This is a genomic window from Nostoc sp. (assembly GCF_036917235.1).
Taxonomy (GTDB): Bacteria; Cyanobacteriota; Cyanobacteriia; order Cyanobacteriales; family Nostocaceae; genus Nostoc.
The window spans coordinates 1-57,671 of sequence record NZ_JBALDU010000007.1; the positions used below are offsets into that span (position 1 = coordinate 1).

Sequence of the window (57,671 nt, forward strand, 5' to 3'; positions counted from 1 at the left end):
CTATTTTTTCTCGAAGATCGACAGAGTAGGACTTCATTTAAAAGGATTTATATTTTAATCTAGTGTACCTCATAATAGACGCAAGTGCTGTATCTTTGGCAAAAGTTTTAAATGGTGATGTTGATACAGTAACAGCAGCTTGTTTTGGTCTAACAAACCCAGGAAATATATCAGTACCAAGTTTTGTAGAACGATCGCACCAATAACACTTACCATAAGTTCGGCTGTAATAGTGGCTGTCTAACTTTCCGCAGATACTTAACTCATTAACAGCAAGTCTGAGCGCCTTTACCCAATCCCCAGCAGTTGGGCGCGAGTTAGGATTTTTATAACCATCATTAAAACATCTGAGAAAACATCGCTGAACCTCTGGGTGAACAATCTCAAGCGGAATTGTCCTTTCTACAGGTTGAAACAAACTGTTTGGTGCATACAGCCATAAACCCCGGCGGATAAGTTCATTAGTTTCTGGAGTTGCCCCCGCGCCTATCCACTTTCCCCCAAAAGGAGTTTCACCAAACAACAACTGATAGATAATGACTGCTAACCGGAAGCGATCGTGTACTTCTGTTTGATCGATGCTAAAAAAATCTTTATCAATCAGTTCAGGTGGTGTATAGTCTGGTGAACCAACTGGACAACGATAAATCTTGCCATTTACCGGATTCCGAACCTGAAAGGAATCAGTATCAATAATTGAAGGTAAGGCGCGATCGTTAACAAGAATATTTTGCTGTTTGATGTCACCTAAAATATAACCAGAAATGTGAATTGCTTCAATAATTGAGGCGATATTCAGCGCTGTTGTGTGGAGAAAACGCCAATCAATATCAAGTTTCAAAGCCTTTCTCTTACTGGGATTGTATACATCAATAAGTTCTTTTGCTTCCTTAATTTCCGGCATCAAAAAGCCCACACAATCACCCTGAGCATCTTTCAGTACTGACTTAGGCCAAGCAAAAGAAATATGATTGAGGTGAGAGTTTGGCTCTTTGGGTCGGTGCGCTATCATTACAGCTAATTTTTGCACACGCTCAGGAGTTTGCGAGTGGTAAATTTTTGCTAAGTAACCATTGTGATTAGTTCGCCAAACTTTACCTTCACCACTATCAGCGATCGGTTCACCCAGCAGAGTAATTGATTTTCCCGTACTAGCACAGGTGAGAACTGTCATCGAATTTTACTCTCTATCAAACAAGCACAAAAGTAAAGTTTTATCATCGTCAGTGCGAGAATTTAGCCGCTCAGAGTTGAGGAATTCCGTTAAATATTTATCCTCCTTTGGATTAATAGTTTCGTGCAAGTATTCCTCCAAAGGTTTAAAGAAAGGTGAGAAAGGTTTCCAGTCGCTCAAGCGAATTGCTACTTTTTCCAGCCCATCAGTGGAAGCACAAATAAACTCTTGTTTTTCGGAAATAACCTCTACCTGCATATCTTTTACTGCATTTGTTGAGGTGATAAAAGTTGTTTCATTGACAAACTCACCTTTATCTGGTTGAAACAACAGTTTATATTCTGACTCTTGTGAACGCAGCACAATAAATCCATCCCCGATTTGCATAGCTGCAATCCAGCCAGGAGTTGCCACGAAAACTAATAACGTACAAGCTAAATCATTGACAGAATAATATCCTTCTTCTGCTTGCTTGTGTAATTCTTTAATAACTTGATTCACAATCTTAGTAAAAACTTTCTCCGCTTCTTCTTTGGAAAGTGGTTGAGAAAAATCTTCCTTCTGAGGAGATTCATTAATTTCAGAAAAGCATTTGAGTACCGTTTCTATCGCTAAGTTAGAACCAACATCAGAATGTTTGGCGCTACCAGCACCATCAGCAACTGCGCCTACAATTACATCATCAAAGATGCGATAATCCACATAATCTTGACAAACTATCTCCTGCTTTTGATGACTTATTCCGATCGCAGAATCCGCAACAGCTTTCCAATTCACAAAATTTCCCCTAAGTAGTAATTTGACCCCATCCCACAGCCGGTAAAGCTACAGCCTGTCCCACTTTGCCACTAGAAACCCGTTTCATCGAAGCAGAAAGCCAGACAAACAACTCACGAAAATCTAAGCGATTTAGCATAATTGGTGGACGTTCAGGTGGTGAAATTTGTTGGAGGATATTCATATCAGCACCCTGTACACCAACTGCAAAAAATAACAGTCGGCTTTGTGCTTCTGCTTCTCTCAATCTTTGCGCGGCTAATAACCACGAGTCTGTTGGCGCTCCATCTGTAATCAAAAATACCCAAGGGCGATAATAGAGAATACCGTTGTCTTTATAAGTCTGTTTGCGGTTTTCTAGAAAATCCAAAGCATACTCAATCGCTCCACCCATTGGGGTACCACCATTTACTTCCAATATAGGCGGTGTAAATTGGTCAATTGTTACAAAGTCTTGCTTCAGTTTAACTATGGGGCCAAATGTAATCATTGCCACTTCCACACTCAGCGATGCTTGAGAATCTTTGAGTACATCTTCTTTAAAAGCAGCAAGTCCTCGATTTAACTCTTGGATAGGCTGACCTGACATAGACCCAGAAGTATCGAGTAAAAGAATTACAGGGCAACGATTTTCTGGATTTTCAACGAATTCAGGCAATCCTATAGCCATTCCATACTCCTTAATAAGTAAGTTTTTATACAGAATTACAATTAGATAAAGTTTATTAGCTAATAGATACTTAAACAGTAGTGTTTTTACTGAAACGACTTTCCTATCTAAAATATATGGGTTGATGGCGATGTCTACGACGGGCTGCGCCTACGCAATTATTTGTCTACCTGAAGTGTCCACCATTCGCTAAACTCAGAAATACTGCGTTATTCCTCATCATGTCCGATTCTCAAACTGTTAGTGCTGCTGTTGCCAAACTCTACAATACCTACCCCTTTCCGCCAGAAGCCCTGTTGGATGAACCACCTCCAGGCTACAACTGGCGCTGGAATTGGCTAGCCGCTCATAACTTCTGCACAGGTCAAAAACCCCAAAGGCAAGATATTCGGATTTTAGATGCAGGTTGCGGTACTGGTGTGGGTACAGAGTACCTAGTTCACCTCAATCCTCAAGCTTCTGTTGTGGGAATTGACCTCAGTACTGCTGCTTTAGCTGTAGCAAAAGAACGTTGTCAGCGTTCAGGGGCTAACCGGGTTGAATTTCATCACCTCAGTTTGTTTGATGTGGAACAGTTACCGGGTGAGTTTGATTTAATTAACTGTGTTGGCGTTTTGCATCATACCCCCGATCCCATTCGCGGTATTCAAGCTTTGGCGAAAAAGTTAGCCCCAGGCGGCTTAATGCACATTTTTGTGTACGGAGAGTTGGGACGTTGGGAAATTCAACTCATGCAAAAAGCGATCGCACTTATTCAAGGTGACAAAAAAGGCGACTACCGCGATGGTGTCCAAGTCGGGCGAAAAATATTTGCTTCTTTACCAGAAAATAACCGAATTGTCAAATACGATAAACAACGTTGGTCATTAGAAAACAACAAGGATGAATACTTTGCTGATATGTACGTTCATCCTCAAGAAATTGACTACAACATTGAGACGCTGTTTGAATTAATAGATGCTTCGGGATTGGAATTTATTGGTTTCTCGAATCCGAATTTCTGGGATTTACAGAGACTTCTGGGTAAAGCACCAGAGTTAGTGGAACGAGCAAAAGAATTGAGCGATCGCCAGCTTTACCGTCTGATAGAATTACTAGATCCAGAAGTAACTCATTACGAGTTTTTCCTCGGTCGTCCTCCTTTAATCAAAGCTGACTGGTCGGAAGATAAGACCCTACTGGCAGCAATTCCCGAATTGAATCCTTGTCTTGAGGGATTTCCCAGTCAATGTTTCTTTAATTACGATTACCAAATTGTTAATTTATCTGTAGCAGAGTTTGAGTTTATGCAAAGATGCGATCGTAATTCCACAGTTGCAGAGATATTGACAAATGTAGAACTGGGATTGGATGAGGTAAGAAGCCTTTTGCAACAGCAGTTGATTTTATTGACACCTGCTTAGGGAATTTAGGTAAAAAATATCCAATTATTTATTGTGGGATGGCCCTTTCGGCTATCCCACAATTAGATATTTACCCTACAACAGCCGAACTTGCTACTTTCTCCTGTCTTTGGGAAGGCGGACGCATTCCCAAACCAAGTAAATTCAGCATTTCTCGGTCAGTATCGTAATCTGGACAGGGAGTTGTCACTGTCAACATCTTGTTGTCGTCGCTGGAAAAGATAGAATTGGCTCCTGCCATAAAGCAGAAAGCTTGCTCAACTTGAGAAAGTCTCGCCCTACCAGCACTAAGACGCACATCGGAAGCTGGCATTAAAATTCTGGCTGTGGCAATCATCCGCACAATATCCCAAATGGGGACATCAGGCTGATTTTCTAAGGGTGTTCCTGGTACTTGTGAAAGAATATTAATCGGCACAGACTCTGGATGAGGATGTAAGTTTGCCAGAGTTTGTAACATCCCAACCCGATCATCGATGGTTTCGCCCAAGCCCAGGATACCGCCAGAACAGACAGTAACATTTGTCTGACGGACATTCTCAATTGTGTTCAAGCGATCGCTATATGTTCTCGTGGTAATAATTGTGCTGTAATATTCCTGCGAGGTATCTAAGTTATGGTTGTAGGCATAAAGTCCCGCTTCTTCTAATTTCCTGGCTTGATTTGCCGTCAACATACCCAGAGTGCAGCACACTTCTAAACCCATTGCCGTCACATCCTTGACCATTTCCAGGACTTCCTCAAATTGTGAGTTATCCCGCACTTCGCGCCAAGCTGCACCCATACAGATGCGACTAACACCAGTTTCTTTAGCTTTCTGGGCGATGTTAACTACTGTTTCCTTTTCTAGGAGTGCTTGCGCCTTTACCTCTGTTTTATAGCGGGAAGATTGGGCGCAGTAGCTACAATCTTCTGGACAACCTCCCGTTTTGATAGATATAAGCTTGCAAACTTGTATTTTTGTTGAGTCATGATATTGGCGATGCACGCTAGCAGCTTGATAAATAAGCTCTAGCAATGGCGTATTGTATATCGCCCGAATCTCTAATTCCTGCCAATCGTAGCGTATTCCCACCACATCACTATCCTTCTTGTAGACTGGGTTAATCAAGAGCTGTTTTTTGCTTGAATCTGCTGCGGTACAGCGTTTAGGCAAAGCAATTTTATCGAAGTTATGCCGCGCACTGTGCTTTATCATCCATTGGCTCTCAATCCTTCCGCTCTAGATATTAGACATCAGCTTATCAAGATTTTGGTTGAATGGCAGATTAAGAGCAAAAATACTCACCCTATCTGTTGTAAAGGGCATTAGGCACTTATACTGAGTTTCGACTGCGCTCAACTACCGCTTTGCCGTTGGCGTGGTAAGAGAGCTTTGTCGTTCGCGCAGCGTCTCGCAGAGAAGTGCAGTCTCTCCAATAGTTGTATTAAACATTAGCAAGACTTATGTAACTGGCGTGCGAATTCTATTCCCCCTAGCTGCTAAACCACAGGTTATGAGAGAATTTATAAAATTTAGAGAATGTTTTGGGAAGAGATCCCGCAGATTAAGCAATTTATGATATCAGAACTGCCAATAATTGCAAGCGATCGCCTATTATTACGAGCAGCGATCCATGAAGATATACCCCAAACTCTCAAATACTTTATTGATAACAAAACTTATCTCACTCCATTTTATCCTCTTTGGGCTGATGGTTTTTTCACTGAAGAATATTGGCAATATCAGATAGAGAATAGTTTTCTAGAATTTATCAATGGGCAATCGTTAAAACTATTTGTTTTTACCAAAAAAAATCCTACCGTAGTTATTGGAACAGTCAATTTTAGTAATTTTGTCCGAGGAGCCGCTCATTTTTGCTATGTAGGATATAGCCTTGCTGAAAATAAACAAGGTAAAGGCTATATGACAGAGGGGTTAAAATCCGCAACTCAATATCTATTTGAAGAGTTAAATTTTCACCGAGTTATGGCTAATTATATGCCTCACAATCGGCGCAGTGGTAATGTACTCAAAAGACTCGGTTTTGTCGTTGAAGGATATGCTAGAGACTATTTGTTAATTAATGGGCAATGGGAAGATCATATTTTGACAAGTCTGACAAATCCTCATTGGAAAATACTTAATTTTTAAAACATACTGAGAATTTTTCAAGGTTTTTGTTTTATTTTATCGACTATATCTGTTAAGAGATTAATTCATTTATCATTATTATTTACAAACCTTATTTATCCAATCTAAATCAATAGTCAAGCAAGGCTAAAATATCACTATAATACTTGTTTTGTTTTATTATCTATGCGCAAATTACAGCTAATTTGCAATACTATAATATTGAGATCGGAATGGATTTAATATATCAATTGTGAATATCTACAAATTCATAGTAAATTCATAATAACTACACAACAACTCCACAAGCAAATGCAATAGTAATATTTGTTCACTACTAGGCTTAGTTATTAAGGTTAGCTTTAGCCGATGTGTCCAATTTTCTTAAATAGTTGAGGAGTCTTTTAAAATGCTCATTAATTCTAGAAAGTGCTTATCTGTCTTTTCGACTATCTTCGCTTTTGCTACCATCTTAAACGGAGTTGTCTTGGCAGCACCAGGCCCAAATTCTGCCACTACACCAGCCTTAAAAACTCAGACTAGTGCTGCATCACACCAGCCAATTAAACTCACACAGCAACAGCGGCTACAAATCCAAGTTGCTCGCCAGCAAAGAGATAAAGATATTGAGGCTCTATTAAACCCGTCCCAAGATACTAAATTTAAGGCGGCACTGCAATCCCGTCAGAGAATCAGAATAGTGTTAAAATCTTTGGATCTCAATCAAGATCAACAGAAACAGGTTCAATCAATTTTGCAAGCTTATAACCTGCAAGTGAAAAAAATTCTAGCTTCACAGGTATCACAAACAACATCAAAGCCAGTAGGAATTGTTGCACCACCATCAGAACCAATTAAAAAATAAAAAGTCAGCTTTATTTAATTAAAATTAAGTTTCGGAAGACTGGCGGATTTTATCCAAACTTCGGTTGAGCCAGTCTTATTTTTTTTAATTGCAAAACTTTATTTATTCTAAAAGAAGGCAAGAGCAAAGGATTATAAATGAAAACTTTAGTTTTGAATCATTTGCTTTAAAACAAGAATTGTCTCGACCTGAAAGTGTCATAAGATACAAAAGAGTCAGTGCAGTTTTCTTCTTTAGCGCTAGCCTCTCCTTTTGGGAGAAGGGAAGACGCTTGTTGTAGGATGTCCGAAGGGCTTCGTACTTGCCTTCTAATTCCACGCTTTTAAAGGTGGGTTACTCCTGCTTCCTGAAGCGTTCCAGATTTTGATAATGGCGCTGCCATATTTTAGAGATGGGTTGCTTTTTGCGTCTATGCTGATGATCCTGAAGCCAGAGGTAGTATTAAAGGAAGAATGAATTAAGCTTTGCTCGTAATGACTCTGGCTGAAACCCCAAACTACAAGAATTCTAGCAATCCTTTTCTCACCCTCAACTACGAAAGCGCTTTAGAATCTCTAGGCGGCGACTACTACGATGAGGTTGCAGCGGCGGAATTTCCCCAACACATCCTGCGTTGGCGTAACGATGAACTATTACCCCGTTTTGGTCTAGACCCCCAAGTAGTCAAAGACAAAGATTTCATCGCAGCCTTTGGTCAATTTCAAGGGCGCAAACCCTTGTTGGCACTGCGTTACCACGGCTATCAATTTGGTGAATATAACGGACAGTTGGGTGATGGTAGAGGCTTTCTCTACGGGCAAGTACGCGCCAATGATGGCGAATTGTACGATTTTGGCACTAAAGGTTCTGGGAGAACCCCCTACTCCCGTGGTGGCGATGGTATGCTCACGCTCAAAGGCGGGGTGCGGGAAGTGCTGGCTGCGGAAGCACTGCACTACTTGGGTGTACGTACTTCGCGCTGTCTGAGTATGATTGAAACAGGTTTACCACTTTGGCGGGGCGATGAACCTTCGCCTACCCGTTCATCTGTGATGATTAGAATGAGCAGTTCTCATATTCGGTTTGGCACTTTTGAGCGACTGCACTATTTCCAGCGTCCAGATTTAACTAAGAAGTTGTTAGACCACGTAATTGAGCAGTATTATCGACACTTAAATGCTGAAGAAGATAAATATGCCCTGTTTTACGCCGAATTAGTTAAACGGGTTGCAGAACTAGTCGCGCAGTGGATGGCAGCTGGTTTTTGTCATGGAGTCTTGAATACTGACAATATGTCGATTACGGGAGAGAGTTTTGATTATGGGCCTTACGCATTTATCCCTACTTATAACCCATACTTTATAGCTGCATATTTTGACTATTCTGGACGCTACTGTTACAGTCACCAACCAAGTATTTGTCAGTTGAATTTAAAAATGCTCCAAGAACCTTTAAAGGCGATTATTGATAAAGCCGAAATGGAGTCTGGATTAGCTAGGTTTGATGAATATTATGAAGCTGAATACAGTTCTTTGATGTTGAAAAAGTTGGGTTTTATGGAGTTGGCACATCCACAAGCTCAAGAACTATTGAATCTAACGATTGAATTTTTGAAAGTGAGCCAAGTTGGTTATCACCAATTCTTTTATGAGATGGTTCGCACTTTTTCATCGAAATGGCGAGATGAACCAGGTTTTGTAATGAATGGTTCCGATATTGTACCAGTACCGGGTGCGTCAGCAATTTTTGATGATTGGTGCATACTATACCATCAAATTTTGAACGATTTTGATAGCGACCGCACCGATATAATTGCCCAAACTCTAGCTGTTAATAATCCCAAAACGGTATTATTAAGACCTGTGATTGAATCCATTTGGGAAGCAATTGCTCAGGAAGATAATTGGCAACCTTTTTATGATTTAGTGCAACAAATTCAATCTAGACAATAGAATAATTTAATCAGAGGCGTTGTATTGCAACGTCTCTAAAAACAATACTGGAATAAACCCTACCTTTTCTCCGATAAAATACTAAAGATAAGTACCTGTGCAAAATTAATTTCATACTCACATCACCTGAAATGCTTATAAAAACGTCATTTTAGGTTAAATAAATGTGTAAATATTTTTGCATGACTACTTATCTTTACTTTTTAAACCTACTTTTAATTGTTGTCTGACAATAGAAAAGAGTAAGAAAATTATGGCATTGTAAAGTAATTTGTTTTCTCTAAAATATGGTCGAATACCAGCCTATATTCATTAGACTTTAAATCTTCATTATTGTTGATTTTTTGCCAATGTTTTTGATATTCTTTTCGATTAGCTTTAAGATAATAAGCATAGGCTAAATATAAAAAGCCAATTGCCGGGTTTGTAGTTTCATTAACGGCTTTATTAAGACTAATATGACCTTTTAAAAGCTTAATACCTTCATCAATTTTTCCAATTTCAATTAACACACAGGCTCTTGTACCAACAACATAAAGATGTTGATTAGTGATATTAATCGCTTTTGCAGAGTAATCATCGGCTAAATTAAGAAACTCTCGTTGATTCAATCCTTTAAGTAAATAACTCCAAGCTAAGTTATTAAAAATAAATAATTGCATTGCATTTTTGTCTGATTCTGTAATAATTTTAGATAGCAATGCGATTGCTTCATCAACTTTTTGTTGACGAATTAGCGCCACAGAAAGATTTATTTTAGGAATTAAATATTTAGAATTATTAGCAATACATTCGCGGAAAATTAATTCGGCTTTTGGAAAATCCTTTTCTTCTAGATATTCCATTCCTTCTATAATCTTACCCGACAATAAAATCTCTTGTATTTTCTGTTGATTCATGAAAAATATCGTTATAAGCTGTAAGCCATCGGTAGGCATGGGAACTCCCATCATATTTACCTTGAAAGGCAACAGATTTAAAAAAATCAAAATAAAATTAGAAAATAAGAAAATATTGACTATTGTCAAAAATAGAGAAGCATTGTTTAAAGCTAGCGGATAAATACTTTTTATCGCTGAAATAATAATCATTACCAATGCCATTACCACCACCTGCAATCCAATCCCCCCTAAGGTAAAGAAAAAATAGCGTAGTCGCAAGAAATCAGGGGAAAATGTTCCAGGATTAATTAAACCACCTTGTAGCCCTTGATTAATTAGTAAAGTTGTGCCATTGAATTTATATTTAAAAATATTGTGTCCGAAGCCAATAGTAATTCTTTTGATAGGAAAATTGACAATCCAACCTGCGATTGCATGGCCAAATTCATGAATAATAATATCAATATAAATAAATCCAAAAAAGATTAGATTATAAATAAAAATCCACAAAAAGCTTAAGGACAAATCAATATTTTTTGTCAATAAAAAAGAGACAAAACTTGCCAATAGCAGGCCGATAAAGAGAGATTGTGTGAAGTTATTTTTCATAGAAATTACCGATTAAAAAAATCAGAAACTTACTCGGTTTAACCGACTTATATCATGTCCGGCTAAAGACTTATTGTTTAGACTCACACAGAGAGAAGTCTGAGCGCCGGCTTCCGGCGATAGCGCAGCGTTAGTTAGGTTATCAGCATCTGGCTTCTCTACGAGACGCTACGCGAACGACGAACAGAACTTCGGGGAACGCGGAGATATTTTAATCACTTGTGATTAGGTGGACATGATATTACGATACATTTATAGCACACTGAGAATAAATGCTACATAAGTTGCGTGTCTAAATATCATTTCAAAAATTCTTTGCAACACATCAAAAATCTGTAGGGGCGCATAGCTTTGCGACCCTACAAATTTTTGATGTGAGTTCGGGTTAAGATTAGGCGGCAGAAAGCAAATTGCGATCGATCGCGGGCTTCTTAGGTTGGTGGCAGTAAGCGATTAAACCGCAAACGATGTTGACGCTTGCAATTGACAGGCGAGCGGTGACGGGAATGCTCAATCTGGGAGATATTCTTGAACTGGTCAATGATGGTCTCAATGATCGAGCGTTTCCTGAGCAACAGGCGATGCCTACGGCGGGCTACGCCTACGCTCAACGACATGAAGCGATTTTTCATGTTACGTTTGAGTTTGGCAAGCAGCCAGATTTTGTCACACCCGATTAATTTTATTTCTTGGAAGCCCCTATTGTCTGTTCCCTGTCATAAACTGCTGGGCATAAAATCGCGCATAGCGACGCTCTAAGGCTAATAATTCTTCATGGGTTCCCGATTCGACAACTTCTCCCTGTTCGAGAACTAAAATACGATCGCACCGCCTAACTGTCGATAAACGATGAGCAATAATAAACACTGTGCGTTTTTCCATCAGTCTTTCCAGCGCTTCCTGTACCAGTGCTTCTGATTCGGAATCTAAGGCTGATGTTGCTTCATCAAGAATCAATATTTGGGGATTGAGCAGAACAGCACGAGCGATCGCAATTCTTTGTCTTTGTCCACCTGATAAGTTTACCCCACGTTCGCCTACCCAAGTCTTATAACCTTCTGGCAGTTGGCTAATAAACTGATGGGCATTAGCAATTTTCGCCGCCTCTTTAACTGCTTTGATGTCAAAAATATCTTGTCCAAAGGCGATATTTTGAGCAATTGTCCCGGAAAACATAATGGTTTCTTGAGGAACAATCCCAATTTGTCGCCGCAGACTATGCAACTTGACATCCCGAATATCAACATCGTCAATGAAGATTTGACCAACTTCGGGGTCATAAAAACGGGGGAGGAGGTTGACAAATGTGGTTTTACCAGCACCAGAAGCACCCACAAGAGCGATCGCTTCACCTGGCGATACCAATAAACTGATATCTTTTAATACAGGTTCACTTGGTTTGTAGGCGAAGGAAATATGACGATATTCTACTTTGCCTTTGACTGGGGGGAGAGCGATCGCATTTATCTTTTCGATCACCGTCGGCTGAATCGCCATCAATTCAAAAACGCGATCAACAGATGCTTCACCCTGCTTAAATTCGTTGTAGTTGTTAGTAGTGTGACCAATGGGATCGATTAACAGCGCCGCGGCCGCCAGATAGCTGAAAAAATTCGCCACTGTCAAGTTACCTTGGGAAATTTGCCACGCTCCCACAATCAGTAACGATAAGGCACTTAAAGCTTCCAAAAATCCGATGATCGGAATCTGGATTGCTTTCAGGCGTTCGGCTGAGTATTTTGCTTTGAGACTGCGTTCTGCTTCATGGCCAAAGCGGGCGATTTCGTAATTTTCGGCAGCAAAAGCCTGTACCAAACGAATACCGTTAAAAACTTCCGCGAGGATGGCTGATAAACCCGACACGCGATTTTGACTTTTTAAGGAATATTTGCGTAACCGTTCGCCAAACCAGCCAACTAAAATACCCATCAGTGGCGCAACTATCACCGTTGCTAGTGTCAGTTGCCAATTCAGGTAAATCATGTAAATCGGAATTGCTAGCAACTGCAAAATGCAGGGGATAAAGTCGTGAAATACTTTATTTACCACTTCACCAACTCGGTCAACATCTTCCGTGAGGCGGTAAGATAAATCACCAGCTTTTGCAGTTTCAAAATAGCTGAGATTTAGCTTTTGTAGATGTGCGTAGACTTGCTGGCGGAGATGAAAAGCAACTCTTAAAGAAGCTTTCGCCATGTACATATCTTGTATAGACTGAAACAAGCCTCTGACAAGAAATACTAAAGCACAACTACCAGTTATTTGAGCGATCGCTACTACATTACCTTGAGCAAAGGGAGTTGCCAATTTGCCGGCGAGATTAATTAATACTAAAGTCGCCAGCACATATCCCAAGATCCCAATAAGTCCCCTGGCGATGGTTTGCCACTGGAGTCGGATATAAGGCAGCAGTTGCCAGTAATTAGAACGGGTTTTCAAGCTCGAAAGTCCACAGCGATATTTTACTTTGTTTGACGCTAGCAGTTTTTAGTGAGTTTCTGAACACTTAACTAATTAGTTACAAACTGTTTTAGCGTTCGTTCTTCTATGATTGAAGTGGAATGTTCATTCGTGGGGTCTTGCTTTATGAAACTGGAAGAGTATTTCAACACCCTTGCACCAGATGACATTCGACTCAAAGGAACCCGCATTGGGATTGAGAGCATTCTTTACGAGTATATCTATCGCTGCAAAACACCAGAAGAAATTGCCGGACAATTTCATACGGTGACGTTGGAACAGGTTTACGCCACGATTTTGTATTACTTGCATCATCGTTCAGAGGTTGATGCGTATCTGGTAGATTGGTTGGAATTTTCCCGAACCATGCGCGAAGAGCAACAGCAAAATCCGTCTCCTGCCAGGATGAGGTTTCGGCAGATGCAGGAAGAAAATCACCTTTCCACCCCTCACTTATCCTAAAAAATTAGCCCCCTCCTTACTTGCAAGGAGAGGGATAAACTTATCTGAGAAATAATTCGTAATTTTCTGGTTAAATTACGAATTACGAATTACGAACTACGAATTACTTAATATCCGCCCTCTTCTTCGTATTCTGGCTGCCTTTCCTTAACTTTCTTGGGAATATTCACAGGCTTCGGTGCATCTTCCCAAGCATCGCCGTCTACGTCGTCATAATCATCATATTCGTCAACATAAGGCTTGCTATAGGGCTGGGCTTCATATTTTAACGGCTGCGGTTGTTGATACCTGTCGTTGCCCGTTGCTTCGCTCCAGTTATCTTCTTCCTCGTCTTCTTCATATTGAATAGACTCATACTGCCGCGCCTTCATTACCTGACGCTGTGGCCTTTCTTCTTCCACATAGTCTTCATTCCATTCCTCTTCCCGCGCTACAGGTTCGGGGGCGCGAACTTTTTGCCTGGGTGGCTGCAATGGCACTCCACTAGGCAGTTGATTGGGTGCTGCAATTGTACGCGGTGGAGTATAGCCGTATTCTTCTTCTATATCTCGCTCCCACGGTGCTTTGCCGATACCCAGGCGTTCTAGTAAGCCAACTGTCAACTGATTTACTCGTTCTTCGGCTCCCTCAAACACAATCAACCGATTGGGGCCAGTGCTGACAATTTCATCTACTGAGAACTCGTAAGTACTCAGAAATTGATCGGGAATTTGGGGCAATCCTAAAGAAGCAATGACTATAGATTCAAGCTTCCCATTTTCGCCATTGAACTTGAAGCCCCGAACTTTGCCTAAGACTTCACCTGTTTCTGTAATTACTTCCCAGTTAATCAGATTGCTGAGAGATTCAACTTCGATATCTTCAATGACATCTTCGTTATCAACCAGGATGACATCACCAATCTGGCTGATGTTGTTGAGGTACATATAGCGCGGTATGCCCGAAATGGAGATCAGGCTGTCTCGCAAACCAAGAGCCACAACCTCTCGTTGATCGATATCAACCCAGACTTGACTGATGATGCCTAGCCGCTTGCCGTTGTCGCGGGTAATCACCTGGGTATTTAATATGTCGGAACGCCTAATTATCTGTTCGGAGGTCATTCTATACCGAGTCCTGATCTCGAATCCGGTTTAACGCGATGTGCGACTTATTCTTGAAACCCCTCTCCAAACCTCTCTCACAGTGAAGGAGAGGCTTTGATTTTTGCTCTCTTTCCCTGGTAGGGAAGGGGTTGGGGGTTAGATTTGAGAGAAAGTCGGACATTACGTGGTTTATCTATACACTATTATTAACAAAAACTCAAGCAGATGTATTGGATGATTGTAACTTAATCCCCAAAACTTGAGTGTAAGCTCCTCGTGCTTGAGTAACGCCAATTGTGCGTTCGGCTGATTCTATCATCGGACGACGCAAACTCACAACTATAAATTGCGCTTGTTGTGACTGTTGTTTAATCATTCTAGCTAATCGCTCTACGTTTGCTCCATCTAAGAACATATCTACTTCGTCAAAGGCGTAAAATGGTGATGGGCGATAGCGTTGCAGGGCAAAGATAAAGCTCAAGGCGGTGAGTGATTTTTCTCCCCCAGACATGGATGCTAGGCGCTGTACGGGTTTGCCTTTGGGGTGCGCGACTAAATTTAGTCCACTGCTAAAGGGATCTTCGGGATTTTCGAGTTGCAAGAAGCCGTCGCCGTCTGAAAGAATGGCAAAAATCGATTGAAAGTTTTCGTTGACAGCATCGAAAGCTTCTTTAAAGGCAAGTTGCCGCAATGTGGTAAAGTTTTCAATCCGCAATAGTAGTTCGGTGCGTTCCCCTTCTAGTGTTTCTAATTTTTGCGTGAGTTCTTGGAGACGGTTTTGAGTGCGTTCGTATTCTTCCAACGCCAACATATTTACAGGTTCCATTGCCTGTAAGCGTTTGGTGAGCGATCGCAATTCTTTCTGCAATTCCTCCAAATCTACCTTATCTGGAACTTCTGGCAAGGGATTAGGTAATTCTGCTCCCACATCCCGCAATTGGCTTTGTAATGCAATTAGTTCTTCTCGCCGCTTCTCTTGGGTTTCTTTGAGTTTTTCGATTTCCCATTGCAATTGTTGTTGGCGCAAAAGATGCGATCGCACTTCTAGTTCTGTAGCGTCGCGTTTTTGTTTCTCTTCGCCCAAATTCTGTTCCATTTGGTTGAGGTTGGCGCGGATTTGGGTGATTTGATCGTCTATCGTTGTGATTTGGCTCAAGACGCGATTCATCGCGTCTCTACAAGAGATTTGTTGGGTTTCGTATTCGGCGATTCGCGTTTCACCTTCTTGGATTTTTTCTTGCAAACGTTGTTGCTGATTTTCTAAATTTTTTAATCTTTGTTCACCTTCCCGTAACGCTGTTTCGCGTTGTTGCAATTGTTGCTCTTGAATTTTAATGGTTGCCTGGATTTGTTGCCATTCACTGGGGGTTTGGGATGCCTCTAACTCTGCTAAGGCGTGTCGCAATTGTTGCAACTCATTTTCTTGTCCAGGTAATTCCCGCTCTAAAATTTCCAATCGGGATTGAGCAGTGGCTAACTTTTCGCTGTTTTGGGCGAGTTGCGATCGCGTCCCCTCTAATTGCGCTGTTAAACTCTTAATGTCTTTCTGCAACTGTTCCAATTGCAACTGCTGTTCGCGCCGCGCCTGACGCGCTTCTGCGAGTTCTTGGGTGAGTTTTTTGGTTCTGGCTGACAAAGTAGCGATCGCTTCAGTACAACGCTCTAAAACCCGCTCAATGTCCACTAGGCGAGTTTTTAAAGCGATGGCCTCATCAGATTCCGCCGCTTCTGCATTGCCAAACCGCAACGCTGAACGATTGCTGTTACTACCACCAGTCATTGCACCGCTGGTTTCTAACAGCTCTCCGTCTAAGGTGACGATACGATACAATCCTAAATTTTTCCGCGCCGCCTCCAGGCTGGAAAAAACTACCGTATTACCGAAAACATAGCTAAATACATCTTTGTAACGGCGATCGCAATCGATTAAGTTAACAGCATAGTTAACGAAGCCGCTAGCAAAACGCAGCGTTGCATCTTGAGTAAATTTGGGGGCGTGAATTTTATTCAGTGGTAAAAAAGTCGCTCTCCCTGCACGTTTCTGTTTGAGCAATTCAATCCCGGCGGCGGCGACACCATCATCTTCCACCACGATATGTCCCAAGCGTCCACCAGCAGCCATTTCCAAAGCTAGCTGATGGCGGGGTTCCACCTTTCCTAACTGCACAACTAAACCACAAAGTCCAGGCATTCCCGATTGTAAAATGACTTTACTCGCTTGGGTTCCTTGGACTTCTTGTTGTGCTTGTGTTTGCGCCTCTATTTTATCCAACTGGCGTTGTTTTTCCCGTTGTTCAAAAAGTAACCGTTTTTGGGTTTCCTGTTGGATTTGCAGTTCTTGTTCTGTGGCTGAAAGATTTTGGGCTAAATTCTGGATGGGTTCGCTAGAGGCGTTAAATTCCGTTTCAACTTGATTACACTCAGTTTGTTTTTCCGCTAACAGGGGTTCGTCGCGTTCAATTAACTGGGTTTGTTCTTGGATCAGCTGCTGTAACTGATTATTGCGTTCCCTGAGTTGTGCTTGTTCGGTGCGTTGCGGTTCTAGGGTGTGCAGTAAAGCTTCAATTTGACGGTTGAATGCTGTTTGTTGCTGCACCCAGGCTTCCGAAGCTGAGGCGATTTCTGCGGCGGCTTCGCGGGAGGTTTCTAAGGCTTGGTGGGCTTCATTTCTTTGCTGCTGGGAAGACGCGATGAATCGCGTCTCTACAATGTGTGTTTCGGCAATTTCTTCTAGAGAATGACGATGTTTTTGAATTTCTTGCTGAGTTTGAGTCAGACGTTTGGCAGTTTCTTGGGAAGCTGTTTGTAATTCCGTTAGCTGACGCTGAAGTTGTTTACGTTCTGCTTCTTGGGTGGCAAGGGTAGATTGTACCGCCAAAAGTTCCTCTTCTCCCAATGCTTTGACGTGGGCATTGAGTTGTTCCAGTTCAGCAGTTTTTTGAACGATTTCAGAATTTAAGTTAGTGAGTTGGGTAGTGAGTTCAGTAAAATTGCGATCGCCTGTTTGAATTTCGTGAACTAATTTTTCTTGTTGTGTTTGCAATGAACGCCATGATAAAACAGCTTCCCAGGATTGTTTCGCGAGAAATTCCGTGCGGAGTTTTTGATATTTCTCAGCTTTAGCACGATCTTGAGAAAGGCGATCGCGCTGTGCAGTTAATTCCGTTTCAATAATCCGACAGCTATCTTCCTTTTCCTTCACCTCATCTAAAGTTGATTTGGCTTGAATGATTTTGCGATCGAACGCCGCCACCCCAGCCAATTCATCAATAATTTCCCGTCGTTCCCGCGCATTCATCGAGATAATGCTGGTGACATCCCCTTGAAGCACCACATTGTAGCCTTCAGGATAAACCCGCAGGTTACTTAGTTCCCCATGCAACTCTGTTAACGTGCAAGGTACACCATTGATATAGTAATTCGATGTGTAAGTCCCTTGGTGAGTGACTCGTAGCCTTCTAGTAACACTCCACTCTGCCAATTTTGGATTTTGGACTTCGGCTTCGCTCAGTCGAGCGATTTTGGATTTTAGATTTTCTTCCTCTACTTCCCCTGCTTCCTCTACTTCCTCCCTTTGTACCTTTGCGTCTTTGTGTGAAATTTCATCCGACAAATCAAATGTCACCGTGACGCTAGCCTCAATCGAAGCACGTCCTTTAGCCGTTTGAGTATTATTTACCAAATCCGGCAAGCGTTCGGCTCGCATTCCCTTAGAACTGGAGAGTCCCAGGCAAAAAAGCAGTGCATCTAAGATATTGGACTTACCCGAACCATTTGGCCCAGATATGACAGTACACCCCGGTAGCAAAGGGACAGAAGTAGTGCCACCGAAGGATTTGAAGTTCGTAAGTTCCACGCGCTTGATGTGCACCATAGGCGCTGGTTCCCTGGGCTAATGAAGAACAAGTGTATCAACTAATTAAGAATTCGCAAGAGGGTAAGGGGGAGAATTGGAAATTATAAGTAGACGCGTTGCAGTGAGTCTGCAAGCTTCACTCAAAAGGCTTACCGCAAGCGATCGCTCAGTGTAAGGCGAAAATTCTGATGTCGCAAACTGACCATCAAAATTTTCCCAGAGCAGATAATATCATGTCCGACTAATTACTTGTAATTCAAAAATCTCTGCGTCAGTCCTAATTACGAGTATTCACCTGAACACGATCTAAGCATAGTTTAAGTGCGAAGAAGAATCAGTTGGTATAGTTTAAATCATCTATTCTGTTTCTGTCGTCTTCGCTCGATCGTGACAACAAAGCGATCGCATTTTTATCTCAGCATATAATCTAGTTTGAAATAGGATCAAGGCATTCTGACACAGTAATGTGAGTTGCTAAGTAACAGGGGGGAGGAAGTGAAAAAAGCAACTCACCCCAATGGTAGAGGGTATTAAAAGCACTAAATTAATTTATAATGTAGTAATCTTTACAATTGGAAAAACGTAGAAAGAAAGCCCCTCTTTACTACCTCAATCTGATGTATGTGATTTGTTTCTGAACCCCCAAATTTTTCTAGAACTTAGTAATGAAGAGATTAATTAAAGGTCTGCGCGAATTTAAATCTAGCTATTTTTCGACACATCAACAATTATTTGAGCAACTTTCACAGGGTCAAAAGCCCAGAGTATTATTTATTACCTGTTCTGATTCGCGTCTCGATCCAAATCTAATTACACAAGCCCAAGTTGGTGAATTATTTGTCATTCGCAATGCAGGTAACATCATTCCACCGTATGGGGCAAGTAATGGCGGTGAAGGTGCGACAATTGAATATGCTATTCAAGCTTTAGATATTCGCCAAATTATTATTTGTGGCCACTCTCATTGCGGTGCAATGAAAGGATTAATGAAGTTACATAATCTCAGCGATGAAATGCCGCTTGTACATGATTGGCTTAAATATGCAGAGGCAACTCGAAGACTAGTTATAGACCATTACAGTCACTACGATGAAGAAGAACTGCTAGAGATTATGATTGCCGAAAATGTTCTTACTCAAATTGAGAATTTGCGGACATATCCAGTGATTCACTCTAAGCTTTATCAGGGAGAACTCAGCATTTATGCTTGGATTTATCACATTGAAACAGGAGAAGTTTTCGCATACGATCCCCAGAAGCACGCTTATGTTTTGCCTCAAACTCAGGTTGCAGATTCGGAAATAGATGAGTCGTTCAGTGGTCAGGTTTCAAATACCAATGTAGTAGTGCGTTTCCCTCAAAACCCGCAAGATGATGTTCAACCTTATGAGAAACAGTCTGTTTCTCCATTTGAGTGGTTTCCAATGAGACGACTTTCTCCAGAGCAGATGGAGCGAATTTATCGAGGTTCAAATAATGGAAGTTGAAAAATGAAAAATAGAATTAATTATAAACAAGCCATAGCTAAATTTCAGTCTACTCAAGTAGACTGAAACGATTTTTCAGTCTTTTTTATAAGACTATAACTATTAACCATAGTAGTAGGAGTGCCCCCACCACCATTAGTGTCAACTTCAGCTGGAAATAGCTTAACCGTTGGCTTCCATGACCGCCTGGAAATAAATTTCCGGGCTAATAGGCTTAAGTCTACTGAAGTAGACTGGAGATTTTTGGCAATATTTAGTCATCTTCAGATGACTTTAGCTATGAGACGGGAATTTCAATTCCCGGCGGACAAGCGGTTTCACGTTAAGTTGACACCAATGCCCCTACCACATCATCTATTTACCTGAAAATAGCTATAGCAAAAACAGAGACTTACACACATGCAAGTCTCTGGTTGGCTTTTATGGCGCTGCTAACTGAAAGCTTCAGTTATTCTTTTATGGCTTTTTCACAGTATCAACTTTTGCTTCTACCTTTACTGTCTTCACACCTTGAACTTCTTTAGCTAAGGTTTCAGCTTTCTTGAGTTCTTCAACAGAAGCGGCTGTACCTTTGAGGATAATTTCACCCTCTTTGTTTTCAACTTGTAACTTGTTGCCTGGTAAGCCTTTATTCAACTTTGTGCTAACTTCAGTTTTTAAATCGCTCTTAGCTTTTGTTGCTGCCGTTTTTTCAGCATCGGTTTTAACTTTCGTACCTGTATTAGCTGCTAAAGGAGTCGTTTGTGTTTCTGGAACTTTGGCAGTTTGATTTGTCTGCGAAGCTGGTTTTGCTGGTGCTTGAGCAGCTTCATTAGTTGTGCTAGGAGTTTCTGAACCAGTTTTAGGAGCCTCTTGGCAGCCAAAAGTACCAACTACCAAAATGCTACTAACTACTAATAGAATTAGCTTTTTCATTATCTATCTCCGAATTGAGTACTTGAAGCGGTTAATTGAGGTGTGTGATGATGAGGAGCAAATTTAAAAAAACAATTAAAAGTGAAGTAGCAAAAGTGCTTAAGCAATAGCTCAGGTTGCTGAAAATTGAACTTTGGACGATTTCTTGAAGCTAAGATTTTGCACCTAGTTTTGAGAAATGCCAATTCAATTGTTCTGACAGCTGCTAACCAGGATGGCTTTACACACAGTTTGTGGCTCTCTATGACTTTAAGGTAGATGCTGAGTAGCTGTTTTGATGGTAGACTATGCCACTGCACAGTAGTGACTCGATGTTATCAGATTTGAGTCAATTTGGCGATGTCTATGACGAATTTCAAACTTCAGCCTTTCTGCAATCCTGTATAAGCATTCTTACCATCAAAATGTTACTTTATAAAACTATGGCTTACTTACAATGCCTTAAATATCAGGAAATATTAGCCAATGCCCTACCTTACTTCGGCTAGCGAAATTCGTGCTATTGTCGCTGAATATACAAACGCTAAAACACTGTGGATAGATACAGAAGTCGCTGACTATAAAAGTCGTAATCCCCGATTATCGCTGATTCAGGTATTAGATAATCCTCAAGATATGAGTGGCGATCGCGTCTATCTTTTAGATGTATTAGACCAGCCTAATATTATAGCTGAATTTATTGATAAAATTATGATAAATTCTGCGATTGAAAAAGTTTTTCACAACGCGAGTTACGATCTAAAATTTCTCGGTAGCAAGAAAGCCAAAAATATTACTTGCACTTTGGAAATGGCCAAAAAAATTCCCTACTATCTTTTGCCATTACCCAACTACCAACTCAAGACAATAGCTACAGCACTTTGTAGCTTTAATAATATCGATAAACAAGAACAAAAAAGCGATTGGGCAAAACGCCCTCTAACGGAAGAACAGATAGAGTATGCTTACCTAGACTGCATTTATCTTGCTCAAATTCACCTAAACTTGTTAGAATTACAAGCCCAAGCTAGCCCCGAACCTGCAACGGAAGATTTAAGATCGCTAAGTACTAGATACTCGCAAGTTGAGCAGCAGTGGAAGTTGTTGAATTCAGAATTTGAGCATTTGCAAGAACGTATAAAAAAAGCCATGCAGGCTCAGGATATATCAGAAACTTATGATTATAGGCTGACTAGTTATGAACGGACTACAATCAAAGCTGCATTTACAGAATTGGCAAACCTAGCACAAACTCAAGGTATTAATTTAGATTTTCCGATTACGCTAACTCAGAAACTCCAAAAAGATTTAGGGCAAAATCTAGAACAATTGTCTGTAGATATTGACAAAAATACCTCTTGGCGGTTAATTCCTAAAACTCAAGAGAGTGAAACTGAGGATGAGTAAATTGTTCATCAGGCTACAAATGTCAGAATTTATAGAGTTATTGTGAAGAATAAATATTTAAATTTAATAATTCTTTCCTCCTCCCTTCTTTGATAAATCTATAAAATATTAGGGAAATTTGTCAATTAACTTGAAAGGACTATCAAAAGTTAGAATAGTTATTGAGTTAAAGAATTAAAATCTAGATTTTGGTACTAATTCCATTCAGGTATTATGGCAGTTGATATTAACTTATGAGACGGCGTTTATTTGGGCAAAAGCGAACAAGGGTAAATACTTTATTTACCATAGCTATTTTTACTACATTGACAGCAACTAGCAGTATTTCTTGTAGTAAGAATGACAATGTATTAGTAACAGAAATAGGAGTTAGTCAACCTAGCCGTAGTTCAGCTACAACTTCCAGAGGTGGGGAATTTTATCTTCAGGGAAAGAATCAGCATTTAAACGGCGACTTGCAAGCTGCGATCGCATCTTATAGTAAGGCAATTAGTCAAAATTCTCAGTATGGCGCTGCCTACAACGCGCGGGGACTAGCCTACTTTGATTTGGGAGACAAGGAAAAAGCGATCGCAGATTACAATCAAGCACTCCGCATCAACCCTAACGACGCCGAAGCCCACAATAACTTGGGGAATGCCCGCGCCTCACTAGGAAACAACAGAGAAGCAGTTAAAGATTACAGTGAAGCGATTCGCCTAAATCCCAACTATGCCGAAGCTTACAATAACCGAGGAAATGCCCGCGCCGCCAATGGAGACAAAAAAGGGGCAATAGACGATCTCGATCAAGCAATTCTCCTCAACCCCAGATATGCGATCGCCTATAATAACCGAGGAAATGCCCGTGGTGCCAATGGAGATCCCAAGGGTGCGATCGCAGATTACAATCAAGCCATTCGCCTCAATCGTAACTTTGCCCCTGCCTACAATAACCGAGGAAATGCCCGCGCCAGCAATGGAGACAAACAGGGAGCGCTCAAGGACTTACAACAAGCAGCAAGTATTTTTCAAAGTCAAGGTAACAACGACTTATACCAACAAGTGATGGATAACATCAAAGAACTTGGACAGTAGCAGAGGGGCAGGGAGCAGGGAGGACAAGGGTGAATTATTAAACAAGTTTCTTCCTTATCTCTCCCCTCTTCCTTGTCTACCTTGTCTCTTCCCAATGACAAATGACAAATGACAAAATCACATTTCAGAACCAATGTGAATGCGATCCTCAACTTCCGCAAATTTTTCCTGTGCTTGCTCTTCAGTACTCAATAGTGAAACGACAATCGCCACAATAAACGCCAGTGGGATACTGATTAATCCAGGATTTTTTAGGGGAAAGGGTGCAGAAGCGTGCTTGAGAATCGTTACTTGAATAGTAGGTGATAAATAAATCAGTACTAAAGAGGAGACAGTTCCTACTAACATACTTGCAACTGCACCATTGGTTGTGAAGCGTCGCCAAAGCATGGATAAGAGCAATGCTGGGAAGTTTGCACTAGCAGCGATCGCAAATGCTAAACCTACCATATAAGCTACGTTTTGCCCTTTAAACAAAATACCCAAGAATATCGCCACTAAACCCAAAAGCATTGTTGCACCGCGAGCTACCTTCAGCTGTTCTGACTCGTCGGCATGACCAGAGCGCACCACGTTCACCCACAAATCATGAGACAATGCAGCCGCACCTGAGAGTGTCAACCCAGCGACAACAGCCAAAATCGTTGCAAAGGAAACAGCCGCAATAAAACCTAAGAAAGCATCACCGCCGAGAAATTCTGCCAACATCGGCGCAGCCATGTTACCACCAGTACCAATTTTCTCGATGGCATCTTTACCTACCAGCACCATCGCTCCAAAGCCCAGGATGAAGGTAAGGAGATAAAAAACGCCAATAATAGCTGTGGCGTAGGTAACAGAGAGCCGCGCTGCTTTGGCATCGGGTACTGTGTAGAAACGCATCAGAATGTGGGGTAATCCAGCAGTGCCGAACATTAACGACATCCCTAAAGAGATAGCATCCAAGGGGTTAGAAACCAGTTTGCCCGGAGCTAATACACCTGTATACTTTTCAGATGCAGCGGCGAAAAGAGCGATCGGGTTAAAGCCAAATCGTGCCAGTACCAAGATAGCTAGTAAGACAGTTCCGCCGAGCAACAAAACTGCTTTGATAATTTGTACCCAAGTGGTGGCAATCATCCCACCAAAAATCACATAAGCCATCATCACACAACCGACGATGACCACAGCTAATTCATAATCAAAACCAAACAGTAGTTTGATTAATTCTCCAGCACCTACCATCTGGGCAATTAAGTAAAAGCTAATTACTACCAGCGTGCCAATTGCAGAGGCGATACGTACAGGTTTTTGCTGCAAGCGAAAAGCCACTACATCGGCAAAAGTGTATTTACCTAAGTTTCGTAGTGGTTCGGCAATTAGGAACATAACAATCGGCCACCCCACCAGGAAGCCGATAGAATAAATTAAGCCGTCAAAGCCGTTGAGTGCCACCAGCCCAGCGATACCTAAAAAGCTAGCTGCACTCATAAAGTCTCCTGCTAGGGCTAGCCCATTTTGGAAACCGCTAATTTTACCGCCAGCTGTATAAAACTGTGCCGTATTTTTGGTGAGCTTTGCCGCCCAATAGGTAATGCCTAGAGAACTTACAACAAACAGAAAAAAGAAAGCGATCGCCAATGGGTTAAACTTACCAAGACTGGTAATATCCGCCGCCAGTGGCAGATTGAACCACACACTATTCATGCTTTTTTGGTTTAGTATTTTGGATTTGGGACTAGAAATTGCTAATAGCTAATTCACTTTACTCTGTGCTGAATCCTGAGTGAGTCAAATAGTACTCAGCACTCTTCATTTGCGTGTCAGTCTTGCAATTTGGTCGTCGTAACTACTATTTGCCCAACGCACGTAGATAAAAATTAATACCCATGCTGAGACAATTACCAGCGCTCGTAGTAAAATCCCCAGACTCAGGCCAGGAACTACTAATGACCCCAGCAGGGGCTTATTGAACGCAATTAATAAGATAAAGCCGAAGTAAATAAACATCATGGCTCCAGTCAGAATCAAGGATACCCGCCAACGTTCAGCGGCGAGAGCCTGGAGAGCCTTTGTGCGATCGTTCATGTCTTCCTTTAGGTTGAGAAGATTAGGTCAGATTGTCTCATTGAAGCTGATTTCTGCGTAATTTTCTTAAAGATTATTAGTAAATCTATTGCTACATCAGGTAATAAAATTAACTTTGCAAAGTGATATACCCAAATAACAAGACAATAGCGACTCTGTTTTGAGTCAAGAAACATAAAACTATATAGCGGTTCTCAGTTGCATAGAATACAGACCTAACCCCCAGCCCCTTCCCTTCTAGCGTTGGGGAGTAAAATTCAAAGCCTCTCTCCTAAAAGGAGAGAGGTCAAAGTGTATTGCATCCGAACGAGAAGCGCTATAGATGCAGTTAGACACAAATAAAACGGATCTATTCAGTGATTTGTTATTTATTGTGCCTTTCAGTAATTTTTTATACCTTTGGCTAAAGCACTAACTCAGGAGTTAAATTTTTAAATACTAAAAAATAAAATAAATAGGTGGTTACTACCAGGTTTTAAAATCCTTCAAGTGTTATGAAATGTTTTTTTAAGTTATTAAATCAACTGAAATTAATAAAAGTAGTAAATTTTGATTTTTAAAATATACCAAAAATCACCCTAGTAGATTCAGTAAATATTTTAATAACATTTATATCAATAGCTTGTTATTCCACAAATGGGGCATTACTCAAATTTAGTAAAGTATGTTTATCGAAACACTCATCACAGAGCCGATTTATTTTTTTAGAATCGTTGGCATTGTCATCTTTTCCATCACTTTGCATGAACTTGCTCACGGCTGGGCTGCGATGAGTCAGGGAGATAACACTCCACAAGAGACTGGTCATCTGACGCTGAATCCTGTAGTTCACATGGGCAAAGAATCAATCATTTTTCTCTGTCTTATGGGTATAGCTTGGGGACAAATGCCCGTCAATCCATCTAAGTTTCGCTCTGGGAAGCTAGGCAATATTTTGGTATCAGCAGCTGGCCCATTATCAAATCTGGCTTTAGGCGTTCTATTTATTATGGTGCTGAAATTTATTTCTAATCTCAGTCTTTCAGAGTTTTTGAGTGAAGATTTTTTTTACTTAGCGGCTCGGATTAATTTGACATTATTTTTGTTTAATCTCTTGCCAATTCCACCACTTGATGGATTTCATGTTTTCAGCGAAATTTTTCCTAAGCTAAAGCCATTGCAATATACCCAATTCGGACTCTTTGCAATGATGCTTATATTCATAATTCCAGAATTTGGGATGGGACTGGCTAGCATTGCTGATTTAGTTATACAGTCATTGCTTGGGGAAGAGTCAGCAGCTTTTTAAGCAAAAATGGATTATTTATATATAGTAATCTTATTTGATTTGTGATAATTATAACTCATATAACCCCGACTTCTCAAAAAAATCGGGGATTTTTTGGATCACAAATGATTTAGGATAGCCACGTTTTTGCTGTAATATTCAGTCTTGCTATAAATGCTGATAATACTATCACCAACTGCAAAGAAAGTACCTTCTTGCTCATCTTTATAAAATTGCAAGTTTGGGTATTTAGCAGCAGCTTCATCAGCAGTCATGGCTTTGACTTCCATTTTATCTGGCAATAGTCCAGTAGAACCAATGTAAAATACTAAGGGAGATATTTTATCTTGATAGATATTTTCTGCATATTGTTCTAACTTTTTATTTGCCACAGTTAAAGCTGCAACCATTTCTTCTTTGTCTATCTGCTTACCACTTTGTTTATCCTGCAATAACTGCGCCAAACTATCAGCACCAACTTTCTGAAGAATACCTCCAACAATACCATTTTGCTCAAGCCCAAGAAAATCATCAAAAATTGGTTTCATCAATTCGTCAACTTTTGTAATCTTGATGCGTGATGACAGCAATCTGTGCCTAACAGCGAGATTCTGATTAAATGCCATCTCGAAACTCAGCTTAATGATAATTTCTCCAGTTTCTTTGTCATAAAGACGATACATTCTATTGAGAAACTTGTTAGCAGAAGGTAATTTACTCAAGTTCAGAATATCTGGACTGCCTATATCGATTTTATAACTTAATTTTGAGTCAATAGTACCATTAGCTAAAGCTTCGCTGATATCAGTGTATTCATTGGTTGTAGGAAAGTTGATGTAAGTATTCTTAGACAGATAGTGCTTTTTAAACTCATCTAACTGTGCCTCGATAAATACATCTGATTCCTTTTTCAAGTGAGCAGAAATAATACTAGTCAGTACTTTAATTTCTGCTAGTTCATTGAATAGTCCATCAATACTGCTGTAACGACTATTAGCAGCTACAAGTGGCAAGTTATCTAACTGAATCGTATATTCTACCCGAAAGTCAAATTCTTCTGCGTCCAATATGCCTTTTTGTTTGAGTAAATCAAAGACTTTTTTACTACTAATTTTGACTTGTAATGACTTTACGTTTATTTTACCGTCACTGACAATCGTGTAATTATTAAAAGTGTTGAGGTCATTTACTAACAAGCCTGCTACTTCAATAGTAGGAGTTTGGTCTTCAAATTTAGCAAGTTTAACTCTACGCTTGACAAGCATATTGATAGTAGCAGCGTTGTGGCTAAACTGAAACTCGCCCATGTCAACGTACTCAGCATTATCTACACATTCTGTTGTTAACCAAGGTTGTAACAGTTCTCCATTTTCGTTTCTAACACCTCTAATACGCTTAACACCTGTTCTTTGATAATGTTCTTGTAAGTGCTTGATATTGATGATAATGTTATTGCGGTATTGTCCAAAAATTTGGATTAATTCTACTAGAGAAATTTTATTATCGCTCATATTGTCACCTTGCGAATAAAGGTCAAGAATCTTTTAAAGCAACGGTTATTGAAGTCTATTAATATTCCAAAATAAACTGTTCTTACCGTGCGAAATTTAATGGTAAGTTCGTGGATGATTGAGGGTTTAAGTTTAAACGCAGAGGGGAGGCAGCGCATTGCGGGGGTTCCCCCCGTTGTAGCGACTGCCGTCGCGCGGAGTATAGCGCAGAGGAGCGCAAAGTTTGTTTGAGTCTATTCGCTAGGAATTTAGGCAACGCCAAGAACAGCCTTGTCTAAGTTTATAGTACAATTGTATCATACTAGGGGCAAGTTGTGTAGGCGTAGCCCCTAGTAGATATCGCTGTGCAATGAGGTGTTATGGTATAAAGCAATTCGGTCAAAAACATTGCGAATTTTTTGAGTCTACATTTAGGCTCCGGGTTTGAAATAATCGAAGAGGCGATCGCCTGAATCTGCACGAATCAATGCTACAACTACATCTGGTAAGGTAGCTAAACTGGGGTAAACTAAATAGCGTGGTTCCCAACGGGGGCGGAATTTGTCTTTGTAAGCGTGGAGTCCCTTGAAGTTGTAGAAGCGATTCAAATGCTCGTAAAGATAGTGCAATACTTTCTCCAAGCGGCGTGCTTCTGGGTTGTCTCCAACTCCTGCAAGGGCAGAAAGACCGAAATTAAAGCTGTCGTAACCACCCTCTTTAAAATGCTGAAGCAGGGAAATAAATAGAAAGTCCATTGTCCCATTCTCAAGAGATGAGCGATGTCGCATCATGTCAATAGTCGCTTCGTTAAGTTGGTACTCCCGGATAATATTGGCAAAAGCGCTAATCTGACCTTCAGGATTATGCACCACAGCAATCTCGCACTCTCGCAGATAAGCTTCGTCAAACCAACCCAAAGAAAATTGTTTTTCTGAACCTTGTACCATTTTCAACCATTCATCACTCACAGGTTTGAGCCGATGCAATAAATCATTGGCGATGGGTGGTTGGTAAAAGTCGATTTGGTATCCTAGTTTAGTTAAACGACTGATTGATGGTCTAAAGTTTTTACCGGCTTTACCTTGTAAAGTAAAACTTTTTAAATCAACGATCGCTTCCTCTCCAATCTTAAGTACCTTAAACCCCAATGATTTGTAAAGCTCAACATCATCGGGCATAGTTTGGTAAAAGCCAGGATACCAGTCGTTACGCTGGCAAAAGTGCTGGAAAGCAATGATTGTCTCTTTGCGGTCTTCAATGGGGCCGATGGGATCTCCTAATGCGATCGCGCCCCGTCCTTTGGGAACATAAGCAATTACACTATTACCTGAAGGACTGAAATAATAACTTTTATCATTTAAGAGTGTGAGCGCTGCTAAAGAAGAACATCCATATTGCTCGACAATTTCTTTAACTCTTCGTTGCTCATTTGTAGTTGTTAGATTGCGCAAAAATACAGGTTGCAAGAGCATTACTATTGCATAAGTAATAGTACCTGCGGCAATAATATAAATAGAATTAGCAAAAAATTCTCCAAATCGACTCTTTGGTTGCAGTCCCCAATTATCCTCGGTGAAGAACATCGCCAAAGTCTGAACTATCGCTTCACGCCAATTAAAATTCTCTGAAAACTTACCATCTAACAAGTAAAATCCAATAGTTCCGTATGCCAGGGTAAATAATAAAGCCCCTATCAGCACTCTGACTCCCCGTGCGATGGAAGGACGGTCTGATTGCGCCGTGAAAAAATGGCGCATCAAAATTAATTGCACTAGCAAAACTCCAGAGAGTAGACTTTCTTCATAGTCCAGTCCCTTCAGCAAGTGGCTGCAAATGGAAATTACTAGTAGAGCAATGGTCAATAACCAGGCTATTCTTTTCCGGCGTAATAAATTAGTAGCAAGTGTTAATAAAACAAACCCAGTCAATGCTGCGAATATATGACCGCTGGCGCGAATTTCAAATGGTAAAAATTCTTTTAACCAGTGAGTCCGCCCATACAGGTTAGGTGTCACTGCTGATAATAAATTTACTACTCCGACTAAACCTGTTAGGAAAACTGCACTCCAAAGTCCAATCTTAGTTTTTAAATTATTTGTCATTGGTCATTTGTCATTGGTGACTTGTACTGAGTTTCGACTACGCTGAACTACCGCGTAGCCGTTGGCGCAGCCTCTCCAAGAGTTGTATTGGTCATTTGTTTTGGCGTTAAAACTCTTAACTCTTAACTCCTAATTGTTTAAACTGTTCTCCAACATAGGAGAGTGAATCTTTGAGATGTTTGTGGAAGTAGTTCCAGCCTACATTAGCACCAGACAAACCATGACCTCCGGGAAATGCATAAAATACGTGAGCAATGCCTAATTTATTTAAGGTTTCGTTGAAGGCTTTGGTAGAAGCTAGCAAATTAGTATCGTTCACACCCGCATCTAGGTAAACACGCAATCGCTTCCTATCTTGAACGGTTAGCTGTTGCACAATTTGTTGAGGACTATTTTGTGAACCGCTGTCATCAGTAAAGTAACCACTGTGGCTAAACAAAATCTGAAAGTTGTTGATATAGCGTAATCCGATATTAAATGCACCCCATCCTCCAGAAGATAGACCTCCTAGCGCCCAAAATTGGGGTTCTTTCAAAGTGCGGTAGCGCGACTTGACAACTTGTACTAATTCTGAACCAATCAAAGTTCCCACTTTGCCATTCGGCCCATCAAAGTAATCGGGGTCGTATAAAGGACTAGAACCGCGATTATCATTACCATCAGGTGTAATCACAATCGATGGCGGTAATTTTCCACTTTGATAAAGTTCATGCAATACTTCTAAAAGTGCGTATTTATCAGCATAAGCACGAGCATCATCATGACCACCGTGTAGTAAGAATATCACAGGGTAGCGCTTTTGGGGATTTTTGCTATAACTAGGGGGCAAAATCACGCCGTAGTCACGGACTGCACCCATTGCTTGGGAGTTAAAGGTTGCTAATTGAAATTTTAGCCCAGTAGTTGCCTCTTCTTTGGGTGGGTCTAGTTGTGGCGCACCTAAGATGAATACATAATAATAACCAGCGCTAGTAAGGAGTGCGATCGCTCCTACTAAGCTAATTAACAATTTATAAATCTTCATATTCTTTTAAATAAAAAAACACCTCCATTAGAACTTACTATAATGAATCTTTTGAAAAATTGCAGTATAGTTTTTCACCTTGAATTTTAAGTATCAATTGCTCGGCAAAATAGTATTAATTTCTACTAGTAGTCTGTCAAGTTTAAATTCATGGGTAAGCAAGTTCGTAGTAAGGACTAAAGTCCTTGATTTTCTAAGCCATAAAGTCCTTATTGCAAACTTTTTATTACTAGCTTTAGACATTTTACTATGGATTTTAAATTCTTTTGAGCATTTTTTTATGATTAATGGTTAAATTTTTCTCAGCCATATTTGCTGTTTCAGAAGCTCGAAATTGTTCGCCGACAAATGTCAATGAGTTTGCTAAATGTTTCCGCCAGTATTGCCAAGTGTGACTGCCAGGAAACTCACGAAATGAATTATAAATTTTCAGTTGAGCGAGTACTTTACTAAATCGCTCTGCTTCCCTGATTTCATCAATATCGGATGTACCCGAATCTAGATAAATTTTTAACCTTTTTTGAGCTTGTGGGGGAATGGTTTTGATATAAAAAATTGGGCTATTTGCTGGGCCACTTTTATCATTAAAATAACCACTATGACTAAATAAAATCGAGAAATGATCCAGGTTGTGTAATCCCACATTGATTGCTCCCCAACCACCAGAAGATAAACCACCTATCGCCCAAAAATCTGGATTAGTTAGTGTACGATAACGGCTTTGCACAACTTTTACTAACTCATCGCCTACCGCTGTAGAGACTTTACCGTTAGGGCCATCGATATATTCGGGATCTCGGTAGGGACTAGAGCCACGTTTGTCGTTGCCATCTGGTGTAATGATGATGCTGGGTGGCAACTTACCTGTAGTATAAAGTTGTTCTACAGTCTTGAGAGCTTGTCCCTTATTCTGAATAAACCAATCACTGGGATTACCATGTCCACCGTGGAGGAGAAAGATTACAGGATACCTTTGTTTTGGGTTTTGCTCATAGCCAGGAGGTAAAGAAACGCCATAAGTGCGACTTGCACCCATTGCTTGACTATCGTAGGTTTCAATTTTATAGGTTAGGAGAGTCGCTGAGTCGCTAGTATTGCGCTGGGTTGGAAGAATAGAAGGCTTTGTTTGTAAATCCTGCTGTTGCGGTGGTTTTGCGACGACACCTTGGGAGAAATTACAGCCAACTAGGGTTAATACTGAAAATAGCAAGAGAATTTTAGATTGTTTGTAGTTCATCTTTGAAAGGCATTGGGCATGGGGTAGTTAGTCGTTGCTTGCCTTCAAAAGCTTATGCAAACGGTATGTCAACGCTGTGTCAACAAGATGGAAACTTTACGACTGGTTGTAAATTAAAAGTCAAGAGTTAGGATGAGTTTCTTCATGATGCTTAAAAAGCTGCGACTCAATTTCAGTTCTTTGTTTGGCTTGTTGCTGCTGCTAGTTTCCCTGTGGGCGATCGCAAACGAGTTACGTCAGTATAATTATCGTGATATCCTCAATTCTCTAGCTGCTATTCCCAAAAGTCGCCTAAGTTGGGCAATTTGGCTGACAGCTTTGGGCTATCTAGTGATGATTGGGTACGATATCTTAGGTTTTAACTACATTAATCGTTCTTTAAGCTGGAATAAGATAGCTTTCACTAATTTTATTAGCTCTGCATTTAGTAATACCATCGGTTTTGCCTTGCTGACTGGCAGTGCTATCCGTTATCGATTTTACTCCACTTGGGGAGTGTCAGCAGTTGCGATCGCTCAAGTAATTGCTTTCGCCAATTTTACCTTTTGGTTGGGGATGTTTGCCGTTGCAGGTTTCTTGTTCCTCATCAACCCTCTGAAGATTCCTACTCAATTACATTTACCTTTTGCCACTGTGCGTCCCATTGGCGTAATTTTTCTACTAGTAGTTGCGATTTATTTACTCGGAAGTATTTTTATTAAACAACCATTAATAATTCGGGGACATGAATTTAGATTTCCTTATTTGAAAATATCTCTGGCTCAAATAGCAATTTCTAGTTTTGACTGGATTCTTGCGGCAGCAGTTCTTTATGCTTTACTTCCTAGCAATATATCTTTGTCATATCTAGACTTTTTGGGCATTTATTTACTAGCGATGTTTGCAGGTGTGGTTAGTAATGTCCCCGGTGGCTTGGGAGTATTTGAAACTATAATTTTGCTGATTCTCTCCTCAAAAGTTTCGGCTGCGGCAGTTTTGGGTTCCATGTTAGCTTATCGGGGAGTCTATTATTTCTTGCCTTTGCTAGTAGCAGCAGGTTTGCTAGGACTTTATGAACTTAGATTTAGAACGGGGAACTTACAAAAATAGACCTCTTGCATGAATCAAAAGCCCTCATCCCCCAACCCCTTCTCCCAAAATTGGGAGAAGGGAAGCAAATTTTAAAGTCCCTCTCCCAAGCTTGGGAGAGGGATTTAGGGTGAGGGCTCATTGATGTCAAATTTGTAAAATCAATAACTACTGTTATTTTTCAATGCGGAATCTTGCAGCGCTATCTTCACAAATAGCGGTGAAAGTTCATAATTTTTGCTGAGGCGATCGCTAAATAAATCCCACGAAAATAGTAACAGTTAGTTGCAAATTTTGAAGTAGATTTCCATAAATCATCATCAAAATTCGGTTTTACTGTTTGAGGAGAGAAATAATCATGAAAAACAAAGTATTGTTTGGTGCTATCTTTGTGTCAACTTGGGTAGGAACATTAATTCCCAGTGCTTTTGCTGCTTCACCCTGTTCTGTGGGACAAAAGGCTGAGGTTCTTTGGAAGGAAGCATGGTATCCAGCAACTGTACTTAAGGTTAATGATGAGAAGTGCTATATTACCTACGATGGTTACAGCAGTTCCTGGAATGAATGGGTTGGCACTGCGCGCTTTCGAGCATCATTTCAAACTGGAGATGCAATAAGAATTTTGTGGAAAGGAAAATGGTATCCAGGACAGGTTTTAGAAGTTAGCAACGATCTTTATAAAATTACTTATGATGGCTACGATAGCTCTTGGGATGAGTGGGTTGAACCTTCCAGGGTAAGCAGATAGAAAATATTTCACTTTTATAATAGGACTTATGCAACTGCCACTATCACTTGTGCCAGTTGCGTAAGTCCTAAATAAATTGTGATTAAAGGGGAATATGAATGGCGATCGCTATTCGACAAGCTCGTGACGACGAACTTGAAGCGCTGATTCCAATACTACTGTTGGCAGAACAATCGGAGCGTGCGCTGCGATGGGGGCTTGCTAACCTCGTCGATGCTGTATATCGTATGGACGACAGCGAACACTTGGTTGGTGCAGCAACGATGAAATGGCGCAGCGACCCCTGCGAAATTATGGAACTTGGTATAGCCCCTGACTTTCAAAGGCAGGGATTAGGTAAAGAGTTCGTTGCTTGGTTGATTCAAGAGGCGAGGCAACGCGGCAAGAGACAGATACTCGTCGGCACGTCTAATTCAAGTATCGCCAACATTGCTTTTTATCAAAAGTGCGGATTTCGGATGGATCATGTGCGCCAGGACTACTTTTGGTATTTACCTCAACCAAGCTACGAAAACAGCATTCAGATTCAGGACTTGCTCGTATTTCGTTTCGATTTGGTGCCATCCTCAACTAGCAAAAACAAATTCAAAGAGGAAAAGCAAATTAGGTATGAAAACTAGGCTAGAATTAGTTCTTCGGGATGAAGAGGGAGAATGGCAGGAATGATGGTTCCCATTAAAGTCTGCCTGCTCACCAAAAAATTCACAGATTAATTGAGATAGTAGCCTAGATATAGATATGGTTACTTTAAGCTTGAGTGACTAGTGCTATGTACATTGAATCATTATCGATAGCAACCCTGGAGCAAGCAATTCACTTAAGAGAGGAAGTTTTCCCAGGCGTGAGTAATAGTAGTGATAGTCCATCGCTGGCGGCAAGTTTATATCGAGATAAATATGCTCAATGGTTTTCAAACAGTGGAATTACCCAACTCAATTACTGGGTTGCTATCGATGAGAAATCTTTCCAAGTAATTGGGCTAACTGGGTTATATTGCAAAAACGAAGACGAACAAGAAGCTGACTGGTTAGGCTGGTTTTGTGTAGCATCACAATTTCGGGGAAAAGGAATTGGAAAAGAGCTATTAGACTTTACCATCGACTTAGCACAAGCAAAAGCAAAAAGGTACTTACGGTTGTATACTTGGGAACATTCTTCTTCTTATGTAGCCCGGATGCTTTATCTCAAACGCGGTTTTTACCAAATTGGTGAATCCCCAAACAAGAGCGGATTTAAAACTATTTATCTTGAACTCCAACTCGATAGCATTATCCATAGTTGATGAGGATATTCATCTGGTTACGATATTGTTCGGTTAAGGAAATAAAGTAGGCTCTTAGGCATCACCATGCCAAAAAAGGTTTTTTGTACATTCGATTATTTCAAGTGTCTGAAACAACAATTTTTCGTTCAAAGAGAAAAGGCGATCGCGGTTTGGAGGTGCGATCGCCATTATTCTTAGAGGATAAAAATGGCAATGGTGATACTAAGCAATCGCTAGAATGAAGCTTATATTCCTGAATTAAAGTTTCAACTTATGATAGCCTCACCCCAACAAAATTACGTCACCGTTGAAGAATACCTCCAAATGGAGGAACGGAGCGATATCAAGCATGAATATATAGACGGCTACATCTACGCAATGGCTGGAGCGCTAGATCCACACGTTACCATTGCGGGAAACCTGTTCGCTCTCCTCCGTAATCATGTGCGCGGCTCTGGTTGTCGTGTTTACATCGCTGACATGAAAGCCAGAATTGAATCTCTGAATCGCTTTTATTATCCCGAAGTGATGATTACTTGCGATCGACGAGATCGAGAAACTCCAGCTTATAAAAGATTTCCCTGTTTAATTGTCGAAGTTTTATTTAATTCTACCGAAGCCTTTGACCGAGGCGACAAATTTGCCGATTATCAAACACTGAAAAGTCTGCAAGAGTATGTTTTAATTAATACAAAACGTCAACGAGTTGAGTGTTTTCGACGCAATGAGCAGGGGTTGTGGGTTTTACAATCTTACACATCAGAGCATCAATCATTTCGACTCAATAGCGTGGATTTTGAGGAAAAAATGGCAGCACTTTACGAAGATGTGGTTTTTGAATAATCAACTCATGATTGGGTATGCTACACAATTTTTAGTAAACTAAATATCTATTAATATCTTCAACGCTTCCTAACCCGGCGGAGGCATTGAGCAAAACAGACACAATTGATTGCATAAAAGTTATGGCGCTCATAGTTCAGAAATACGGTGGTACATCTGTCGGTTCAGTGGAACGCATTCAAGCTGTCGCACAGCGTGTTTATAAAACTGTTAAAGCTGGAAACTCTCTGGTAGTAGTGGTTTCGGCAATGGGCAAAACCACCGATGGACTCGTCAAACTAGCTACTGAAATTTCTCCAAATCCTAACCGCCGGGAGATGGATATGCTGCTTTCTACTGGCGAACAAGTAACCATCGCCTTACTCAGCATGGCTTTGCAGGAACTCGGACAACCTGCAATTTCCATGACTGGCGCTCAAGTAGGAATTGTTACTGAAGCTGAACACAGTCGCGCTCGGATTTTGCATATTGAAACTACTCGCCTAACTCGCCACATAAATGCAGGTAAAGTAGTTGTAGTAGCTGGCTTCCAAGGCACATCCAGCGCCGGAGAGATGGAAATTACGACTTTGGGTCGTGGTGGTTCTGACACGTCAGCAGTGGCGATCGCAGCCGCATTAAGAGCGAATTTTTGCGAAATTTATACAGATGTTCCAGGTATTCTCACTACAGACCCCCGCTTGGTTGCCGAAGCCCAGTTGATGGATGCCATCACCTGCGATGAAATGTTGGAATTAGCTAGCTTGGGCGCAAAAGTGCTGCATCCCCGTGCTGTGGAAATTGCCCGTAACTATGGTGTACCCCTTGTAGTTAGGTCTAGCTGGACGGATCAGCCAGGGACTTGGGTGACATCAGCCAAACCCCAAGGGCGATCGCTAATCAATCTAGAAATTGCCCGTCCAGTGGATGCTGTAGAATTTGACACTGACCAAGCAAAGGTTGCTTTGTTGCGCGTTCCCGATAAACCAGGTGTTGCAGCTAGGTTATTTGGCGAAATTTCTCGGCAAAAAGTAGACGTAGATTTGATTATTCAGTCAGTTCATGATGGTAACAGTAATGACATTGCCTTTACGGTGACAACACCAATATTAAAACGGGCAGAAGCAGTAGCAACAGCGATCGCCCCAGCACTAAGAAGTCAATCTAACCCCAAGTTTGACGAAGCCGAGGTAATGGTAGAACATAACATTGCCAAAGTCAGCATCGCAGGTGCAGGAATGATTGGCCGCCCTGGTGTCGCTGCAAAGATGTTCGCTACCTTAGCCGAAGCCGGCGTGAATATTCAAATGATTTCCACGAGCGAAGTGAAAGTAAGTTGCGTAGTCGATGCCGCTCAATGCGATCGCGCCGTCTTAGCACTCCGCGCTGTCTTTGAGATTGAGGCAGGGGAGCAGGGGAGTAGGGGAGCAGGGGAGATTGACTGCATAGATTCCCCTCTGCCCCTCCGCCCCTCTGCGCCTCTGCCCAATTGTCCCACCGTTCGTGGTGTCGCTCTCGATATGAATCAAGCGCGTCTTGCTATTCGCCAATTGCCAGATCGGCCGGGGATGGCGGCAAAGCTATTTGGATTATTAGCGCAACATAATATTAGTGTTGACATGATTATCCAATCTCAGCGTTGCCGCGTAATTGATGGTGTTCCCAGGCGAGATATTGCTTTTACAGTCTCGCGCATAGACGGGGAAAATGCTAAAAAAATGCTTACCCAAGTAGCGGCAGAATTAGGATGGGGTGAAGTTGTTTTAGATAGTGCGATCGCTAAAGTGAGTATTGTCGGTGCAAGTATGGTAGGACAACCAGGTATTGCCGCTAAAATGTTTGAAGCTTTAGCCCAACAACAAATCAACATTCAAATGATTGCCACCTCAGAAATAAAAATTAGTTGTGTTGTGGCGCAAGAGCAAGGTGTTAAAGCTTTGCAAGCCATTCATGAAGCCTTTGAACTGGCTGGTAGCGAGAAATTTGTCGTACCAGCGTAAAACCTGAATCTAATCCCCTCACCCTAAATCCCTCTCCCAAACTTGGGAGAGGGACTTTGCAATATACACGCGGTAGCAGCTCATGCCTCGATCTCATTTGAAGTTGCTTAATAAATAAATATTTATATTTTAAAATCAGTAGTAATAACACGTAAGCTATAATCGAACAATTTATCAGACTATAATTTATATTGATGAATATTCATTTACTAGATGGACATTATCAAATACTAAAAGTTCTCAATGATGGGGAAAAAGAGAAAACCTATCTAGTTGAAGATGTTAATCTTGATGGTCAAGAATTTATAGTAAAGCAGTTATCTCTTACTAATAGCAATCCTCAAGCTTTAACAATCCTACGCCGCTTGTTTGCTAGTAAGGCAGCAACTTTAGAAAAACTAGGACAAGAACACGATAAAATTCAAAAGCTCATTGCTTCTTTTGAAGAAAATGAAGAATTTTATCTAGTCCAAGAATTCATACTTGGTAATCCTTTAACTGACGAAATTATCCAGGGACAACTTCTCAAGGAAGACCAAGTAATTAGTCTTTTGTCAGAGATATTAGAAACTTTAGTCGTTGTACATAGCTATGGCATAATTCATCGGAATATTATACCAGCAAATATTATTCGTCGGGACTCAGATAAAAAGTTAGTCTTGGTTAATTTGGGTACTTTTAATGAAGCGATCGATAATACTGTTGACAATTCCGAGTATATGCCTATAGAGCAAATTAACGGCAACCTCAAATACAATAGTGATATATATGCTTTAGGTATCGTTGCGATCGCAGCCCTGAAAGGTTTACCTACAAAGGAAATATCTAATTTACGAAGTCAGAAAAATCAACTGACAGGTGAAATAGTTTGGCGCGATAAAAATCTCAAAGTTAACAGAAAATTAGCAAAAATTATTAATAAGATGGTGCGTTTTGACTATCGTAAGCGCTACCAGTATGCAACGGAAGTTTTAGACGACCTGAAGAAGTTAATAAATGTTGATGACAATCAACAAAAAAAGCATCAGAAAAAATTATTACTAGTTCTAGCAGGGATAGCTGGATGTATTACCCTTAGTGTTGCAGCGTGGCAATTGAGATCGCCAAAACTTCTGAGTGATGCTCAAAAGACATTATACCAAGAGGGAGTAAATAAATATGAGTCAGGAAACTATGAAGGAGCGGTTGAAGATTTCAATCAAGCTATTAAATTAGATCCGCAAAACGCTTTAGCTTATAATAGGCGGGGTGATGCTTATTATCGATTAGGAGACTACGAGCAAGCACAAGCAGACTCTAGCCAAGCTATTGTGCTTAATCCTCAAGATGCTAATGCCTATTTTGACCGAGGATTTGCTTTTTCGGCATTAGGCAAATATAAAGAAGCGATCGCAGATTATACGCAAGCAATTAAGTTAAATTCTAAAGATGCTTATGCTTACTATGGCCGAGGATTAGCTCGTGTTCAATTGAAGGATAATAAAGGTGCAATTGAAGATTTTGGCAAAGCGATCGCTCTTAAACCCCAATATACCGAAGCCTACTTGCAACGAGGTATTCTTCGCCGTCGTCTCAAACAAAGACTTGAAGCAATCCAAGATTTTGATAAAGTAATTAAGATTAATCCTAGCGATGCTAAAGCTTATTATCAAAGAGGTTTAACTCAATCTATTAATAAACAAAAAGATGAAGCAATTAAAGATTACACAGATGCAATCAACATCAATCCCAAATATATAGAAGCTTATCTGAATCGTGGTGATATTTACAGCGATCTGGGAAATCAAGTAGAAGCGACTGAAGATTACAATACTATTTTACAGATAGATCCTAAATTTATTGCAGCTTATATTCACAGAGGTATTCACCGCTTTTCTTTTGGAGATTATAAAGGTGCTGTTGAAGATTACACCGCAGCACTAAAACTAGATACTAATAATGTAGCAGCTTACAACAACCGTGGTAACGCCTATCTCGAACTGGGAAATAAAAAAGCTGCAAATCAGGATTATTCACGAGCGATCGCAATTAATCCTAACAACGCCTTAGCCTATTATAACCGGGGTGTGATTCGCACCAAGCAGAAAAATAAACTAGGTGCGATCGCAGATTTCAAAAAAGCTGCAAAACTATTCCAACAGCAAGGGGAACAAGATAGTTATCAAGATGCACGGCGGGAAATTGCAATTCTGCAAAATAATTCAGCGCCAGCGCCAACTACGCGCCCGAAATCTGGGAAAATAGAAAAAAATTGAGTTACCACTCAATATAGTGTTGACTATCAACAGTCAAAACTCTTAGAGAGTGATTGTGCTATTTAAATGTGTTTTACTTTACAAATTTACGACTATTACTCGATCAAACTAGTTTTGATGGTTTGTAGTAAGCACTTTAGTGCTTATAAAACAAGGACTAAAGTCCTAATTAATTACCATGAGTCACAGTATTTTATTACGACTCAATTAGGATTGCTATATGCTAATTCTCCTGACTTTTCATCCAGATAACCTGGAAATATTTACTCATAGAGATGTCGATACGGTACTGAAAAGAATTGATGGTTCTCACAATATTTGGTTGCGTTGTATTCACTTCCGCGATCGCACTGGAACAGCCAGAATTATCAAGCACTTTGGACTGAATCCATCTCGTGTCAACATGATTTTCAACCATTCCCCTGTAGGAATTGATGAAGACGTAGAAGATTGTTTATTTGATAGCTATGAAATCCTAAGTTCTCAAATAAATAATAATGAGTTTGAGGTTGTACGTGGCAACATTGTAGTTGGAAATAATTTTATTATAACTTTTGAAATTACAGAACTAAAAATATTAAGTATTCTAGCTAATAATCTCCAAAAGCGAACTTTAGATATTCAACAATTGGGAGTTGACTATCTTTTTTATCTCATATTTAAAGATATTTTGAATAATTACGAAACTGTATTTACCTATATTTCTAGAAAACTTGATGATTTAGAAGATGAAGTTTTAGACAATTCTGGTGACGAATCAACGTACCAAAAGATTGCCATAATGAGGCAATCTACTCGTTCTGGACGCCGTAATTTTCAAAGCATCAAGTTACTTATGGCTATTATGGATAATGAAGATTTCCAATGGATTAGGCAGCCAGTAAAAGAACTATTCAATCAAGAATTGGTTCATCACGTTGATAAACTCTGGCAAGAATATCAAGCTATAAGAGCCTGGATGTCAGAATTAATGGAAATTCAACGCGATAATATTGCTAGTAAAACAGGCGAACGAATTAATCGCCTGACTATCCTATCGACAATATTTTTACCAATCACTTTTATGTCTGGTTTCTATGGTATGAACTTCAAATATATGCCTGAATTAGAACAACCTTGGGCTTATCCTGTGGTGATTTGTATGATGTCATTAATTGTGATTGGCAGTATTGTTTATGCTAAAAAACAACGTTGGTTGTAATATCTATAAGGTTATGAATAAAAAGATCCCCGACTTCTTAAAGAAGTCGGGGATCTGAGTCTGTCAGTGGAAAGGAAATCAAATAGGATTGCTATATATATTTTCAGTAATTAAACTAAATCAACCTTAAATCGGTAAACAAACGTGAACCTACCATTGATTATTCGTGCTGAAGAACACAACGAAAAAACAGCAATTGTGACAAAGGACGGAGCATTTAACTATCAGGATTTGCTACACACTTCCAGTCAAATAGCAACAAGTCTTCTTCAAAACACAGAAGATTTACAAGAGCAGCGAGTTGCCTTTCTCATTCCGCCTGGGTTTGAGTATGTAGCCACTCAATGGGGAATTTGGCGGGCTGGTGGCATAGCTGTACCTCTGTGTGTTTCCCATCCACGCCCAGAATTGGAGTATGTAATTACTAATTCTGGAGCATCAATTATTATTGCTCATCCTAATTTTGAGGGTATACTGCGTTCGCGCAGCGTCTCCGCAGGAGAATCGCTAGCCCAAGAACACAATTTGAGATTTATCCTCACCTCAGAAACGCTTCCACATAATATTAGTCACCTCCCAGAGATAGATATAACTAGACGCGCCTTAATTCTCTACACCAGTGGTACAACAGGTAAACCCAAGGGTGTAGTTACAACCCATCAAAATATTCAAGCGCAAGTGACTAGCTTAAACACCGCTTGGAAATGGACATCTAGCGATCGCATTTTACATATCCTGCCATTACATCATATTCATGGAATTATTAACGTACTGACTTGTGCTTTATGGGCTGGAGCAGAGTGCCATATCTTAAGCAAATTTGATGCCGAAACCGTTTGGAACCGAATTTGTGACGGTGACTTAACCCTATTTATGGCAGTACCAACAATTTATGTAAAGCTAATTACTGCTTGGGAAACAGCCTCTAAGGAACGTCAAAAAAGTATGTCAGAAGGCTGTGCTAAAATGCGCCTGATGGTTTCTGGTTCGGCAGCATTACCAGTCCAAGTTTTAGAAAAGTGGCAAACCATCAGCGGCCATTTTCTGCTTGAGCGCTATGGTATGACTGAAATTGGTATGGCGCTATCAAACCCTTTACACGGCGAACGATTGTCTGGATATGTGGGAAAGCCTCTGCCTCAAGTTGAAGTGAGATTAGTAGATGAGAACGGAGAGTTAGTTCCAACTGGGACACCAGGAGAGATCCAAGTTAAAGGCCCCGGAGTGTTTCTCGAATATTGGCGAAACCCCGAAGCAACTGCCAAAGCCTTCCAAGATGGCTGGTTCCGTACTGGAGATACCGCCGTAGTTGAGAACGGCAGTTACCGCATTCTGGGACGGATGAGTGTGGATATCATCAAAACTGGAGGGTATAAAGTTTCAGCTTTGGAAATTGAAGAAGTGTTAAGAACCCATCCAGATATTCAGGAATGTGCAGTGGTTGGGGTTGCCGATTTAGAGTGGGGCGAACGGGTGTGTGCCGCCTTAGTATTGCAAGGTTCACAACCTTTAACATTACAAGCTTTCAGGAGTTGGGCAAAAGAGCGATTGGCTGTTTATAAAGTGCCAACCCAAATTTTGATAGTTGAAGAATTACCGCGCAATGCGATGGGGAAAGTGACTAAGCCAACAGTCGTTGAACTATTTTGCTGATAGCGATCGCAAAATTATGAACATTTAGGATGACAAGTGATCCAAATCAAGCGGATCGCTCTCAACATACTCCTTCCCTGTCATGTCTTCCAAAGCTACTACCGAACCCTCTACAGTTTGGAATCGTCCAGATTTAGGGATTAATTGCAACCACTGTTTGAGAAATTGATTCCATCCTATTCCCTCAAATTGACTCTCTTCTTCGTCTCGAATAAACCAAAATATTAGTCGAACTTCAGAGCTATTCCATGAAGGTTCTGCACGCACTCTAATTTCGCGTAAGGCGCGAAGTGCTTCTCCTTCAGTGTTAGATTTATCATGCTTATTTCGCAGACGGTTTTGAAGCTTTTTAGCAAAGTCGTTGAAGTCGTCAGGGAAACCAAATCGAGCACGTTTTCGTGTTAATGCTTGCCCAAATGCTCTAATCTCTTGATCGTTGCGGCATCCTGGGTTGCGCTCCCATTCCGTAATAACAGCTTTCTCTAAGGTCATCACACGATCGAGGTCAGCAACAAGATTAAATTTTGCAATTCCTGGAACATAAGCAAACTGAGGTCGCCTACTTCGCTGAATTTCAGACAAACGTTGCTCGTCAACCTCCACCAGAGCTACCACCTCTATGAATGGACGATCAGCGCAAGAGCGTACAATATCGCATGTCTGTGTAACCACAACAAAACCCTTAACATCGGATTCCACAAGATCAGTTTCTGATTCTGCAATATCAGTAGAATCAGATGTCAAAGGGTGTTGAGGATTAAAGCGATGGACAAACCAGTGTTCTCCAAGTACACAATCGCCCTGACACCACTTCTTAAGAGTGATGTCTATTTTCTGAATCCAAATATCACGCTCATTGACCACTACGATTTTTTCGACTCCTGACTGCTTTAGCAGGTCTGGATTGTCTAATTTCAAGATGGATAGGATCTTGGAAAGCGTCAACCAGTTCTGCTGGATTCTGTGGCTTACGTGCTGCGCGTGCATCTTCAGACAAAGGACTTAACTGTGGTCTTTGAGGTACATTACCAGAACCAATAATCTGCTTGAATTCTTCGTATTTACCTACAACCATTAAGTCAAAAAGGGGTCTACCATTACTGCCAGCTTTCAGTAATAGACTGCGATTGAGACTTGCACTTCCTCGATCAATGTATTGGATAGCACCTAAGACTCGATGAAGATGCTCCTCATTAAACCGGGATAACGGTTGCCCACTTGCCCAAAAATGAAGGCTTCTGCGTGAGACATTGAAGAGTTTAGCAAGTTGATCCCAGGTTAATCCACTCAATCTTCTCAGTTCGCTAAGAGCCTTCTGTGTTGATTCTGGAGAACTAGTTGATGGTAGAGTCAGCCCACTTGTGGTCATCTCTAAAGCAGCCAAAATATTCCTGTTAGTTGCTATAGAATTAGCAGTGCTATTAGGAGTCATTAAAATTATAGAAGGAAAGCGATTAACGATAGATTTCCGCATAGCTCCAAGTGCAGAAGTATTCGGTAATAGATCAGATTTTCTGTCTAGTAAATTACTCATAATTCACCTCCAAAGCGCCGCAAAAACTCATCAGTCACTGCCCATCGAAAAAACGTATAAATTCTTTCAGAAAATTGTTTTGCTTCATTCATCAAAGTTTCAACACTGAAATCTCGTTTCTTTGAAAGAGACATATCTAGATCCAGTATCCAGCTAGACTCAGCAAAAGGTTCAATCGCCGCCGGATCAAAAGTTGTATCGGCAGGAACAAGTCCCCACCTCGCAATGATTTGTTCCCCTCCATCGGGGATAATAAACAAAGATTGATTAATATTTTGATGAATATATTCTCTGAATCCAGCAGTCGCAATGCCAGCTATCTCAGGTTTGACCAGTGATGACAGATCATCTATATTTTGTCCAACAAGTCTATCGATGTATCGCATACCGAATCGCTCAATAATATCAATATTAGGATGAAAACTTTCTTTAAGAGCGATAAGTAAGCTTTCTAGGCGTTCCAGAAAATCACTGCGACTTGAGTAAACAGTTGTCTCAAGTGCCAAAAAATTAGGTGCTAATGAGACTCGCCAAGTTTCTGTTTTGTCCACAAATCGCCAAGTTATTTGAGGCACGGTTGGTACAACACCTTGAGGGCTAAAAACGAAGCCCTGAGTTTGCTCAGGCTGTAGATAAGGGTAATTTTCCCTAATCGCTTCTTGGAATACACGAACAAATTCCTTATCTTCCATCGAAAGAATGGAAGGAAAAAGTACCTGCGCGATAACTCGAATCAGCGGGGCGTTTTGTAACGGTACTTCGTTGGGTGGCTGTGCAATGAATGGATTGGTATTGACCACTTTCTACATCCTTTGCGAGGCTTCTAGAGAGATTTGCATTATCGTTCTTTACATATATCGTAATACCATAGTGTGAAGTATAGTGTGAAGTTTAAGAAATATTTTATCGTAGGGTGTTGCATAGCAGGAAAAAATTAGAGGAAGCCCAATATCTATATTGCTCCTCTAGTCGTAGTTATGTTTGTAAGCCGGATTATATCGAAGGGCTTGAGTAGTCGAAAAGCGTTGGTGCAGTCCACCGCAGGCATTGCTCCTATCTAATTTCCCACCCCTTCGGAGGTTTGGGCGGACACCAAAAGAGGTTTTTACTAGACACCCCAAGGGATTCCAGAATTCCTCGCATCACCTCTGTGCAGTACATCCAGTGTCCCAAATCATCATACATGCGATCGGGATTAAACTCGACATTATAGTGCAGCACATTGGGAAGGTCTAAAAACTCATCACTGCTTTGGGGAGCAAGCAGCAACAAATGAAATGGCTTTTCCTGGCATTGTTTTTGCAGCTTGTTAACTAAATCTATCACACCACCGCGATCGCTAATTCCTGTGCGAACAAAAAGCACTTTGTCGCAATGCCGCAGTGCGTACCAAAACCTTTCAGAGCGTGCTGTGTAACGAACGCCCATCCGTTCATGGACGGGAGACATATCGTTTCTTGGGTCGTCTGTCTCTTCGACTTCATGGGCAAAGGATAAACCCGACCACTTACTATGGTAGATTCTGCCTGCATCAGGACTGTAATGCAAATAAGCAGGATTCCACATATCATCAAAACCGTGTTCGATCGCATCTGCAACATCTGCAATATTAGTGGTGCGCGTTAGATCAAACGGAAAGGCGGGGCCGTCATATTCCATCTTATATAGCATCATGCGGACGGCACAGCGATCGCCAAGGGGAAGAATTGCCACACGGCTGATATCCGATAACTCACATTTGTATTGGAACAACACCGCAGACTTAGGTGGTGCTTTCACCCGGCTTTCTAACCCATCCTTACCAATCATCATCGTGCGAAAGGGGACATCGGGATAAAGTGGATCTTCATAAACACCCGATGGCATGGCTTTAAGGGCGTTGCAAACCTCCGTCCACATCGGCTGGATGTTGTACTCGCTGTCTGATTCGTTGATTATCCAGAGGTGGCGTTCATCCGCTTGCAAAATCCCCAAATGTCCGTCATAGAATAAAACGTTGTTTGACGAAAAGAGATTGAAGGCGGCGCTATATTCTAAATCGGTATTTGGGGGGATGTTTATTGTAGTTGCGATCGCGCCATCCTCTATAGCCAAGAAAGGGAGCGTCCCCGTCTGGGCATTCTTCGCAATGTAAATACCTGATATCAATCCACCCTTACTTTGCAGTGCAGTTTGTAGTTCTTGCCAATAGGGAGCGATCGTGTAGCTGTATGCCGATGAATTAACGATCCGTAAATGCTTCTCTTCCATACACACAGAGACATGAAAGCCCCCATTATCAAAGTAGATGGGGAATTCATTTGGTTGCCGGAAGCATTGTTTTTCTTTTGCTAATGCGTCTTTGTTGATATCGAATAAATGGTGGTCGATCTGCTGATACATAAGGCTATGACCGACTGTATTCGGGTGAGCCGGATCGAAGGATGTCCCCGCTTTCCATCGTCCTTGTCCATCATCTACAGCTGCCAACCAATCCAATAAAGTCACGCCCCAACTGAGCATTCGTTTGTGTGTGTCTCGGATCAGCCGGTAATGTTCCAGGGAATAATCACCGTTGGGATAGACTCCGCCTAAAATCGGGATTGCTCCGATGTCGCGCGTCATTTTCACAAGCTGCTGCAAGCCACTTTCAAACCGCCGTTGTACCGCCCGCCGTTCGTGAGGGGAACAGTAAGCTAACCCTTCGTTACCCAGAGATAGGGCAATGATGACGATATCCGGTTTTTCTGGGGTGACAAACCAGGGGAATCGAGCGATCGTTCTGCTGACATTCGCCCCCACCTCCGACACATTCACGAGTTGATGCCCATATTTTTGCTGTAAAGCCTGTGCCAACAACCAGACCCAACCTTTCAAAAACCAGGCTTTATGACCTAATGCAACGGAACTACCAATAACTACGATTTTTAACCCTTCAGACTCTTCATCCAGGAGGATTTTGACAGCCGACTCCTGAAAGTATCCGAAGGGATAAGGTTGTAAATAACCGAATGCGCCATCATCCACAATAATTTTGCTGGCACGATCGTTAGAGTCAATTGGAATCCAGCGATTTGTATCTAGTAAGCTCTCCCATGTTGCGTTGCCGTTTGCATCGAGACGCACATACTTATATTCAACTCTTTGTCCATCGCCAGAAAGTTGAATGTCAATATTTGTCCACCATAAAGGATAGCGATCGCCACTTGTACGCAGATGAACACATTTACTAATATCCCACAATCCCAACTCTGGAGTAGAACCCACCAGACCAATGGATTCGCCCGCTTGAGTGTATGCACTGATCTGGAATCTATACATAGAGTTTATCCTGATTTAGTGAGGGCCATACCAAACGGTCAGCTGAATCCTTAAATCTGTTTTGAGAATATCACATAGAACTCTTAAGAATCCGGTATTAATCTTCTTAAGTATACTGAAGCTCTGATTTACATCACTAAAAGCTATAACAGGCAAGCTTTTCAAAAATTAAATTGGATTTTTATAGAAGATTTAATACTAATTAAATAGAATATATTGTATTAAAAGTTTTAGTACAACTAAGAACAAATCAAAACAAGGATAAGATTAAGTTAAATTTTTCCTTCAATAGCACTAAAATACGTTGCTGAATCAAGGGATGATTCTTGTAGGGTGGGTGTCTCGCCCGCGCTGAAATACAAGGGACGGGCAAGATGCCCATCCCACAAAACTAGCAAAATCATCCCGCAAATATGCAACGCCCAAATTTTATTTCTGCAAGCTGCACACTCACGACCATAAGTGACGAGTTCAGCGCTTATCACCCATCGTTTCAGAAGAGTTTAAATGCCTATCTCACAACCATTTTTGTTACTAGTCAACTAGGATGTGCCTGAATATGAGCATCAGAAAAACATAAATAAATATGAATATCTTAATAGCTATATATAAATGAATAGTTAAATAATTTTAGGAGAAATAAAAATAGCTGGGATTTGCATCGGCAGTTGTGGATAGAGTGATGCAGATCCTTTCTAAACCTAGAATAACAATTTTTTAGCTGGTCGTGGTAGGCATCGTGAGTCGGTGACTGCCCAAAACCTTGCGCTTGAACATGAAGGAAGCAACAATGAGTAGCAATCTAGCCATCAAACTCCGCTCTGGAACTCAACAAGCCCACACATCAGCGGAAAATGTGGCATTCATGAAATGTTTTTTGCAAGGAGTTGTGGATAGAGACTGCTTCGCTAAATTCTTAAGCAACTTGTATTACGTCTACAGCGAACTAGAAGCCGTATTAGAGAGCCATGTAAAGCATCCTGTGATTAGTGCAGTTTACTTTCCTGAACTTAATCGCCAATCCTCACTCGAAAAAGACATGGTGTTCTATTATGGGGATAATTGGAAAGAGCAAGTTATAGCCTCACCTGCTGCCCAGAGCTACATTGACCGCATTCGGGAAATTTCTGCTAGTGAACCAGCCTTATTGCTAGGTCATGCCTACACTCGCTACATGGGCGATCTTTCTGGGGGTCAAATGCTACAAAAAGTTGCTCAGTCGGCCCTGAAGCTTTCTGGCTATGAAGGCACATCCTTTTATAACTTTGAGCAAATTCCTGACAAAAAGGCATTTAAGGATAAGTATCGTCAGGCATTAAATGCATTACCCGTTGATGATATAACAGCAGAACGGATTGTTGCAGAAGCCAATAATGCCTTTGGGTTCAATTTAAAGATGGCTCAAGAATTAGAGGGAAGTTTAATTCAAGCACTCGGTCTAGTTCTCTTTAATAGCCTCACTCGTTCTCAGAATTCAGGTAGCACTGAAGTAGCTGCGGCTAATTAATTTTGTCATTTGTCATTTGTCACAAGAGGCAGAAGGGCAAAGGGGAAAACTTACTGTAACTTCTCCCCTGCTCCCCATTAATCGCGTCTCTACCTATCCCTTCATTCATTGGAAAGCAACTCAATGGTTTTTCTATTACCTGGTGTCAAGTTTGATCTGGATTTGATTCAAAAGTACGACACTCGCGCACCTAGATATACCAGTTATCCGCCCGCTACAGAGTTAAGTGAAACATTCACTGAAACTGATTTTAAGGCCGCGATCGCCGCGTCGAATCAACGCAAAACCCCTCTTTCTTTATATTTCCATATCCCTTTTTGCCAAAGTGCTTGCTACTTCTGCGGTTGTAATACAGTAATTTCCAACAACAAGAATATTGCTAAACCTTATGTGGAGTCTTTGGTTCAAGACATCAAAAATACCGCAGCTTTAATCGATCCAGATAGAAAAGTGCTGCAAATCCACTGGGGAGGCGGTACTCCTAATTACTTGGAGCGTCACCAAGTAGAATTTTTATGGAAAAACATCAATCGTTATTTCAACATCGATCCACAAGCAGAAATCTCAATTGAGATTAATCCCCGCTATATCGATAAAAACTACATTTTCTTTCTAAGACAGATTGGATTTAACCGCATTAGTTTTGGCATTCAGGATTTTAATCGCCAAGTTCAAGTAGCTGTAAATCGCGTCCAGCCAGAAGAAATGCTCTTTGATGTCATGAGTTGGATCAAAGAAGCTAAGTTTGAAAGTGTGAATGTAGACTTAATTTATGGTTTACCATATCAAACACGCGAGACATTTCAAGAGACGCTGAAAAAGACCATTGAATTAGATCCTGACCGAATTGTTGTCTTTAACTTTGCTTATGTGCCGTGGCTCAAACCGACACAAAAAAATATTCCTCAAGAGGCTCTACCCCCAGCCGAGGAAAAGTTAGAGATTCTGAAAATGACCATTGAAGAATTGACGAATAACCAATATTTATTTATTGGCATGGATCATTTTGCTAAAACTAATGACGAATTAGCGATCGCTCAACGTAATGGCACTCTCAAACGCAATTTTCAGGGCTACACTACCCACGCCGAGACAGAATTATTTGGTTTTGGTTCCACATCCATCAGTATGTTAGAAGATGCTTATGCTCAAAACCACAAGGAGTTAAAGGATTATTATCAGACATTGGCAGCAGGTAGTTTACCTGTTAGTAAAGGTATCAAACTCACTCAAAATGACATTATTAGACGGGATGTGATTATGGGTATTATGTCTCATTTTCAGCTTCATAAGCAAGATATTGAAAACAAATATCATATCAATTTTGATGAATATTTCTCTGAGGAGCTAGAGGCGTTAAAACCACTAGAAGCCGATGGTCTAGTCAGTTTATCAAAAAATCAGATTCAGATTACCGACATCGGTAGATTATTAGTAAGAAATATTGCCGTGATATTTGATACTCACACAAGAACGCGAGAGACAAAGTTCTCCCGCGCTATTTGATGATCGCTTTTGCAAATATTTACCACATATTATCTCCTCAATCTAATTTAACAATAAAAGTTGAGGGGATATTATTAAGACTTCCCATTCAGATGCGGTACAACATTATGTCGCGGAGTATAGGGGCACGGCAATGCCCACGTGGTATTAAGTCCACTGACTTACAATCAGTATCCGCGTCACTCCAGTTTTGGCTTTAGACAAAACTTCGCCTCCCCAAAGCATCGGGAAATTCAAATAAAGTTGTTAAATAAAAAATGTACAAAAAGCTTGGTTAATTATTTATATAGATAATTAATGATCAACTATAACGAACGAAAGTTCTCAATAATTGTATGAGCAAATACTTGTAATACATCCCCAAAAAGTTAGATACAAACTTTATGCCTTAGGGTAGAGATGAAAAAGAATAGATTGACTAGTAAATTAATCTTTACTTTGCAAGGAAAAATTATATCTGTGATTATATATTTTTACTAAAATATAAATTATAAATATGCTAAAATTTTTGTTTGACATTAAGATGTAAATATGCCAACTATCATCCAATCTATACAATCTGGGTATAAATTATTTTGTATAACTTTTGGATTTAGCATTTACCCCATCTGGTAGAAAGAATTCTGAATTAGAATTGATAACTTAGATATTAAGTGAGTGAGATTGTTGAGGCGGTTATGAGTATTATTGCTTGGATAGTTTTAGGACTTTTGGCAGGTGCTATGCCTAACGGCAGGCTACGCCTACGCTAAAGCTATTTATCCTGGTTATCAAGGCGGCGGAATTCTCTCCACAATGATTTTGGGTATCATTGATGCTTTCGTCCGTGGAAGTTTATTTACCTTGTTAAGAACAGGAACTCTGCAAATTACTGCGGCTGGCGCTGGTTTAACTCTTCCTGATATTTTAGTGGCTGTGCTTGGTGCAATTGTTGCTATTTATTTGTGGGGATTAATCAGAAGAAGCAGCAATGTATAACCGCTGTTTGGCAGTTATCAACCCTGAGAGAACTACTGTATTTTATTCAGCCTTCTAGTTCACCAGTTTAAGAAGCTATAAAACATCAAATTAGCTCTATCTGGAAAAAGACTAAAAGATAAGTTGATTCATTCTGTAACACCAAATTTTGGGAAGTGTAAATCTATGTTTTTTCACAAAAAAGAGCCTATTCACGCAGTTAACGTTAGTGAACCAAACCCTCGTTTTGCTCAGTTGCTTTTAGAGCAGTTTGGCGGAGCTACTGGAGAACTTAGTGCAGCACTTCAATATTGGGTTCAATCATTCCATGTTGAAAACGCTGGCATTAAAGATATGCTCCAAGACATTGCCATTGAGGAATTCAGCCATTTAGAAATGGTTGGTAAACTCATTGAGGCTCATACTAAAAATGTAGATCAAACAGAGGCTTACAAGAGTACTCTTTTTGCAGTCCGAGGAATTGGACCTCATTTTCTAGATAGCCAAGGTAATGCTTGGACTGCAAATTACTTAAATGAGGGCGGAGATGTAGTGCGTGATTTAAGAGCTAACGTTGCTGCTGAAGCTGGCGCTCGTCAGACTTACGAAGAGTTGATTAAGTTGGCAACCGACAAAGGAACCCAAGAGACTTTAGTGCATCTGTTAACACGAGAAATTTCTCATACTCAGATGTTTATGAAAGCTCTAGATTCACTAGGTAAGTTGACAGATCCATTCTTTGGTAATATTAAGCCAGATGAAACTGTTGCTCTCTACTACAACCTATCTACAAACGGAGATGGTAAGGATGAGCGTGGCCCTTGGAATTCTGAGCCAACATTCAAATACGTTGCTAATCCCCTAGAAAGCCACTCTTAATTGCATAGGTTGCAGCCAAAATATAGGTTTATTTTGATGAGCAAAGAAGTTTTTGGCAGATTCTGAACAACTCCCAATAATCTGGTGGGCAAATAACCTACCTTATTTAGAAAATGTTGGGCTGTTTAGCTACATTTTGTGAGCAAAGAAATCCCGACTTTTCTAAGAAGTCGGGATTTTTATTTAAGTATTTGGGTATTACACTCAATTATTTAATAGCTATAGCTATTAAATATTCAGCCACACTGAAAAAGTTAGAGCGATCGCTGCTTCAATTTTTACCCCGATATTTCTGACTTCAGAAATTAATTCAACTCCAAATCAAAACTCAGTATCAGGAGGTTAACTTGTGATTGTCAACGCTACGCCAAATGGTTGGGAAGTTATTTATCATCGTGCCCATGCTTTATTAGCAGCTGAACTAGCGGGACAATGGCGACGCAAAGATGCTCCAGCAAGGTTATATGAAACAATAACTGCAATTTCTCATCACGATGATTTAGAAAAAGAGTGGGAAGAAGATATTCTGACTGAAGCGGGTGCGCCAAAGGACTTCATGCTCTCCACAAATGCCGATTTAGATGTAGGTGTCGATAAATTGGCTAATTTGGCAAAGAATGCCCTTTACCGTGGACGATGGGTAGCTCTATTAATTTCTATGCACATCAGCCGTTTAAATGAGTCAAGCCGGGGTAAGTCTTCAAAATTAGACAAACTTTTAGACGAGCAACTTCAAAATCAGCAAGGTTGGCGCAAAGAATTGGGCATCAAAAAGGAGGAAGTTGATGCAGCCTATGCATTTATGCAATGGTGCGATCGCCTTTCGCTCATTTTATGTCAGCAAGAACTACCTGACGATGAACGGTTTTTAGAAATTAGCAAGGGGCCTGAAGGTGAGCGCTATGACATCATGCAGCGCAGTGATAAGTTGGTTGTTGTCAAACCCTGGCCCTTCCAAGACAATAAATTCACGGTCAACGTCGAAGCTTGCGACCTCTCCCAGGTAAAGTTTCAGAGCAGCACCGAATTATCTCAAGTACTACAAGAAGCCCCGATCAAGGTACTAGAGTGGACATTTGTTAAGAGTTAGATGCATAAAGCTTACAGCTATTTAGCTGAAAATAGCTGTAAAAAAACTAGGTTATGCGATCGCACTCTTCAATTAAATCCCTACTTATATTTGTGCAATGGCGATCTCAGTAACCACTATTCCAGGGGGTGATGCTGTGGATATAACCCAAGCTGCAAAGACACAAGAAGTAGCGATCGCATTTCGTGGCAAGGTCGTGAGATCAATTTTAATTATTCTAATTTTTATCTAAAGATGTACTTTTAAGGCAGATTGTTATTACTTATGATAGTTCCTTCAAATCATTATGATGAGGGAAAGTAAATATACTTAATAACTGAGGTTCAAAGCATGGACTCAACAGCTAAGGTTCAAACTGTGGACTCGTCCTGGTCTCTTCCACTGCCGTTGAAAGAGTATGCAATGAGCCGAGTAACTGTCTACTTTTATAGCGACAGCTGGGTTCCAATTAAATATTGTTCTTTGGAAAAGGCAATTTTGCTTCACCAAAAAGCAAGTTTAGAAGGCAAGGAAATTTTGTTATTTCCTGCTAATGTAGACCCTAATCAATTCTCAAACTCTTTTAACTAAAATGCATTGAGGTAGACTATTTTTCAAACATCTTGGCAACAAATTAATCAGCTATAGAGGCGTACATATATATGTACGCCTCTACTTGTAGATGGGAGTAAAAGGGACTGGGGATTAGGGATTGGGTTGCATTTGTGTTCTAAACCAACCCAGAACGCAGTGCTACAACTGCTGCTTGCACGCGATCGTCCACTGCTAATTTATTCATAATTCCGCGGACGTGAGTTTTGATGGTGTTGGGACTGAGATAGAGTTTTTCGGCAATTTCGGGATTACTCAACCCGTCTACCATCAGCTTTAACACTTCTAACTCGCGCCCAGATAAGTTGGCGGTGTTGGTGGTGGGTGAAGGCGGTTTGAGATTATCAATTACTCGCCGTGCAATTTGGGGATCGAGATAGGCTGCACCATCAACTGCGGCTGCGATCGCACTTAACAATCGTTCCACACTTGCACCTTTGATACAATATGCATCTGCGCCGCTAGACAATGCCGCAATAATTTCTGTCTCTGTTTGATGAGATGTCAGCATTACTACATGAGTTGCTGGCAATGCCGCCTTAATTTGCTGTGTCGCAGCAATGCCATCCAATCGCGGCAATCCAATATCCATAACCACCAAATCAGGTTTCAGTTGCAGTGCGGCTTGAACTCCCAAATAACCATCTTCAGCTTGTCCAACAATCTCTATCTGAGGATGAGCCATTAATGATTGCTCTAATCCCAGTTGCATCATCGGATCGTCTTCGACAATTAACAGGCGCAATGGCGGAGCATTGACGGGTAAATTTAAGGGATAGTGAGTATCTAAAGACATTTTTATTAATTAAGAGTCATTTGTCCTTTATCCTTTGTCATTAGTCATTTGTCCTTTGTCCTTTGCTTTTTCTGCTTGCCAATGACTAATGACCAGTGACTAATGACAAATGACCAATTATTATTCTTCCACGCGATAGCCTAACTCTGCTAAACTAATCCGCGACTGTCGCCATTTTGGCTGGACTTTCACAAACAATTCTAGATAAACTTTGCCAGCGATTAATTTTTGAATTTGTTCGCGGGCTTCACTACCAATTGCTTTGAGCATGGCTCCACCTTTGCCGATGAGTATGCCTTTTTGGGAATCACGCTCGACGTTGATGGTAGCAAGTACACGCGTAATGCTGGGAGTTTCTTCTACTAAATCAATGGCGATCGCTACTGAATGGGGTACTTCTTCACGAGTCAATAATAAAATTTGTTCTCGGATTAATTCACCCATAATAAAGCGTTCTGGCTGGTCAGTTACCAAGTCTGGAGGATAATATAATGGCCCAATTTCTAAATGCTCAATTAATAATTCTTGAAGTTGCGGTAATCCTGTACTAGTCTTGGCCGAAAATTTCACGATTTCCCATTCATGAGACTGGGCCATCTGAGCGTAACTATCATCTAGAAACTGCGAATCAGCCGGTTGTTGGTCGGTTTTATTCACACCTAGAATTACTGGTGTTTTGCTGCGACTGAGCAATTCAGCAATGTAGCGATCGCCCGATCCACAAGCTACAGATCCATCTACCACAAATAACACTACATCTACCGATTCAATGGCAATTTTGGCATTTTGTACCAATACTTCGCCCAATTGATGATGGGGCTTATGAATTCCTGGCGTATCTACAAATATTAACTGCGCTTCTGGTGTGGTTAATACACCGCGCAAACGGTTACGTGTAGTTTGTGCTACTGGTGATGTAATGGCAATTTTTTGTCCTACTAATTGATTCATCAAAGTAGATTTACCGACATTTGGACGACCAACAATGCCGATAAAACCTGATTTGAATTCAGGAGGAGCCTGGGGAATTGCTACTTCTCCTGAAAAAGAGAAAGTGTAATTTTCAATACTAGTCACCTTTGGCTCCACCCTCATATTTTATAGCTGGGATAACTTGGTTTTTTCTTAGACACAAAATAGGCATAAAATTACCCTGGCATTTTTAGGGATTGCTTTTGCCGAGGTTTAATCTACTACCGACTCTACACTTATATTTTACAGCTGAGATAACCTTAGTTGTAGTATTCAGGAGTCAGAATTCAGTAGTCATAATATTAAAAAAATTAAACTCCAAGTTTACCTCATTTCATCGGCAATCATACCAAACTCACATAACTTCTGACTTCTGGCTCAAGAGTTGCTGAATTTTTAGACTTAGTTTTGTTTTTAGATACAAAAGAAACATAAAATTACTTTGGCATTAACAGGGAGGACTTTTGCTGAGGTTTAATCTGCTGCTAACTTTGGCTTAAGTTTCATCAACTATTTAACATATACATTTGGATCAAAATGTCAATAAAAAATGTGGGAGAACCCAAACGCATAGGAATTCTGACAAGTGGAGGTGATTGTTCTGGCTTAAATGCTGTGATTAGGGCTGTAGTAAATTGTGCTGTAAATACTTACGGCTGGGAGGTTTTGGGAATCCGTCAAGCGACTCTAGGATTAATGGCACGTCCGCCACAATTCACCAAGCTGGAGGTTGACCAAGTTGACTCGTTGTTAACTGCGGGTGGCACAATGTTGGGAACAACCAATAAAGGCGACCCTTTTGCTTTTCCAATGGCGGATGGAAGTTTATGCGATCGCTCCGAAGAAATTATTGCAGGTTATCATGAACTAAGTTTAGACGCTTTGATTGGTGTTGGTGGCGATGGTAGCTTGGCAATTTTGCGTCGCCTCGCTCAACAAGGTGGTATTAATTTAGTAGGTATTCCCAAAACCATTGATAACGATATTGGCGTTACCGAACACGCCATCGGTTTTGATACAGCAGTAAATATTGCCACAGAAGCACTAGATCGGTTACATTTTACTGCTGCAAGTCATAGCCGAGTCATGATTTTGGAAGTAATGGGGCGTGATGCCGGACACATAGCTATAGCTGCGGGAATTGCGGGGGGAGCAAATGTAATTTTAATTCCCGAAATTCCTTATACAGTT

At 40.7% G+C, this 57,671-nt stretch carries 48 protein-coding genes and 2 pseudogenes (1 of these 50 running past the window's edge); 28 read left to right on the forward strand and 22 right to left on the reverse strand.

The features are described from left to right. Positions 1-37: 37 nt before the first annotated feature. From V7K44_RS01700 to V7K44_RS01710, 3 genes are read right to left on the reverse strand one after another with little or no spacing between them, the layout of a single operon-like run. Positions 38-1,174: a helix-hairpin-helix domain-containing protein gene (locus V7K44_RS01700; protein WP_334928054.1), complete on the reverse strand. Its 1,137-nt coding sequence runs from the start codon at positions 1,172-1,174 to the stop codon at positions 38-40. A gap of 6 nt (positions 1,175-1,180) precedes the next feature. After that, on the reverse strand, positions 1,181-1,951 hold the full coding sequence (locus V7K44_RS01705; protein ID WP_334928056.1) for a PP2C family serine/threonine-protein phosphatase: 771 nt from the start codon (positions 1,949-1,951) through the stop codon (positions 1,181-1,183). Positions 1,952-1,961: 10 nt separating this feature from the next. Continuing rightward, positions 1,962-2,621, reverse strand: coding sequence for a vWA domain-containing protein (locus V7K44_RS01710; RefSeq protein WP_334928058.1), 660 nt, complete (start codon positions 2,619-2,621; stop codon positions 1,962-1,964). Between the two features lie 221 nt (positions 2,622-2,842). Here V7K44_RS01710 and V7K44_RS01715 point away from each other — a divergent pair, with 221 nt between their 5' ends. Next, positions 2,843-4,024, forward strand: coding sequence for a class I SAM-dependent methyltransferase (locus V7K44_RS01715; RefSeq protein WP_334928060.1), 1,182 nt, complete (start codon positions 2,843-2,845; stop codon positions 4,022-4,024). A gap of 70 nt (positions 4,025-4,094) precedes the next feature. Here V7K44_RS01715 and bioB read toward each other — a convergent pair whose 3' ends face one another. Further along, positions 4,095-5,102: a biotin synthase BioB gene (gene bioB, locus V7K44_RS01720; protein ID WP_334928418.1), complete on the reverse strand. Its 1,008-nt coding sequence runs from the start codon at positions 5,100-5,102 to the stop codon at positions 4,095-4,097. Between the two features lie 480 nt (positions 5,103-5,582). Here bioB and V7K44_RS01725 point away from each other — a divergent pair, with 480 nt between their 5' ends. The 3 genes from V7K44_RS01725 (at position 5,583) to V7K44_RS01735 (ending at position 8,933) form a co-directional block, all read left to right on the forward strand. After that, positions 5,583-6,158, forward strand: coding sequence for a GNAT family N-acetyltransferase (locus V7K44_RS01725; RefSeq protein WP_334928062.1), 576 nt, complete (start codon positions 5,583-5,585; stop codon positions 6,156-6,158). Between the two features lie 388 nt (positions 6,159-6,546). Continuing rightward, positions 6,547-7,002 carry a hypothetical protein gene (locus tag V7K44_RS01730; RefSeq protein ID WP_334928064.1) on the forward strand — a complete coding sequence of 152 codons (456 nt, stop codon included), beginning with the start codon at positions 6,547-6,549 and terminating at the stop codon, positions 7,000-7,002. Positions 7,003-7,475: 473 nt separating this feature from the next. Continuing rightward, complete coding sequence (locus V7K44_RS01735; protein WP_334928066.1) at positions 7,476-8,933, forward strand: protein adenylyltransferase SelO; 1,458 nt, start codon at positions 7,476-7,478, stop codon at positions 8,931-8,933. A gap of 251 nt (positions 8,934-9,184) precedes the next feature. Here the strand turns inward: V7K44_RS01735 and V7K44_RS01740 are convergent, their stop codons facing one another. From V7K44_RS01740 to V7K44_RS01750, 3 genes and pseudogenes are all read right to left on the reverse strand, one after another. Next, a complete protein-coding gene (locus V7K44_RS01740) occupies positions 9,185-10,423 on the reverse strand; it encodes a site-2 protease family protein (RefSeq protein WP_334928068.1) in 1,239 nt (412 codons plus the stop codon). Between the two features lie 391 nt (positions 10,424-10,814). Next, positions 10,815-11,106 (reverse strand): annotated as a pseudogene (locus tag V7K44_RS01745) (transposase); the annotation flags it as partial. Between the two features lie 16 nt (positions 11,107-11,122). Beyond that, complete coding sequence (locus tag V7K44_RS01750; RefSeq protein WP_334928070.1) at positions 11,123-12,862, reverse strand: ABC transporter ATP-binding protein; 1,740 nt, start codon at positions 12,860-12,862, stop codon at positions 11,123-11,125. A 147-nt stretch (positions 12,863-13,009) separates the two neighbouring features. Here V7K44_RS01750 and V7K44_RS01755 point away from each other — a divergent pair, with 147 nt between their 5' ends. Then, entirely contained in the window at positions 13,010-13,345 is a 336-nt protein-coding gene (locus V7K44_RS01755; RefSeq protein ID WP_334928072.1) for a DUF433 domain-containing protein, read from the forward strand. A 107-nt stretch (positions 13,346-13,452) separates the two neighbouring features. On the opposite strand, the gene V7K44_RS01760 is transcribed toward V7K44_RS01755, so the two are convergent. Both V7K44_RS01760 and smc read right to left on the reverse strand, forming a co-directional pair. Then, positions 13,453-14,448 (reverse strand): PRC-barrel domain-containing protein, encoded by a 996-nt coding sequence (locus V7K44_RS01760; RefSeq protein WP_334928074.1) that lies wholly within the window; start codon positions 14,446-14,448, stop codon positions 13,453-13,455. Positions 14,449-14,647: 199 nt separating this feature from the next. After that, entirely contained in the window at positions 14,648-18,304 is a 3,657-nt protein-coding gene (gene smc, locus V7K44_RS01765; protein ID WP_334928076.1) for a chromosome segregation protein SMC, read from the reverse strand. A gap of 647 nt (positions 18,305-18,951) precedes the next feature. On the opposite strand from smc, the gene V7K44_RS01770 reads away from it, so the two are divergent. Continuing rightward, a complete protein-coding gene (locus tag V7K44_RS01770) occupies positions 18,952-19,773 on the forward strand; it encodes a carbonic anhydrase (RefSeq protein ID WP_334928078.1) in 822 nt (273 codons plus the stop codon). Between the two features lie 138 nt (positions 19,774-19,911). Then, the gene (locus tag V7K44_RS01775; protein ID WP_334928080.1) at positions 19,912-20,139 is read left to right on the forward strand and encodes a hypothetical protein; all 228 of its coding nucleotides are present in this window, start codon (positions 19,912-19,914) and stop codon (positions 20,137-20,139) included. Positions 20,140-20,229: 90 nt separating this feature from the next. Here V7K44_RS01775 and V7K44_RS01780 read toward each other — a convergent pair whose 3' ends face one another. Then, positions 20,230-20,688: a BON domain-containing protein gene (locus V7K44_RS01780; RefSeq protein WP_334928082.1), complete on the reverse strand. Its 459-nt coding sequence runs from the start codon at positions 20,686-20,688 to the stop codon at positions 20,230-20,232. A 287-nt stretch (positions 20,689-20,975) separates the two neighbouring features. Here V7K44_RS01780 and V7K44_RS01785 point away from each other — a divergent pair, with 287 nt between their 5' ends. The 3 genes from V7K44_RS01785 to V7K44_RS01795 all read left to right on the forward strand — a co-directional run bounded on the left by V7K44_RS01785 (position 20,976) and on the right by V7K44_RS01795 (position 23,150). Continuing rightward, a complete protein-coding gene (locus tag V7K44_RS01785) occupies positions 20,976-21,176 on the forward strand; it encodes a hypothetical protein (protein WP_334928084.1) in 201 nt (66 codons plus the stop codon). Continuing rightward, the gene (locus V7K44_RS01790) at positions 21,154-22,074 is read left to right on the forward strand and encodes a ribonuclease D (RefSeq protein ID WP_334928086.1); all 921 of its coding nucleotides are present in this window, start codon (positions 21,154-21,156) and stop codon (positions 22,072-22,074) included. Before V7K44_RS01785 ends, V7K44_RS01790 begins: the two co-directional genes overlap by 23 nt. Positions 22,075-22,307: 233 nt before the next feature. Then, complete coding sequence (locus V7K44_RS01795) at positions 22,308-23,150, forward strand: tetratricopeptide repeat protein (protein ID WP_334928087.1); 843 nt, start codon at positions 22,308-22,310, stop codon at positions 23,148-23,150. Positions 23,151-23,267: 117 nt separating this feature from the next. Here V7K44_RS01795 and V7K44_RS01800 read toward each other — a convergent pair whose 3' ends face one another. Together V7K44_RS01800 and V7K44_RS01805 are read right to left on the reverse strand one after the other, a co-directional pair. Further along, positions 23,268-24,836: a sodium:solute symporter family transporter gene (locus tag V7K44_RS01800; protein ID WP_334928089.1), complete on the reverse strand. Its 1,569-nt coding sequence runs from the start codon at positions 24,834-24,836 to the stop codon at positions 23,268-23,270. A gap of 105 nt (positions 24,837-24,941) precedes the next feature. After that, positions 24,942-25,217: a DUF485 domain-containing protein gene (locus tag V7K44_RS01805; protein WP_334928091.1), complete on the reverse strand. Its 276-nt coding sequence runs from the start codon at positions 25,215-25,217 to the stop codon at positions 24,942-24,944. 664 nt (positions 25,218-25,881) lie between these two features. Here V7K44_RS01805 and V7K44_RS01810 point away from each other — a divergent pair. Continuing rightward, on the forward strand, positions 25,882-26,505 hold the full coding sequence (locus tag V7K44_RS01810) for a site-2 protease family protein (RefSeq protein WP_334928092.1): 624 nt from the start codon (positions 25,882-25,884) through the stop codon (positions 26,503-26,505). Positions 26,506-26,603: 98 nt separating this feature from the next. Here V7K44_RS01810 and V7K44_RS01815 read toward each other — a convergent pair whose 3' ends face one another. The 4 genes from V7K44_RS01815 to V7K44_RS01830 all read right to left on the reverse strand — a co-directional run bounded on the left by V7K44_RS01815 (position 26,604) and on the right by V7K44_RS01830 (position 32,337). Then, the gene (locus tag V7K44_RS01815) at positions 26,604-27,995 is read right to left on the reverse strand and encodes a hypothetical protein (protein WP_334928093.1); all 1,392 of its coding nucleotides are present in this window, start codon (positions 27,993-27,995) and stop codon (positions 26,604-26,606) included. Between the two features lie 410 nt (positions 27,996-28,405). Further along, positions 28,406-30,076, reverse strand: coding sequence for a phosphatidylglycerol lysyltransferase domain-containing protein (locus V7K44_RS01820; RefSeq protein WP_334928094.1), 1,671 nt, complete (start codon positions 30,074-30,076; stop codon positions 28,406-28,408). A gap of 115 nt (positions 30,077-30,191) precedes the next feature. Further along, positions 30,192-31,100, reverse strand: a complete 909-nt coding sequence (locus V7K44_RS01825) for an alpha/beta hydrolase (RefSeq protein ID WP_334928095.1) — start codon at positions 31,098-31,100, stop codon at positions 30,192-30,194. Positions 31,101-31,356: 256 nt separating this feature from the next. Further along, positions 31,357-32,337: an alpha/beta hydrolase gene (locus V7K44_RS01830; protein WP_334928097.1), complete on the reverse strand. Its 981-nt coding sequence runs from the start codon at positions 32,335-32,337 to the stop codon at positions 31,357-31,359. Between the two features lie 147 nt (positions 32,338-32,484). Between V7K44_RS01830 and V7K44_RS01835 the strand changes: the two genes are divergently transcribed. The 9 genes from V7K44_RS01835 (at position 32,485) to V7K44_RS01875 (ending at position 43,348) form a co-directional block, all read left to right on the forward strand. Then, complete coding sequence (locus V7K44_RS01835; RefSeq protein WP_334928421.1) at positions 32,485-33,426, forward strand: lysylphosphatidylglycerol synthase domain-containing protein; 942 nt, start codon at positions 32,485-32,487, stop codon at positions 33,424-33,426. Between the two features lie 337 nt (positions 33,427-33,763). Further along, positions 33,764-34,153, forward strand: a complete 390-nt coding sequence (locus V7K44_RS01840) for an agenet domain-containing protein (protein WP_334928099.1) — start codon at positions 33,764-33,766, stop codon at positions 34,151-34,153. Between the two features lie 98 nt (positions 34,154-34,251). Then, the gene (locus tag V7K44_RS01845; protein ID WP_334928101.1) at positions 34,252-34,773 is read left to right on the forward strand and encodes a GNAT family N-acetyltransferase; all 522 of its coding nucleotides are present in this window, start codon (positions 34,252-34,254) and stop codon (positions 34,771-34,773) included. Between the two features lie 149 nt (positions 34,774-34,922). Beyond that, positions 34,923-35,435, forward strand: a complete 513-nt coding sequence (locus V7K44_RS01850; RefSeq protein WP_334928103.1) for a GNAT family N-acetyltransferase — start codon at positions 34,923-34,925, stop codon at positions 35,433-35,435. Between the two features lie 255 nt (positions 35,436-35,690). After that, entirely contained in the window at positions 35,691-36,260 is a 570-nt protein-coding gene (locus V7K44_RS01855) for a Uma2 family endonuclease (protein WP_334928105.1), read from the forward strand. 122 nt (positions 36,261-36,382) lie between these two features. Further along, positions 36,383-38,239: an aspartate kinase gene (locus V7K44_RS01860; RefSeq protein ID WP_334928107.1), complete on the forward strand. Its 1,857-nt coding sequence runs from the start codon at positions 36,383-36,385 to the stop codon at positions 38,237-38,239. A gap of 194 nt (positions 38,240-38,433) precedes the next feature. After that, positions 38,434-40,494 (forward strand): tetratricopeptide repeat protein, encoded by a 2,061-nt coding sequence (locus V7K44_RS01865; protein ID WP_334928110.1) that lies wholly within the window; start codon positions 38,434-38,436, stop codon positions 40,492-40,494. Between the two features lie 220 nt (positions 40,495-40,714). Next, complete coding sequence (locus V7K44_RS01870) at positions 40,715-41,695, forward strand: magnesium transporter CorA family protein (protein WP_334928112.1); 981 nt, start codon at positions 40,715-40,717, stop codon at positions 41,693-41,695. Positions 41,696-41,839: 144 nt separating this feature from the next. After that, entirely contained in the window at positions 41,840-43,348 is a 1,509-nt protein-coding gene (locus V7K44_RS01875) for an acyl-CoA synthetase (RefSeq protein ID WP_334928114.1), read from the forward strand. A gap of 24 nt (positions 43,349-43,372) precedes the next feature. Here V7K44_RS01875 and V7K44_RS01880 read toward each other — a convergent pair whose 3' ends face one another. The 4 genes from V7K44_RS01880 to V7K44_RS01895 form a co-directional block, all read right to left on the reverse strand. After that, positions 43,373-44,266 (reverse strand): hypothetical protein, encoded by an 894-nt coding sequence (locus V7K44_RS01880; protein WP_334928116.1) that lies wholly within the window; start codon positions 44,264-44,266, stop codon positions 43,373-43,375. Beyond that, positions 44,202-44,882 (reverse strand): XRE family transcriptional regulator, encoded by a 681-nt coding sequence (locus tag V7K44_RS01885; protein WP_334928118.1) that lies wholly within the window; start codon positions 44,880-44,882, stop codon positions 44,202-44,204. Before V7K44_RS01885 ends, V7K44_RS01880 begins: the two co-directional genes overlap by 65 nt. Further along, the gene (locus V7K44_RS01890) at positions 44,879-45,682 is read right to left on the reverse strand and encodes a TIGR04255 family protein (RefSeq protein ID WP_334928121.1); all 804 of its coding nucleotides are present in this window, start codon (positions 45,680-45,682) and stop codon (positions 44,879-44,881) included. Before V7K44_RS01890 ends, V7K44_RS01885 begins: the two co-directional genes overlap by 4 nt. 253 nt (positions 45,683-45,935) lie before the next feature. Next, a complete protein-coding gene (locus tag V7K44_RS01895) occupies positions 45,936-48,182 on the reverse strand; it encodes a DUF1796 family putative cysteine peptidase (protein WP_334928123.1) in 2,247 nt (748 codons plus the stop codon). Positions 48,183-48,972: 790 nt separating this feature from the next. On the opposite strand from V7K44_RS01895, the gene V7K44_RS01900 reads away from it, so the two are divergent. The 7 genes and pseudogenes from V7K44_RS01900 (at position 48,973) to V7K44_RS01930 (ending at position 54,691) form a co-directional block, all read left to right on the forward strand. Then, the gene (locus V7K44_RS01900; RefSeq protein ID WP_334928125.1) at positions 48,973-49,689 is read left to right on the forward strand and encodes a biliverdin-producing heme oxygenase; all 717 of its coding nucleotides are present in this window, start codon (positions 48,973-48,975) and stop codon (positions 49,687-49,689) included. A gap of 123 nt (positions 49,690-49,812) precedes the next feature. Next, complete coding sequence (hemN, locus tag V7K44_RS01905) at positions 49,813-51,195, forward strand: oxygen-independent coproporphyrinogen III oxidase (RefSeq protein WP_334928127.1); 1,383 nt, start codon at positions 49,813-49,815, stop codon at positions 51,193-51,195. Between the two features lie 677 nt (positions 51,196-51,872). Then, positions 51,873-52,173 (forward strand): annotated as a pseudogene (locus V7K44_RS01910) (GlsB/YeaQ/YmgE family stress response membrane protein). Positions 52,174-52,338: 165 nt separating this feature from the next. Then, the gene (locus V7K44_RS01915; RefSeq protein WP_334704370.1) at positions 52,339-53,031 is read left to right on the forward strand and encodes a manganese catalase family protein; all 693 of its coding nucleotides are present in this window, start codon (positions 52,339-52,341) and stop codon (positions 53,029-53,031) included. Positions 53,032-53,380: 349 nt separating this feature from the next. Further along, positions 53,381-54,121, forward strand: coding sequence for a DUF3891 family protein (locus tag V7K44_RS01920; RefSeq protein ID WP_334928129.1), 741 nt, complete (start codon positions 53,381-53,383; stop codon positions 54,119-54,121). 97 nt (positions 54,122-54,218) lie between these two features. Further along, positions 54,219-54,353, forward strand: coding sequence for a hypothetical protein (locus V7K44_RS01925; RefSeq protein WP_334928131.1), 135 nt, complete (start codon positions 54,219-54,221; stop codon positions 54,351-54,353). Between the two features lie 98 nt (positions 54,354-54,451). Continuing rightward, positions 54,452-54,691 carry a hypothetical protein gene (locus V7K44_RS01930; RefSeq protein WP_334928133.1) on the forward strand — a complete coding sequence of 80 codons (240 nt, stop codon included), beginning with the start codon at positions 54,452-54,454 and terminating at the stop codon, positions 54,689-54,691. Between the two features lie 139 nt (positions 54,692-54,830). Here the strand turns inward: V7K44_RS01930 and V7K44_RS01935 are convergent, their stop codons facing one another. Together V7K44_RS01935 and era are read right to left on the reverse strand one after the other, a co-directional pair. Next, positions 54,831-55,508, reverse strand: coding sequence for a response regulator transcription factor (locus V7K44_RS01935; protein ID WP_334928135.1), 678 nt, complete (start codon positions 55,506-55,508; stop codon positions 54,831-54,833). A gap of 120 nt (positions 55,509-55,628) precedes the next feature. Then, positions 55,629-56,603: a GTPase Era gene (era, locus tag V7K44_RS01940; RefSeq protein ID WP_334928137.1), complete on the reverse strand. Its 975-nt coding sequence runs from the start codon at positions 56,601-56,603 to the stop codon at positions 55,629-55,631. Positions 56,604-57,032: 429 nt separating this feature from the next. Between era and V7K44_RS01945 the strand changes: the two genes are divergently transcribed. Then, positions 57,033-57,671, forward strand: partial view of an ATP-dependent 6-phosphofructokinase gene (locus tag V7K44_RS01945; RefSeq protein WP_334928423.1) — the 5' portion only. Its footprint extends 444 nt past the window's final position; 639 of the gene's 1,083 nt are visible here — the first part of the coding sequence; its start codon is at positions 57,033-57,035; its stop codon lies beyond the right edge, outside the window.

Coding starts and splice junctions, on each gene's coding strand:
- V7K44_RS01700 (WP_334928054.1), bottom strand. CDS start 1,174: ATGACAGTTCTCACCTGTGCTAGTACGGGAAAATCAATTACTCTGCTG.
- V7K44_RS01710 (WP_334928058.1), bottom strand. CDS start 2,621: ATGGCTATAGGATTGCCTGAATTCGTTGAAAATCCAGAAAATCGTTGC.
- V7K44_RS01715 (WP_334928060.1), top strand. CDS start 2,843: ATGTCCGATTCTCAAACTGTTAGTGCTGCTGTTGCCAAACTCTACAAT.
- V7K44_RS01725 (WP_334928062.1), top strand. CDS start 5,583: ATGATATCAGAACTGCCAATAATTGCAAGCGATCGCCTATTATTACGA.
- V7K44_RS01730 (WP_334928064.1), top strand. CDS start 6,547: ATGCTCATTAATTCTAGAAAGTGCTTATCTGTCTTTTCGACTATCTTC.
- V7K44_RS01735 (WP_334928066.1), top strand. CDS start 7,476: ATGACTCTGGCTGAAACCCCAAACTACAAGAATTCTAGCAATCCTTTT.
- V7K44_RS01740 (WP_334928068.1), bottom strand. CDS start 10,423: ATGAAAAATAACTTCACACAATCTCTCTTTATCGGCCTGCTATTGGCA.
- V7K44_RS01755 (WP_334928072.1), top strand. CDS start 13,010: ATGAAACTGGAAGAGTATTTCAACACCCTTGCACCAGATGACATTCGA.
- V7K44_RS01760 (WP_334928074.1), bottom strand. CDS start 14,448: ATGACCTCCGAACAGATAATTAGGCGTTCCGACATATTAAATACCCAG.
- smc (WP_334928076.1), bottom strand. CDS start 18,304: ATGGTGCACATCAAGCGCGTGGAACTTACGAACTTCAAATCCTTCGGT.
- V7K44_RS01770 (WP_334928078.1), top strand. CDS start 18,952: ATGAAGAGATTAATTAAAGGTCTGCGCGAATTTAAATCTAGCTATTTT.
- V7K44_RS01780 (WP_334928082.1), bottom strand. CDS start 20,688: ATGAAAAAGCTAATTCTATTAGTAGTTAGTAGCATTTTGGTAGTTGGT.
- V7K44_RS01785 (WP_334928084.1), top strand. CDS start 20,976: ATGCCACTGCACAGTAGTGACTCGATGTTATCAGATTTGAGTCAATTT.
- V7K44_RS01790 (WP_334928086.1), top strand. CDS start 21,154: ATGCCCTACCTTACTTCGGCTAGCGAAATTCGTGCTATTGTCGCTGAA.
- V7K44_RS01795 (WP_334928087.1), top strand. CDS start 22,308: ATGAGACGGCGTTTATTTGGGCAAAAGCGAACAAGGGTAAATACTTTA.
- V7K44_RS01800 (WP_334928089.1), bottom strand. CDS start 24,836: ATGAATAGTGTGTGGTTCAATCTGCCACTGGCGGCGGATATTACCAGT.
- V7K44_RS01805 (WP_334928091.1), bottom strand. CDS start 25,217: ATGAACGATCGCACAAAGGCTCTCCAGGCTCTCGCCGCTGAACGTTGG.
- V7K44_RS01810 (WP_334928092.1), top strand. CDS start 25,882: ATGTTTATCGAAACACTCATCACAGAGCCGATTTATTTTTTTAGAATC.
- V7K44_RS01815 (WP_334928093.1), bottom strand. CDS start 27,995: ATGAGCGATAATAAAATTTCTCTAGTAGAATTAATCCAAATTTTTGGA.
- V7K44_RS01820 (WP_334928094.1), bottom strand. CDS start 30,076: ATGACAAATAATTTAAAAACTAAGATTGGACTTTGGAGTGCAGTTTTC.
- V7K44_RS01825 (WP_334928095.1), bottom strand. CDS start 31,100: ATGAAGATTTATAAATTGTTAATTAGCTTAGTAGGAGCGATCGCACTC.
- V7K44_RS01830 (WP_334928097.1), bottom strand. CDS start 32,337: ATGAACTACAAACAATCTAAAATTCTCTTGCTATTTTCAGTATTAACC.
- V7K44_RS01835 (WP_334928421.1), top strand. CDS start 32,485: ATGCTTAAAAAGCTGCGACTCAATTTCAGTTCTTTGTTTGGCTTGTTG.
- V7K44_RS01840 (WP_334928099.1), top strand. CDS start 33,764: ATGAAAAACAAAGTATTGTTTGGTGCTATCTTTGTGTCAACTTGGGTA.
- V7K44_RS01845 (WP_334928101.1), top strand. CDS start 34,252: ATGGCGATCGCTATTCGACAAGCTCGTGACGACGAACTTGAAGCGCTG.
- V7K44_RS01850 (WP_334928103.1), top strand. CDS start 34,923: ATGTACATTGAATCATTATCGATAGCAACCCTGGAGCAAGCAATTCAC.
- V7K44_RS01855 (WP_334928105.1), top strand. CDS start 35,691: ATGATAGCCTCACCCCAACAAAATTACGTCACCGTTGAAGAATACCTC.
- V7K44_RS01860 (WP_334928107.1), top strand. CDS start 36,383: ATGGCGCTCATAGTTCAGAAATACGGTGGTACATCTGTCGGTTCAGTG.
- V7K44_RS01865 (WP_334928110.1), top strand. CDS start 38,434: ATGAATATTCATTTACTAGATGGACATTATCAAATACTAAAAGTTCTC.
- V7K44_RS01870 (WP_334928112.1), top strand. CDS start 40,715: ATGCTAATTCTCCTGACTTTTCATCCAGATAACCTGGAAATATTTACT.
- V7K44_RS01885 (WP_334928118.1), bottom strand. CDS start 44,882: ATGAGTAATTTACTAGACAGAAAATCTGATCTATTACCGAATACTTCT.
- V7K44_RS01895 (WP_334928123.1), bottom strand. CDS start 48,182: ATGTATAGATTCCAGATCAGTGCATACACTCAAGCGGGCGAATCCATT.
- V7K44_RS01900 (WP_334928125.1), top strand. CDS start 48,973: ATGAGTAGCAATCTAGCCATCAAACTCCGCTCTGGAACTCAACAAGCC.
- hemN (WP_334928127.1), top strand. CDS start 49,813: ATGGTTTTTCTATTACCTGGTGTCAAGTTTGATCTGGATTTGATTCAA.
- V7K44_RS01915 (WP_334704370.1), top strand. CDS start 52,339: ATGTTTTTTCACAAAAAAGAGCCTATTCACGCAGTTAACGTTAGTGAA.
- V7K44_RS01925 (WP_334928131.1), top strand. CDS start 54,219: ATGGCGATCTCAGTAACCACTATTCCAGGGGGTGATGCTGTGGATATA.
- V7K44_RS01930 (WP_334928133.1), top strand. CDS start 54,452: ATGGACTCAACAGCTAAGGTTCAAACTGTGGACTCGTCCTGGTCTCTT.
- V7K44_RS01935 (WP_334928135.1), bottom strand. CDS start 55,508: ATGTCTTTAGATACTCACTATCCCTTAAATTTACCCGTCAATGCTCCG.
- era (WP_334928137.1), bottom strand. CDS start 56,603: ATGAGGGTGGAGCCAAAGGTGACTAGTATTGAAAATTACACTTTCTCT.